47 protein-coding genes, 4 pseudogenes and 1 other annotated feature are annotated in these 45,613 nt (G+C 62.4%); of the genes and pseudogenes, 17 read left to right on the top strand and 34 right to left on the bottom strand.

The features are described 5' to 3' along the window. From FHY04_RS20535 to FHY04_RS20560, 6 genes are all read left to right on the top strand, one after another. A partial coding sequence (locus FHY04_RS20535) for a hypothetical protein (protein WP_221211918.1) occupies positions 1-356 on the top strand: 356 nt, incomplete at its 5' end. A gap of 659 nt (positions 357-1,015) precedes the next feature. Then, entirely contained in the window at positions 1,016-1,465 is a 450-nt protein-coding gene (locus FHY04_RS20540) for a DUF411 domain-containing protein (RefSeq protein WP_056059997.1), read from the top strand. Between the two features lie 64 nt (positions 1,466-1,529). Further along, entirely contained in the window at positions 1,530-2,489 is a 960-nt protein-coding gene (locus tag FHY04_RS20545) for an IS481 family transposase (protein ID WP_056059999.1), read from the top strand. Between the two features lie 305 nt (positions 2,490-2,794). Then, on the top strand, positions 2,795-3,763 hold the full coding sequence (locus tag FHY04_RS20550) for a magnesium and cobalt transport protein CorA (RefSeq protein WP_062346062.1): 969 nt from the start codon (positions 2,795-2,797) through the stop codon (positions 3,761-3,763). A 196-nt stretch (positions 3,764-3,959) separates the two neighbouring features. Next, positions 3,960-4,274 carry a hypothetical protein gene (locus FHY04_RS20555; RefSeq protein WP_156348781.1) on the top strand — a complete coding sequence of 105 codons (315 nt, stop codon included), beginning with the start codon at positions 3,960-3,962 and terminating at the stop codon, positions 4,272-4,274. Positions 4,275-4,382: 108 nt separating this feature from the next. After that, positions 4,383-4,709 carry a zf-TFIIB domain-containing protein gene (locus FHY04_RS20560; protein ID WP_082441332.1) on the top strand — a complete coding sequence of 109 codons (327 nt, stop codon included), beginning with the start codon at positions 4,383-4,385 and terminating at the stop codon, positions 4,707-4,709. 454 nt (positions 4,710-5,163) lie between these two features. On the opposite strand, the gene fliE (FHY04_RS20565) is transcribed toward FHY04_RS20560, so the two are convergent. The 9 genes and pseudogenes from fliE (FHY04_RS20565) to FHY04_RS20610 form a co-directional block, all read right to left on the bottom strand. Further along, complete coding sequence (gene fliE / locus FHY04_RS20565) at positions 5,164-5,514, bottom strand: flagellar hook-basal body complex protein FliE (RefSeq protein WP_056060013.1); 351 nt, start codon at positions 5,512-5,514, stop codon at positions 5,164-5,166. Between the two features lie 118 nt (positions 5,515-5,632). Then, a pseudogene (locus FHY04_RS20570) lies at positions 5,633-7,089 on the bottom strand (phospholipase D-like domain-containing protein). Positions 7,090-7,102: 13 nt separating this feature from the next. Next, positions 7,103-7,708, bottom strand: a complete 606-nt coding sequence (locus FHY04_RS20575) for a DedA family protein (RefSeq protein ID WP_082446657.1) — start codon at positions 7,706-7,708, stop codon at positions 7,103-7,105. An 83-nt stretch (positions 7,709-7,791) separates the two neighbouring features. Continuing rightward, on the bottom strand, positions 7,792-8,295 hold the full coding sequence (locus FHY04_RS20580) for an MgtC/SapB family protein (protein ID WP_082446662.1): 504 nt from the start codon (positions 8,293-8,295) through the stop codon (positions 7,792-7,794). A 49-nt stretch (positions 8,296-8,344) separates the two neighbouring features. Beyond that, positions 8,345-8,521, bottom strand: coding sequence for a hypothetical protein (locus FHY04_RS20585; RefSeq protein ID WP_162235360.1), 177 nt, complete (start codon positions 8,519-8,521; stop codon positions 8,345-8,347). Between the two features lie 404 nt (positions 8,522-8,925). Continuing rightward, positions 8,926-9,603, bottom strand: a complete 678-nt coding sequence (locus FHY04_RS20590) for a carbonic anhydrase (protein WP_056405860.1) — start codon at positions 9,601-9,603, stop codon at positions 8,926-8,928. Beyond that, positions 9,600-11,135, bottom strand: coding sequence for a SulP family inorganic anion transporter (locus FHY04_RS20595; RefSeq protein ID WP_311725820.1), 1,536 nt, complete (start codon positions 11,133-11,135; stop codon positions 9,600-9,602). Before FHY04_RS20595 ends, FHY04_RS20590 begins: the two co-directional genes overlap by 4 nt. Positions 11,136-11,356: 221 nt before the next feature. Further along, positions 11,357-11,701: a hypothetical protein gene (locus FHY04_RS20600; protein ID WP_156360280.1), complete on the bottom strand. Its 345-nt coding sequence runs from the start codon at positions 11,699-11,701 to the stop codon at positions 11,357-11,359. A gap of 928 nt (positions 11,702-12,629) precedes the next feature. Then, positions 12,630-13,403 carry a hypothetical protein gene (locus tag FHY04_RS20610; protein WP_260171692.1) on the bottom strand — a complete coding sequence of 258 codons (774 nt, stop codon included), beginning with the start codon at positions 13,401-13,403 and terminating at the stop codon, positions 12,630-12,632. Positions 13,404-13,647: 244 nt separating this feature from the next. Here FHY04_RS20610 and FHY04_RS20615 point away from each other — a divergent pair, with 244 nt between their 5' ends. After that, the gene (locus FHY04_RS20615) at positions 13,648-13,914 is read left to right on the top strand and encodes a hypothetical protein (protein WP_056060022.1); all 267 of its coding nucleotides are present in this window, start codon (positions 13,648-13,650) and stop codon (positions 13,912-13,914) included. 117 nt (positions 13,915-14,031) lie between these two features. Here FHY04_RS20615 and lpdA read toward each other — a convergent pair whose 3' ends face one another. After that, positions 14,032-15,426, bottom strand: coding sequence for a dihydrolipoyl dehydrogenase (gene lpdA / locus FHY04_RS20620; RefSeq protein WP_159513449.1), 1,395 nt, complete (start codon positions 15,424-15,426; stop codon positions 14,032-14,034). 128 nt (positions 15,427-15,554) lie between these two features. Between lpdA and FHY04_RS20625 the strand changes: the two genes are divergently transcribed. From FHY04_RS20625 to FHY04_RS20635, 4 genes and pseudogenes are all read left to right on the top strand, one after another. Further along, positions 15,555-16,786 (top strand): IS3 family transposase gene (locus FHY04_RS20625; RefSeq protein WP_409349186.1). Its coding sequence is split into 2 segments (ribosomal slippage): positions 15,555-15,852 and positions 15,852-16,786, totalling 1,233 coding nucleotides; the frame shifts between segments, so codons are not numbered across the junction. After that, positions 15,839-15,955 (top strand) — a sequence feature (AL1L pseudoknot). (Overlaps the previous gene by 117 nt.) A gap of 453 nt (positions 16,787-17,239) precedes the next feature. Next, entirely contained in the window at positions 17,240-18,682 is a 1,443-nt protein-coding gene (locus FHY04_RS20630) for a TolC family outer membrane protein (RefSeq protein WP_082441329.1), read from the top strand. 152 nt (positions 18,683-18,834) lie between these two features. Further along, positions 18,835-19,058 (top strand): annotated as a pseudogene (locus FHY04_RS22770) (ATP-binding protein); the annotation flags it as partial. A 214-nt stretch (positions 19,059-19,272) separates the two neighbouring features. Then, on the top strand, positions 19,273-19,848 hold the full coding sequence (locus FHY04_RS20635) for a recombinase family protein (RefSeq protein ID WP_056060027.1): 576 nt from the start codon (positions 19,273-19,275) through the stop codon (positions 19,846-19,848). A gap of 76 nt (positions 19,849-19,924) precedes the next feature. Here FHY04_RS20635 and FHY04_RS20640 read toward each other — a convergent pair whose 3' ends face one another. The 3 genes from FHY04_RS20640 to FHY04_RS20650 all read right to left on the bottom strand — a co-directional run bounded on the left by FHY04_RS20640 (position 19,925) and on the right by FHY04_RS20650 (position 21,090). Next, positions 19,925-20,377 (bottom strand): hypothetical protein, encoded by a 453-nt coding sequence (locus FHY04_RS20640; RefSeq protein ID WP_056060030.1) that lies wholly within the window; start codon positions 20,375-20,377, stop codon positions 19,925-19,927. A 63-nt stretch (positions 20,378-20,440) separates the two neighbouring features. Continuing rightward, positions 20,441-20,755: a DNA-binding protein gene (locus tag FHY04_RS20645; RefSeq protein ID WP_056060032.1), complete on the bottom strand. Its 315-nt coding sequence runs from the start codon at positions 20,753-20,755 to the stop codon at positions 20,441-20,443. Further along, complete coding sequence (locus FHY04_RS20650) at positions 20,755-21,090, bottom strand: type II toxin-antitoxin system RelE/ParE family toxin (RefSeq protein ID WP_311725824.1); 336 nt, start codon at positions 21,088-21,090, stop codon at positions 20,755-20,757. The genes FHY04_RS20645 and FHY04_RS20650 overlap by 1 nt, the downstream gene beginning before the upstream one ends. Positions 21,091-21,362: 272 nt before the next feature. Between FHY04_RS20650 and FHY04_RS20655 the strand changes: the two genes are divergently transcribed. Genes FHY04_RS20655 through FHY04_RS20665 form a run of 3 tightly spaced genes read left to right on the top strand, consistent with a single transcriptional unit; the run spans position 21,363 to position 23,302 of the window. Beyond that, positions 21,363-22,010 carry a ParA family protein gene (locus FHY04_RS20655; RefSeq protein ID WP_056060036.1) on the top strand — a complete coding sequence of 216 codons (648 nt, stop codon included), beginning with the start codon at positions 21,363-21,365 and terminating at the stop codon, positions 22,008-22,010. A 4-nt stretch (positions 22,011-22,014) separates the two neighbouring features. Beyond that, positions 22,015-22,305 (top strand): ribbon-helix-helix domain-containing protein, encoded by a 291-nt coding sequence (locus FHY04_RS22995; protein ID WP_311725827.1) that lies wholly within the window; start codon positions 22,015-22,017, stop codon positions 22,303-22,305. A 43-nt stretch (positions 22,306-22,348) separates the two neighbouring features. Continuing rightward, entirely contained in the window at positions 22,349-23,302 is a 954-nt protein-coding gene (locus FHY04_RS20665) for a replication initiator protein A (protein WP_056060039.1), read from the top strand. Positions 23,303-23,885: 583 nt separating this feature from the next. Here FHY04_RS20665 and FHY04_RS20670 read toward each other — a convergent pair. The 6 genes and pseudogenes from FHY04_RS20670 to FHY04_RS20695 all read right to left on the bottom strand — a co-directional run. Further along, positions 23,886-24,638, bottom strand: a pseudogene (locus FHY04_RS20670) (type IV secretory system conjugative DNA transfer family protein); the annotation flags it as partial. Positions 24,639-24,724: 86 nt separating this feature from the next. Beyond that, positions 24,725-25,255 carry an AAA family ATPase gene (locus FHY04_RS20675; RefSeq protein WP_056405863.1) on the bottom strand — a complete coding sequence of 177 codons (531 nt, stop codon included), beginning with the start codon at positions 25,253-25,255 and terminating at the stop codon, positions 24,725-24,727. 93 nt (positions 25,256-25,348) lie between these two features. Then, positions 25,349-25,591: pseudogene (locus FHY04_RS20680) on the bottom strand (Tn3 family transposase); the annotation flags it as partial. Between the two features lie 6 nt (positions 25,592-25,597). After that, a complete protein-coding gene (locus FHY04_RS20685) occupies positions 25,598-25,834 on the bottom strand; it encodes a conjugal transfer protein TraD (RefSeq protein ID WP_082446661.1) in 237 nt (78 codons plus the stop codon). Positions 25,835-25,847: 13 nt separating this feature from the next. Further along, positions 25,848-26,177 carry a conjugal transfer protein TraD gene (locus FHY04_RS20690; RefSeq protein WP_056405867.1) on the bottom strand — a complete coding sequence of 110 codons (330 nt, stop codon included), beginning with the start codon at positions 26,175-26,177 and terminating at the stop codon, positions 25,848-25,850. Further along, a complete protein-coding gene (locus tag FHY04_RS20695; protein ID WP_156360282.1) occupies positions 26,177-26,449 on the bottom strand; it encodes a hypothetical protein in 273 nt (90 codons plus the stop codon). The genes FHY04_RS20690 and FHY04_RS20695 overlap by 1 nt, the downstream gene beginning before the upstream one ends. Before the next feature lie 155 nt (positions 26,450-26,604). On the opposite strand from FHY04_RS20695, the gene traA reads away from it, so the two are divergent. Then, a complete protein-coding gene (traA, locus tag FHY04_RS20700) occupies positions 26,605-29,526 on the top strand; it encodes a Ti-type conjugative transfer relaxase TraA (protein ID WP_159513454.1) in 2,922 nt (973 codons plus the stop codon). 62 nt (positions 29,527-29,588) lie between these two features. After that, positions 29,589-30,284 carry a DUF6118 family protein gene (locus tag FHY04_RS20705; protein WP_183937714.1) on the top strand — a complete coding sequence of 232 codons (696 nt, stop codon included), beginning with the start codon at positions 29,589-29,591 and terminating at the stop codon, positions 30,282-30,284. Positions 30,285-30,654: 370 nt separating this feature from the next. On the opposite strand, the gene FHY04_RS20710 is transcribed toward FHY04_RS20705, so the two are convergent. The 14 genes from FHY04_RS20710 to FHY04_RS20775 all read right to left on the bottom strand — a co-directional run bounded on the left by FHY04_RS20710 (position 30,655) and on the right by FHY04_RS20775 (position 44,377). Next, positions 30,655-31,572: an NAD(P)/FAD-dependent oxidoreductase gene (locus FHY04_RS20710; protein WP_159513453.1), complete on the bottom strand. Its 918-nt coding sequence runs from the start codon at positions 31,570-31,572 to the stop codon at positions 30,655-30,657. A gap of 76 nt (positions 31,573-31,648) precedes the next feature. Then, complete coding sequence (locus tag FHY04_RS20715) at positions 31,649-32,023, bottom strand: DUF305 domain-containing protein (RefSeq protein WP_056060065.1); 375 nt, start codon at positions 32,021-32,023, stop codon at positions 31,649-31,651. A 59-nt stretch (positions 32,024-32,082) separates the two neighbouring features. Beyond that, positions 32,083-32,769 carry a ZIP family metal transporter gene (locus tag FHY04_RS20720; RefSeq protein ID WP_056405873.1) on the bottom strand — a complete coding sequence of 229 codons (687 nt, stop codon included), beginning with the start codon at positions 32,767-32,769 and terminating at the stop codon, positions 32,083-32,085. Further along, on the bottom strand, positions 32,757-33,161 hold the full coding sequence (locus FHY04_RS20725; protein WP_056060068.1) for a hypothetical protein: 405 nt from the start codon (positions 33,159-33,161) through the stop codon (positions 32,757-32,759). Before FHY04_RS20725 ends, FHY04_RS20720 begins: the two co-directional genes overlap by 13 nt. Beyond that, entirely contained in the window at positions 33,158-33,514 is a 357-nt protein-coding gene (gene fliE, locus FHY04_RS20730) for a flagellar hook-basal body complex protein FliE (RefSeq protein ID WP_056405875.1), read from the bottom strand. Before fliE (FHY04_RS20730) ends, FHY04_RS20725 begins: the two co-directional genes overlap by 4 nt. Positions 33,515-33,573: 59 nt before the next feature. After that, complete coding sequence (locus tag FHY04_RS20735; protein ID WP_056405877.1) at positions 33,574-36,057, bottom strand: heavy metal translocating P-type ATPase; 2,484 nt, start codon at positions 36,055-36,057, stop codon at positions 33,574-33,576. Next, on the bottom strand, positions 36,050-36,667 hold the full coding sequence (locus FHY04_RS20740) for a cation transporter (RefSeq protein ID WP_183937716.1): 618 nt from the start codon (positions 36,665-36,667) through the stop codon (positions 36,050-36,052). The genes FHY04_RS20735 and FHY04_RS20740 overlap by 8 nt, the downstream gene beginning before the upstream one ends. Further along, positions 36,664-37,035, bottom strand: a complete 372-nt coding sequence (locus tag FHY04_RS20745) for a hypothetical protein (protein ID WP_183937718.1) — start codon at positions 37,033-37,035, stop codon at positions 36,664-36,666. The genes FHY04_RS20740 and FHY04_RS20745 overlap by 4 nt, the downstream gene beginning before the upstream one ends. After that, the gene (locus FHY04_RS20750; RefSeq protein WP_052148875.1) at positions 37,032-37,529 is read right to left on the bottom strand and encodes an SRPBCC domain-containing protein; all 498 of its coding nucleotides are present in this window, start codon (positions 37,527-37,529) and stop codon (positions 37,032-37,034) included. The genes FHY04_RS20745 and FHY04_RS20750 overlap by 4 nt, the downstream gene beginning before the upstream one ends. Before the next feature lie 60 nt (positions 37,530-37,589). Further along, positions 37,590-40,817: an efflux RND transporter permease subunit gene (locus tag FHY04_RS20755; protein ID WP_151989672.1), complete on the bottom strand. Its 3,228-nt coding sequence runs from the start codon at positions 40,815-40,817 to the stop codon at positions 37,590-37,592. Positions 40,818-40,821: 4 nt separating this feature from the next. Then, positions 40,822-41,994 carry an efflux RND transporter periplasmic adaptor subunit gene (locus tag FHY04_RS20760; protein WP_183937719.1) on the bottom strand — a complete coding sequence of 391 codons (1,173 nt, stop codon included), beginning with the start codon at positions 41,992-41,994 and terminating at the stop codon, positions 40,822-40,824. Further along, positions 41,991-43,304 (bottom strand): TolC family protein, encoded by a 1,314-nt coding sequence (locus FHY04_RS20765; RefSeq protein WP_183937720.1) that lies wholly within the window; start codon positions 43,302-43,304, stop codon positions 41,991-41,993. Before FHY04_RS20765 ends, FHY04_RS20760 begins: the two co-directional genes overlap by 4 nt. A 57-nt stretch (positions 43,305-43,361) precedes the next feature. Beyond that, entirely contained in the window at positions 43,362-43,694 is a 333-nt protein-coding gene (locus FHY04_RS20770; protein WP_183937721.1) for a hypothetical protein, read from the bottom strand. Between the two features lie 32 nt (positions 43,695-43,726). Next, positions 43,727-44,377, bottom strand: coding sequence for a cation transporter (locus FHY04_RS20775; protein ID WP_183937722.1), 651 nt, complete (start codon positions 44,375-44,377; stop codon positions 43,727-43,729). A 70-nt stretch (positions 44,378-44,447) separates the two neighbouring features. On the opposite strand from FHY04_RS20775, the gene FHY04_RS20780 reads away from it, so the two are divergent. Continuing rightward, the gene (locus FHY04_RS20780) at positions 44,448-44,861 is read left to right on the top strand and encodes a helix-turn-helix domain-containing protein (RefSeq protein WP_183937723.1); all 414 of its coding nucleotides are present in this window, start codon (positions 44,448-44,450) and stop codon (positions 44,859-44,861) included. Between the two features lie 84 nt (positions 44,862-44,945). On the opposite strand, the gene FHY04_RS20785 is transcribed toward FHY04_RS20780, so the two are convergent. Further along, on the bottom strand, positions 44,946-45,613 hold a 668-nt coding region (locus FHY04_RS20785; RefSeq protein WP_183937724.1), incomplete at its 5' end, for a transposase.

The following is a 45,613-nucleotide window of genomic DNA, read 5'->3' on the forward strand; positions in this document are numbered from 1 at the left end:
ACGTTGTCGTCCATGGCGGCGTGATCGACCCGGCTATGCCCGGAGATCAAGGCGGCTACGCCGCTGAAGCTACACCACGCGGTGGGACACGATCCCAACATCAGAAAAGCGATATTTCGATGATTGACAGGACACGTTTGACCGTCACCTTTGCCGTCACGCTTGCCTTATGTGGTTGTAGTCTGATCACGCCGCCCGACGAGGGATATTTCCGCACTCATGCTAAAGAAGCCAGATTGATCGTGACACGCTGCGAGCGCGGTCAGGAAAGCGGCAATGACTGTAAGGCGGCAGCGCGGGCCGTCGCTGCGCTGGATAAGGCTACCAAGGACGCTTCCGCCAAGGGGGTTCGCTAGCAAGAGTTCACTGACTGAATAAGCACCGAGAAATTGCCCGGCCAATTCCTGAACGCAATCAGGGTTGGCAGACGTCGCCATGCCAAAATCTCCGTCGAGCAAGCGGCAGAACCGCATGTCAAATGCGCTCTTAGCCAGGCCGATGTTCAATCACGCAAGTGATGGTACGAGATTTATTCGGATCGGCCTTCACCGGAGTAGATTCCGACTCCGCCGCATTTGACGGGATCGGTTCCTCACGGCGCGCGCCGGGGGTGTTGCAAGAAACATGATCGTAGACAGACATGGCTGAGTGGCGGGGGCGGGCAAGGGGACCAGTGCATGCGGTGAGCGCGCACACTGAAAAAGCCAATGTGGATATGGCAGGGAGACGCATCTTAACCCTTTCTGTCTCTTATATTTGCCTTACCGTAGTGGTTGTAGGCTAGAATAATAGCCATTCCGTTGAATACTACCTTTTGCCTTCGCGGCTTTCCGAATGTGTGATGGAAAAACAATGTGAGGATAGGGTCGCGGGTAAGATTGAAGCGAGGTACTGCGATGTTGTTGCCGTTTCTTGTGCAGCAGAAAGTATGTATCTGGCGTTTGTTAATTAGCGATTTTGGCCGTGGCAGCAGCCTATTGCCTCAAGAAGGAGAAGCCAGGTGGCAGCATCTGACATGAAATATCGAATGGCTGGTCTCGCCGTCCTCCTGTTGACGGTCCTTCCTGGCGTAGCATCGGATGCAGCCGATATTGCCATGCACCGTGACCCAGGTTGTGGCTGCTGTGAGAAATGGGCAGATCAGGTCCACCAGCAGTTCGGGCGCAAGGTACAGATCTTGGACGACGCAAACCGGGCCGCCTTTCAGCGCCGTGTGGGTGTACCGGCGCAGTTCGGATCCTGCCACACCGCCATCATTGATGGCATGGCATTTGAGGGGCATGTGCCGATCGCCGACATGAAGCGCGTGCTTGCGCAGCATCCAAAGGGCGTCCACGGCCTAGCCGTAGCAGGAATGCCACTTGGTTCGCCGGGGATGGAGGTGCCAGGCGCGAAGCCGCAACCCTTCGACGTCATCGCGTTCGGCCCGGCTGGCCAGCGCGTTTATACCCGTTACGGAGGCTAGGTGTTAGATGTTTGATCCCACGGTTTGATGGTGCGATCCTTTCGTTAGAATGGAAGGAAGCCGTATGGGACAGGTACGTCACGGGAGCGCCACGACCACGCACGCCGTCAGAGCAGCAATACAGCGATCGCAAGCTTCGCTCTCGGCGCTGAGCCGAGAGCTTGGGATCAACCCTAAGACGGTAGCGAAGTGGCGTAAGCGGGCGACGGTCGAGGATCAAAAGACCGGGCCGAAGGCCCCTCATTCAACGACCCTGACCCAAGCTGAGGAGGCGGCCGTCGTCGCGTTCCGGCGTCACACATTACTGCCGCTCGACGATTGCCTCTACGCGTTGCAGCCCTCGATCCCGCAGCTGACGCGCTCAGCGCTGCACCGCTGCCTCCAGCGTCATGGCATATCCCGTCTGCCGGACATCGAGGGGGACAAGCCGAAGCGACAGCGCTTCAAGCGCTACCCGATCGGCTTCTTCCACGTGGATATTGCAGAGGTGCAGACCGCCGAAGGCAAGCTCTACCTGTTCGTTGGCATCGACCGCACCAGCAAGTTCGCCGTCACCCAGTTGGTCGACAAGGCTGATCGGCGAACGGCGTGGGAGTTCCTGGAACACCTGCTAAAAGCTGTACCTTACCGTATCCACACGATCCTGACCGACAATGGCATCCAGTTCGCCGACCAGCCGCGCAACCGTAACACCGCCTGGTCGCGTCAGATGCGCTTCGATATGATCTGCGAAGCGAACGACATCGAGCACCGGTTGACCAAGCCGAACCACCCTTGGACCAATGGTCAGGTCGAGCGGATGAACCGCACCATCAAGGAGGCGACCGTCAAACGCTTCCACTACGAGAGCCATGACCAGCTACGGACGCACCTCGCTGACTTCATGGCTGCCTATAACTTTGCCCGCCGGCTCAAGACGCTCAGCGGACTCACACCCTACGAATACATCGCCAAAATCTGGACGTCAGAGCCGGATAGGTTCATCGTCAATCCGATCCACCAGATGCCGGGACTAAACACCTAGGCCGGCTGCTAGCTCACTTAACGTAAGCCCCGCTGATAGATCGAGGACGCGATTAGGCGTCGGCGGATTGCTTATGACCTTAGCACTGATGCTTTTTGCCGTTGCAATCAGTTGATATTCTGATGCGGTTGGTTGCCCGAGATACCCGATCAGCCACTACCGTGATTCCATGTCCTGATAATGTACAGGGGCCGTGAGGAAGCCCCAGGCATGTCTGAGGCTTCAGCAGTGGGGATAGGCGTTCGCAGCGACGTAAGGATCGTCTCCTGTTAGGGCGATTGTCTATCAATGTTTAGAGGGGCCTGATGAGCGTTGTTGCTGCTTCCCTTTATCGCCACGGCCAGCGGGTCCGGTCGCTTTCGATCGACGAGCCGACATTCTGTTCGGACGACAAGGCGGAGTTCGTCTGGATCGGCCTGCTGGAGCCGTCCGAGGAGGAGCTTCGGAAGCTCCAGGAGCACTACGGCCTTCACCCGCTTGCGGTTGAGGATGCTCTGAAAGCCCACCAGCATCCGAAGGTCGATGTCTACGGCGATCAGCTGTTCGTGGTCGCGCTGACTGCCCGGCTTGAGGATCAGGTTATCGCCTACGGTGAAACCGCGATATTCGTGGGTCCCAGTCATGTCATCACCGTGCGGCATGGATCGGCACGCTCGCACAGCACGCTGCGCGGCCAGCTTGAGGCGGCGCCGTCACTACTCGCGCATGGTGTCGACTATGTTCTGCACGCCATTATCGACTTCATCGTCGATGGCTATCTGCCGATCGGGGAGGCCATCGAGGAGGAAGTCGTCATAATGGAGCAACGGGCGCTTGACGCTTTCCTGGCCCGGGAGGAAATCAGTCGCATCTTCAATCTACGACGTGAGCTAATGCGGTTCCAACGGGTCCTTGGCCCCATGGGCGAGGTAGCGAACAAACTCACCCACCCCGACATGCCTTGCATCGACCGGGAGGTAATCCCGTATTTCCGAGATGTGCTAGACCATATTCATAGAGTTGAAACCACGGTGGGTGGCCTTCGCGAAGTGCTCACATCGGTCTTTGAGGTCAGCAATCTGCTCGAACAGCAGCGCACTGGTGCGAGTACCCGGCAGCTTGCGGCCTGGGCGGCCATTCTGGCCGTGCCGACTGCCCTCGCAGGCATCTACGGTATGAACTTCGAAAACATGCCAGAGTTGAAAACCAAGTATGGATATTTCGTCGTACTCGCGGTGGTCGCTACGGTGTGCAGCATGCTCTATATCAGGTTCAAGCGCGCAAAATGGATCTAGTCGAGGGTACAAGTGCCTTGAGACACTTAAAGGTTCGATGAGATAATTTTATGCCATGACTCTTACCTGACTACGCAATTAATATAATATCATCTCTTGTTAGTGAATGTAAGCTGTCGATCGCATTCCGCCTGCATTCAATATCGCGGTCCTATCTACTAGACGTGACATTCGGTCACGCTTGATGGAGGTAGTCATGAGAGGATCCTTGATCTTGGCCGCGGCGGCGCTGGCGTTTGCTGCGCCGGCCGCGATGGCCCAGTCCCATGGCGGTTACGGCGGACATAATGGCGGCCCGTCCTACGGCAATCAGGTCCGAGGACACGGCGGATATGGCGACGCCTACCGCGATCGAGGCGGTGGCCATCAGCAGTCCTGGCGCGGTAATGGTGGCGGCTATTACCAGGGCGGTTATGGCTACAACAATCGCCATGATCGCCGCGAGGAACGTCGTGAACGGCGGCATGAGCGCCAGGAGCGCAATCAGCGCTACGGGGGTTATGGCTATTAAGATGAAAGCAGCGCTTCCCGGGCAGACCGCCCCAGCGGTGCCGACCAAAGAGAGGAATGCACCATGACGGATGCCGCAACAGTACCCGCGACCACCCGGTTGCAGGGCATGCTCTGCCCCGTGTGCCGGGTCGACCTCGTGCTCGCCGACCGGCAGGGGGTCGAGATCGACTATTGCCCGCAATGCCGGGGCATCTGGCTGGACCGCGGCGAACTCGACAAGATCATCGAGAAGAACGCTTCGTACGAGGCGACGTCGAGGCCGGCACCCGATTACCCGCCACAACCGACTGCACCTGGATATGCTCAGCCTGCTCCCTGGAGCGGGTACAATGAAGGATCTCATGGCGGTGGACGTCATGGTGGCGGGCATGACCGTGGTGGCCACGGCGGCTATCGTCCCGGCGGCTTTCTTGGCGGTCTGTTTCGGCATTGATCCGCACTCGGCTGGCGTTCTGAACAGGCAGCCGTTTCATGGTTGTCGGTGCATGGAGGGAGAAATAGCGTGACCAGAAGATGCGGGCTGACACTTGGAATCATGATCCTTGCCGGCTTGGCGGCAGCGCCGGCTGGCGCGCAGGTCATGTCCCATGGTGCCGGCGTCAACTGGAGCGGCACGCATGGCGGGGTCAACTGGGATGGCGGGCATGCCTATGAGGGCGGAAGCTACGGCGGTTACCCTGCCTCGTCCGCACCCCGTCCCGCGTACCAGATGCCGCAGCCTACGCCTTATCCCATGCATGAACCTCGCACGCCATACGCCCAAAATGACAGCAGCGATCACGCCGTCCGGCATGAAGATCGTCGTTCATCACCACCGGCGGTTCGGAGTCTTGACAGCAGGTGAGCCATCCCGCGGCCATCGGGCACTCGATGGACGCAGGCTGTGATCAGACGGCCATGCTCATGATGTCCTTGTAGGCCGAAAGAACCTTGTTCCGGACCTGCAAGGTGGCCTCGAACGAAACCGAGGCGCGTTGCTGTATCAGCGCCACGGTCGCGATATCGGTCGTCTCGCCTCGTTCGTAGGCTTCGGTCGCGACATCCTCCTGTTCCTGGAGCGCATTCACCTTTTGAAGCGCGGTCTGCATCGTCGCGGCAAAGCTCGTCGATGGGGCAGTGCCATCCGGTCCCCGCAGCGCATTCGGCGACGAAGCCGAGCCGACATCCCTCAGTGCGGCGTTTCGTTGAAGCACCGCGTTGCGCATCGCCATGACATCGGCCACGCCGTTCACATTCATGCCTGTCGACCTCTCACGCGAACGATAGAGCGCGCATCTTCGCGCAAGAATGATTAGAAATCGTTAAGGATGTTTGTTCGGGACTGGCCCCCGGTCCTTCTGGTCGTGGCAGTACGGGTCACGGATGATGGCGGTGTCGGTGCCGCAGGTGAAAGAGCAGACCTCGGCGTCGCGAAAACGGCTCGAACATCTCGTCGGGTCCCTCGGGGTCGAGCAGCTTGCTGTCGGCCAGCCATTTTTCCATCGAAGACAGTTCGGGCAGCTCGTACTCGCGTAGCGAGCGACCCGGTGCCTGCAACGCCGCGATCGTTGCGATCAACGAGCCGGTTTCGGCGAACTTCGCGATGACCGCGTCCTTGTTGGCGCCAAGGTGCTCGGCGAGCAGACCGGCGCGGATGTCGGCTATCTTTCGATGCCCATCGGCGTCGGATGCCCCGGTCGTGTCGATCGTCACGTCGCATTCGCTGTCGAGGCGCAGCGACCGGTTGTTGAAGTTGGAGGATCCCACCCGCAGCACGACGTCGTCGATGATCGTGACCTTGGCATGGACATAAATCGGTGCCCCCGCGGCGGTGAACGGGTGATAAAGCCGGAAGCGGCCGTGCACGTCGCGCTTCCGGAGTTCGGCAACCAGCCGGGCACGGGCCGTATCCATCGCGATCGGTTCGAGCCAGCCGTTCGCGGTCGTCGGGTTGATGACGACGATTTCCGGACCATCGGTCTCGTCGAGTCGTCTGGCGATTGCCTCCGCGACCCGCCGGGAGGCGAAATACTGGCTTTCGGCATAGATCAGCCGCCGCGCCCGCGCGATGAGCGCGACATACAGCGCCTCGATCTCGTGGACCGGTTCCTGGTCGGCGAGCTTTGGCAGCGTGCGCGAGATCCCGACGGGCACGTCCCTGAAGTCTGCCTCGAGCCCATCAGGCCAGCAATCCGCGCCATCGGTCACGGGCTCGATCGAATACCCGCCGGCGGCATGCCACCGCTCCCGACAGGCGTCACCGAGGGCGCGTGCCACCGGGCCCTCCAGCGCCATGGCCGCGTCATGCCACGGCCCGTGCGGCGTGCCGTCCGGTCGGACGCGGCGCGGTTCCTCGTCCTGGTGGTCTCGCGTGTCCCATCGTTCGCGGGTCATGTCGATGCCGCCGCAAAAGGCCATGCAGTCGTCGATCACCACGATCTTCTGGTGATGCGATCCGGCGACCGGATGATGCCCGTCGAGTTTGAGGTGGATTGGCGGTCGCGCATCCAGCGCAGGATCGTGAACAGGGTTCGGCCATGGAACAGCGTCTTGAGCGCACCGGTATCCCAGCGCAGTATGTGAATATCGAGCAGGGGACTGCGCTTGACCAGCCAGCTGATGAACGCTCCGACCGTCGGCGGACCCTCGTCCTGCCCCTCCCCGGCGAACTGGATCCGGGCGTCGAAGTCCCAGCCGATCAGCACGATGCGCCGCTTGGCCTTGAGCATCGCGGAGCGGGCGGCCCTGAAATAGTCATCGGCGTCGACGATGACGGCCGCACGGCTTGCCGTGGCGGTCCGCCAGAACGCGCGCCGAATGGTGGCGTCGCTCATGGGCTTTGGCACCTCAACGCCCATGACGACGCCCCCACGTGGCTACCCGCCAAGCGTACCAGAGCACGAGCGCGATGATGATCGCTGTCGAGACCGGACCCACATAGCGCTCGACCGCCCCATAGCGCTGCCCCAGCAGATAGCCGGCGGCGGCCAGCATCGCGGTCCAGGCTGCCGTGCCGATCGTCGACCACAGGAGGAAGGGTCCGAGTGGCATCCGCACGAGCCCGGCCGGGATCGATACGACCGATCGCACCGTGGGGACGATCCGCCCAATGCAGACGAACGGGCCACCGTGGCCGTGGAACCAGGTCTTCGCGCGCTCGACCTCCTGCCATTCGAGCGTCAGCCATCGGCCGTGCCGATCGACCAGGCCATGCAGCCGCTCGATGCCAAGCATCCTTGCGACGGCGTACCAGCAGAGATTGCCCGCCATGGCGCCCGCCGCTCCGGCGGCGACCACGCCCGGCAGCGACAGTGCACCGCGCGAAGCGCGCAGGCCGGCAAGCGGCATGATGACTTCCGAGGGCAGCGGCGGGAACACGGTTTCGGCGAACATCAGCACCGCGACGCCAAGATAGCCGAGCTGGTCGACGAGCTGCTGGATCCACTGGCCCAAACTGCTTCTCCTTATCTTATGTGGGTCGAAACCATTTGTCGTCGCGTAGCGCCCGACCTTAATCCGATCCGCGCAGCAATCGACTATCCTGAATCCGGTTCCGGTCGGGCGTTGGCCCCGCCTGGCAATGCCGGTGCGCTATCCACGTTGTCGCCCTGTTCGCCCGCGGTTTTCTTGAGTGGACGTGAAAGTCGAAGAGTCAGGAAGGTGACAGCGCTGATGATGATGGCGATATCGTACAGCGAATATCCGACCGCGGCACCAACGGCCCCTGTCGCCCACAGGCTCGCCGCCGTGGCCGTCCCTGATGTTCGACTCCCTTGCTTCAGGATCGCTCCGCCGCCGATGAACCCGACGCCGGTGATCAGGCCTTCAAGGATGCGAGCCTGACCAAGCGACTCCCGACCAAGAACGGCTATCGCTATGAGCACAAAGCCACAGCTGGCGACGGCAACGAGTGGAAAGGTGCGAATGCCGGCGCTTCGCTCCTCTTTTTCTCGATCCCAGCCAATCGGAAGAGCCAGAACATAGGCGATCAGAAGACTGAGAAGGTGCCATAAGGCTTCTGAGAAACTACTGGTAACCAAGGTCAATAGTGATCACCCTTTGTTTGATTGTGACGGAGATACGGAGGAACTAGAGAGGCGCGCGGTCCTGTTTAGCTCTCGACAATCTCAGCTCGACCAGCCTTTCAAAATAGGCGTTAGCCATTTTGCGATGGGCGTCGATCACTTCTGGTTTGGTAGAGTTCTCGGCAAGCTCGACCTCAACCTGCGCTCTGTGTTCGAAATATAGAATCTCATCATCCGACATAGAAAGTTCCTTGAGCGGGTCGTCAGATATCATCGCGATCGGTATTTCGGCCCTCGTTCGACTACGCAAGTCGGCGTTTTGGGCCTTGCCGAGCCTGACTGGGCGTCAGGTCGATCAGATCCTCGAGAAGCCGCGCCGAATTCGACCGGCTCTTCGAGCCGGGCCCCTGGGGTGCGGCACGGCACGTGATCATAGACGGGAGTGCTGATGACAGGCTTTTGCGAGAACGGGAGCGTGCAGGCCGCGAGCCCGCCGGGTAACACGGTGAGCATCAAACAGTTCACAATACGCATGGCTCGTTGCCTCCTACTTGATGAAACACTCGATCACACGTGCGTCCTGAAAAGACGGTGGCGCGCCGATGCTCGTGTTACTAATGACACTTTCTATAAGCGTCCTTTGTCCTAATCCAAAGAGATGCTGTTTTTGGTATGATCGGGATGCGAGAAAAGGACGCTATCTGGGCGGCCGACCTCTTCCAAGGAAGCGTCTGCATCCAGTTCCATCAGCGGTTTGATATGACCGTCGCGAATGTCGTAAATCCAGCCATGCAACCAAAGCGGTTGGCCGTCTTTCCACGCGCTTTCAACTATATCGGTTCTTGCCAAGTTGATCAGCTGATCCCTGACATTCATTTCAACGAGTCTGTTGAGCTTGGCTTCCTCACCATCCAACGCTGCAAGTTCATCGGCATGATCGCGCACAACGCTACTCGCATGATCGAGCCACTGCCTGAGTTGACCGGTAGCTCCTCCTGCGAATGCCCCCCTGATGCCACCACACCCATAATGACCGCACACAATGATGTGCGGAACCTTGAGCACCTGGACTGCATATTGCAGCGCCGCCATCAGGTTGAGATCGCTCGGATTAACAAGGTTGGCGACGTTGCGGTGAATGAACATACCTCCCGGAGGAGTCATGGTCATCTGTTCAGGGCTGACCCGGCTGTCCGAGCAACCGATCCACAAGAACGCTGGCTTCTGGCCATCGGCTTGTCGCGTGAAGAAGTCCGCGCGCTCGTCGATAAGTTCCTGCGACCAAGCCCGGTTGGCGAGAAGAAGCTGTCGATATTCTCTCATGCGAATCTTACTCCAACTACGGGGGCGTTGATCAAAGGAGATGTCCGTTCGGCAAGATCGCCACGAACGACCACATCTACCGACTTGAATCGAGCGGCTTTGATAAAGGAGTTAATAATCTCGACATTATCGAGATCAACATAGCTCGTCGCGGAAAGATCAATCAGAAGCCGGCTATTTTCGGGAACGCGGTTTAGTTGCTTCTGAAGTTCATATTTGTGGATAAAATACAGGTTACGCCGTGCACGGATGAGGCAATCATTGCCCTCGCATGCAAACGTTACGGCAGATCGAAAATTACGCGCTATGACGAACACGAACCCAATCACAAGGCCGATCAGGACGCCTTCGAGCAAGTTGGTGAACATGATCGCGATCACGGTTACTACGAACGGGATGAACTGGGTCCAGCCTTGTCGGTAGCGGTCCAGGAAAAGCTGGGGCGTGCAAAGCTTGTAGCCGGTTGCGATCAGCACCGCCGCGAGTGCCGCTAGCGGGATGAGGTTGAGCACCATGGGGATCAACGCGACCGACAACAGCAGCCATAGCCCATGCAGCATCGTCGACGCCTTGCTCTGCGCGCCCGCACCGACGTTGGCCGAGGAACGCACGATCACCGAGGTGACTGGCAGCCCTCCCAGCAGTCCCGACACGATGTTGCCGCCACCCTGGGCCATCAGTTCCCAGTTCTTGTCAGTGGTGCGTCGTTGCGGGTCGAGCTCGTCGATGGCCTTGATGCTGAGCATCGACTCCAGGCTAGCGACGATGGCAATCGTGGCTGCTGCGATCCAGACGGCACTGCTCCCGATACCCGAAAAATCGGGAAGGGAGAAAAGCTGAGCAAATTCGGCCGGGCTTTTGGAGACTGGCACCTGAACAAGATGCTCCGTGCCAATCTTCCAGGAAGGTAGAAACGCCCCGAGCAGCGCATTGCCGATGACGCCGATCAGGACGGCCACCAAGGGGCCTGGCAAGAAACGGAGCGGACCCTGCTTGGGTTTCGCGCTGTTCCACCAGAACAGGAAAGCAAGGCCCGCAAGGCTGATGATCAGCGCGCCCGGCTCAAACTTGCGCCTCAGGAACACGAAAAGGTTGGTGAACGTGTTCCCGTTGCCAGAGGAGAACTGAAAGCTACCCTCAGCCTCGACTTCATAGCCGATCGCGAACGGAATCTGCTTGATAACAAGAATGAGTCCGATCGATGCCAACATCCCCGTGATCACTGAGGACGGGATAAATTCGCTCAGGATCCCCGCGCGAGCCGTAGAAAATGTCAGCTGCAACGCGCCCGCCAAAACCACTACCGACAAAAAGATCGGATAGCTCGGTAGAGAATTGATGGTGTCGAGTACGATAACCGTAAGGCCCGCGGCAGGACCGCTGACGGACAACGGAGACCGGGACAGGCCGCCGACTACGAGGCCGCCCACGATACCTGCTATCAGGCCAGAAAACAGGGGTGCTCCCGAAGCGAGGGCGACGCCCAGACAGAGCGGGAGCGCGACGAGCGCGACGACGATGGATGCGGGCACATCTGTCCGCAAGGACGCAAGAGGATGTCTCGAAGAGGACACAAGGGTACTCCGTAACTGCATGCAGGATTTGGCGAGCGGCGAGCAAAGCAGGGTTGCCGCTTATCTTGAGTCGGAAGCGGATCGCCCCGACGTCCAAAATCGGGTGAAATCGCGTCGCGAAGTCACCCTTAACAGCGACCATGCCGGCACTCAGCGACACAGTCGGCCGTTGCCGAGGCTTACAGTTTTGGCGGTCTCAACGTTGGCGCGGCGGTCATGCCTTCGCTGATCCGCTGCTCGATCGCCGAATAAGCGTCCTCGGGCTTCATCTGCGAGATGATCGCCTTGGCAGGCACGATCAGGTGATCGCCGTGGCATTCACTATGAGCATGTGGCAGCCATGGGCTAACACCAACAGGCCTTTGATCCCTTGTTGGCTCGCTCACGCTCGCCATCGAAAGGACGAGGCCAGGCGTGGCGACGCGACGGGTACTCGATCCTTCGTCACTTACGTGGAAAACTGAACCCAGTCCCAGGAGCGAGGCCAGCATCAAGCCGATCAGGAAAGGAAGCAGGCGGCTCATCGAACGGTCGCGTAGCGATCTTGCACGTTCAAGGCCACTGCCTTTTCCTATCCTTCCCCAAAATGATCACTTCATCGCGGCGCGCAGGTTGTCGATCGACGCGGTCGCGACGATGGCACAGCCGTTCCCTTACCTCGCGCAAGCGCCTCGCTCGCCATACTATCAAAGCAGTATCAGCGCCCCTTTTTGCCGAGCACAACGATCATCGCTCATCCGACTGGGTTAGCCCGGGTTCTCAGCGTCGATGAGCGACCCTCACACTGAAGAAGTTCCGTTCAGCAAGCGTCACGTCAATGACGTCGGCCATGCCCTCCGCCGCGGTGCCCCCCTCCGAGATGACCTCCGCTAAAATGGCCGCCTCGGTAGTGGCCGCCACCAAGACCAATCCCGATCCCGAGCGATCCGTAGAAGGGCGAGCCGTAGTAGCCGTAGGGGCTTTGATAACGATAGGGATAGCCGCCGCCATAGTAGCCAGCGCCGCGCCAACCGCGCCCGCGGTCAGCGACCGCGATCAGGCAGTCGCTTGCGCCCGCTTGAGCCACGCTGCCCGGCGCTGCGGGAACGGCCGCTTGCGGCGGAACGGGCGCCGGGAGTGCAGCGGATGTTCCCCCGGGCGGACCATCCGGCGGAGAGATCGGTACTGCCCGGATCGCACCGGGAGTGTCGCACGGCACGGCGAAGTAGGAATAGGCGGAGGGCCGCGGCGCATAGGTGGCGCAGCCGCCCAGCAGAACCGCCCCGGCCAGCGGGACGATGATGATAGGCTTGCGGATGTTCGGCATGGTGCGTTCCATTCGTTCTTGGTCGGCAGTTGGGCTGCCGGACCGAATATATATGGTTCGGCTCTCGAACATTGCACGTCGCCGCCTGGGGCCGGGACGCAGCCGGTATCGGCCTCGGTCATTCACCCGGATAGGCGCTCAATCGTTCATGACTGCTCGCCTGCGGCGGGAGCGGCGCGGGGCGGATGGGCTTCAGGGTGGCTGGCGAAGAGACCGACCGCAAACAGATGTCCAAGCGACTTTGCGTTCGTGGCCACGACGATCGCGGAAAGCGCCAGATACCCCCAGGAAAGCCACGTCAGGCTGGCGATCGTTCGCGCATCGTCTCCGAGAAAATTCAGCGTCAAGCCGACCTGAAGGGCGAACAGGCCGGCAAGCGCCAGCGCACCCCACACACCGAGCCTCAACCGCAACAGCAGGGCAATGCCGAACAGCGATTGCGCGGCAGTGAGAAAGAACTCCTCATGCTGCCGCGCATCGAGCGGCAGAGCGGTGAGTCCGCCTGCCCCGAGGCTCATTGCTAACGGCAGCATGCCGACCAGCAGGGTCCATTGGTTGATCTTGTCCGAGATCATCGTTGCAAGGCCGTTAGCCGCCCGCCCCGAGAGCACGAACAGTACCGCGATGGTCACCGCAGACGCCTCGCTGGCGAGTGGCGCGAGCCACTGGATCAGCAGGAACTCATCGATGCCGACCGAGCGCCCTGAGTCCACCATTGCCTCGGCAAACGGTTCAGCCGAGACCAGGATAACGGTCGCCGCAACGACCGTTAGCGCCGCCATCGCGGCCCACTGACGCGCCGACGACAGCTGGCTAAGCGCGGCTGCGGGGCCAGGTTCGTCGTCCTCGTCTTCTTCCGCCTCGGGGAGATAGCTGACGCGCCAGACATAGGCGGCGAAGATCGCGACCAGCAACCGCATACTCCGGCAGCACGGTGACGAGCGCGATTGCCGCCACGATCAGCCCTTGGCTGACGCGCTTCTCTGCGGCCTCCGCACCCCAGGACAGCATGAAGCCCGCTGCGAGGATCGCAATGCCGAAGAGCGCGGCGACCATAAACTCAGACTGCGTGCTTCGTGCCCCACGCTTAGGGTGTCATTCCGCCCTCAACCGGAACCGACCCCACCGCTGCTAAAACCGCACACAAAACATGAGGAAAGAGTGATGCACGAACGCGATCCCAACATCGTCACCTCGAGCCTGTCTGGTTTCGTCACCGAACAGGGCGTCACCGTGAGAGTGAACATCATCCGGTTGGAAAATGAGCCGGGCTGGTCGCTTGAAGTCGAAAACGAGCATGGAACTTCTACGGTCTGGGACGACCTGTTCGCGACTGATGATGCCGCGCATGCTGTTTTTCGTCAGACCGTCGATGAAGAAGGTATGCGCGCCTTCCTCGACCATGCCGTCGTCATACCCTTCCGACGTTAGCACCGTCAGCGTTCGCCGTTCGTTCGGTCCTAGCGTACGTAAACTTCACTTTCGTGCAGTGACCCCTTGGACAAGACGCCCTGCGGAGAGGAGGCTGGGGCAGCCAAAGATTTTGCCTCACATGTGAATTGGCTTGCCCGTTACCGCCATCGCCGCTTCCTTGAGCGCCTCCGAGTGCGTGGGATGGGCATGGCAGGTGTAGGCGATATCCTCGCTAGTTGCGCCAAATTCCATCGCCTGGGCAGCCTGAGCGATCATCGTGCCGGCGAGTGTGGAGATGATGTGAACCCCAAGCACGCGGTCGGTCTTGGCATCGGCAACGACCTTGACGAAGCCGTCGGTATCTCGGTTGGTCTTGGCGCGGCTGTTGGCTACGAAGGGGAATTTGCCGATCGTGATTTCCCCGCGTGTTTTCGCCTCCTCCTCGGTCAGGCCGACGCCCGCGATCTCAGGATGGGTGTAGACAACGGATGGTATCACCGCGTGATTCACGATACCGATTTGCCCCGCAATATTCTCGGCGACCGCAATTCCCTCGTCCATCGCTTTGTGCGCAAGCATAAGGCCAGGAACGACGTCGCCGATCGCCCAGATGCCGGGAACAGCGGTTGCAAAGCGGTGGTCGACTTCGATCTGCCCCTTCTTGTTCAAGCCAAGCCCGGCTTTGTCGAGTCCCAGGCCTCCGGTGTTAGGGCGCCGTCCGATCGCGACCAGTACCACGTCGGCCTCGATCGTTTCAGCCTCGCCACCGGAAGAGGGCTCAACCGTAATGGTTGCGGTTGAGCCGTTGCGTGCGACCGCGGTAACCTTGGTGCCGAGCTTGAACGCGAGCCCCTGTTTGCCGAAGATGTTGCGCGCTTCCCTGCGCACTTCGCCGTCGAGGCCAGGAAGAATTTCGTCGAGATATTCGATCACCGTCACTTTGGCGCCAAGCCGCTTCCAAACTGAGCCGAGTTCAAGGCCGATCACGCCGGCACCGATGACGACGAGATGTTCGGGGACCTTGGGGAACGCCAGCGCGCCTGTGGAGTCCACAACCACTTCGCCGTCCACCTCGACACCCGGAAGGGGTGTCACCGACGAACCGGTAGCGAGCACGATATTCTTTGCGCGCACGGTCTTGCCTGCGACTTCGACGCTGTCCCTGCCGGTGAAGGTGGCCAGCCCTTTGAGCCACTCGACTTTGTTCTTCTTAAATAGGAAGGCGATGCCGCCGGTCAGCTCTCCGACGGCCTTGCTCTTCTCGGAATGCATCTGCGTCAAATTCAGGCGAGCGCCTTCGATTTCTACTCCAAACTTCGCAAGAGCGCCCGACTTGGCTTCCTCGTACAGCTCGGAGGCGTGGAGCAGTGCCTTCGATGGGATGCAGCCGACGTTGAGGCACGTTCCGCCAAGGGTCTCGCGCGCCTCTACGCAGGCTGTCTTCAGCCCGAGCTGCGCCGCGCGAATGGCAGCGACATAGCCGCCGGGACCGGCACCTATGACAAGAATGTCGTAGTCGTAGTCACCCATTTAAAACTCCGTTCGGCCTGATGGCGGGACACCGCCGTTTGCTCAGGAGCACGAACACTGACAACTGACAATGGGTTATGAACCGCCCCGGGTTTGTCGGAGGCTCCAACTCCTGAGAAGGTGGAGCCATGACGAGCAAGACGACGAACAAGTTTGCGCCCGAAGTCCGCGAGCGGGCGGTACGGATGGTTTTCGATCACGAGCGGGATCACCCGTCCAGATGGGCTACCGTGGTATCGATTGCCGAGAAGATCGGCTGCGTTCCGCAGACGCTACATGAGTGGGTGAAGAAGACCGAGGTCGACAGCGGCAAGCGCGGCGGTGTCCCGACCGAGGTGGCGGACAAGGTGAAGGCGCTGGAGCGCGAGGTCCGCGAACTGCGGCAAGCCAACGAGATCCTGCGCAAGGCATCGGCATATTTTGCGCAGGCGGAGCTCGACCGCCCGTTCCGGAGATGATCGCGTTCATTGACAATCACCGCGATGCCTATGGGGTCGAGCCGATCTGCCGTGTCCTGCCGATCGCCCCATCCACCTACTACGAGCACGTCGCGCAGCGACAGGATCCATCGCGTCTGTCGGCACGGGCGCGTGAGGATCTGATCCTCAAGCCCGAGATCGCTCGCGTGTTCGCGGAGAACTTCGCGGTCTACGGCGTGCGGAAGGTATGGCGGCAGATGATGCGGGAGGGCTTTGTGATCGCCCGTTGCACCGTCGAACGGCTGATGCATGAGATGGGCTTGGCAGGCGTGATCCGGGGCAAGCCGGTGCGTACGACCATCAGCGACAAGGCGGCACCGTGCCCGCGCGATCACGTCAACCGCCAGTTCTTCGCGCCAGCGCCGAACAGGCTTTGGGTGTCGGACTTCACCTATGTCGCGACCTGGGCAGGGTTCGTCTACGTCGCCTTCGTCATCGATACCTACGCCAGACGGATCGTAGGCTGGCGCGCCAGCAGGACGGCACACGCCAGCTTCGTCCTGGATGCGCTCGAACAGGCGCTCCACGATCGCCGTCCGACCCATCGGGGCGGCCTGGTCCACCACAGCGACCGCGGATCGCAATACGTGTCTATCAAGTACACCGAGCGCCTCGCCGAGGCCGGCATCGAGCCGTCAGTCGGCAGTGTCGGCGACAGCTACGACAACGCTTTGGCCGAGACGATCAACGGCCTGTACAAAGCCGAGGTGATCCACCGGCGCGGCCCCTGGCGCAGCTTCGAGGCCGTCGAGTACGCCACGCTGGAATGGGTCGATTGGTTCAACCATCGTCGGCTGCTGGAGCCCATCGGCAACATCCCGCCCGCCGAAGCCGAAGATCAATTTTATGCTGCCGCGGACAACATCGATATGGCAGCATGACTCACAACCCAAGGCCTCCGGCAAACTCGGGGCGGTTCATTATGCAGGAAGGCGGAAACGCGACTTGCCAAAGCAGGAAATCTAGAGTTAATTCCATCAACCGGAGAGGAGTGACTTGACTCAGGTCCCATTAAACGACTGCGCATGGGACCGGTGTTGGAGGACCGACCAGATGGTGCAACTTGTAACGTATGTTTCAACAAGCCATGGTAAGCTCAGAGACTATGATCGGTATTTTGAATAGGGTCGTTCCCCCAATCGCACGGTTTCTACTATCGGAATCATCAAATTTCCGTGATTGAGCGCAAAGGCTCGCTATTGCCCTTTCTATTCTTTGCCGGTCTGATCGGCCCCCCGTACAAGGCTGGGGTAACGTTTACCTGAATAGTACATCAACCAAGCCCGTGAGTCCCATTCAGGCATTTATGGGGAGAACAACGCACGGGAGTGCAAATGAAGTACGCCGCCCTTTATCCATGCGCGATCGCAATTCTTTTAAGTACGACTGTTCCGGTTCGAGGAGACACGCTCGGCGAGGCACTCATAAATGCCTATCGCACGAACCCAAGCCTGACAGGTGCGCGAGCGGGTTTGCGCGTGACTGATGAAGGCGTTTCGATTGCAAAGGCCGCCGCGCGGCCGACCCTGTCGGCAACGGCAGATTATCAAGAGTTTATCGTTCGTACCGCTAATAGCTTCTCTGCACCACTGCGAGCCGCTAATGCGGCGGCGAATGTGTCGCTGCCGCTTTATCAAGGCGGCCGTGTCAAAAACGGCATTCGCGCGGCGGACGCTCGGGTGGATTCCGGCCGGGCAAACCTTAGAGCAACTGAAGCGGACGTTTTCACCGCTATTGTATCAGTCTACATGGATGTCATTCGTGACCGCGCCATTGTCGGTTTAAACACCCGTAATGTCGAAGTTCTTGAAACCAATCTTAGCGCATCCCGTGATCGCTTTCAGGTCGGTGACCTTACCCGGACCGACGTTGCTCAGTCGGAGGCACGGCTCGAGTTCGCTCGTGGGCAGCTCGAACTTGTAAAAGCACAATTGGTTACCAGCCTCGAGAACTACATTCGGTTTGTTGGTGTTCCAGCACAAAATTTGGAGAAACCGCCGAAGTTTCTGGGACTGCCGGCGAACGTAGAGGCGGCGCTTGTGACGGCATTCCGCAACAACCCACTGTTGATCGCTGCGAAGTTCGACGCTGCGGCGGCACGCTACGACATCCGTGTAGCTAACGCCGCCCGGCTGCCACGGCTAGCGGCTGTGGGTTCAAGCAACTATAATAACTATCTGGGCACACTAACCAGCACGATTCCCGGTCGGGCGTTCCTCCAATCCCAGCGAACTGCTACAGTCGGGCTTTCTGCTACGATTCCGCTCTACCAGGGTGGTCTGCCCGCTGCTCAGGTTCGACGAGCACAGGCTTTGTCCAGTCAATCACTAGAACAGATCGTGTTTGTTGAGCGCCGGGTAGTTGCGGAAACACGCGCTGCTTTTACCCGGCACCGCGCGACGGAGCGGGTAATCCGGTCATCGCAAGCAGCCGTAGCGGCAAACGAACTGGCGCTTGAGGGTGTTCGCGCCGAAAATAGCGTCGGCACGCGCAACGTACTCGATGTACTAAATGCCGAACAGGAACTGCTCAATAGTAGAGTCCAGTTGGTAACTGCTGAACGGGACGCTTATGTGGCCGGTTTTGCCTTGCTTGCGAGTATGGGACGCGCAGAGGCGCGGGACTTGGGATTGTTTGGCGGTGGGTTGTATCAGCCAAGAATTCGTGATCAGGCGCCGGTGCGAGATCGCCGCTTTGATAGCAATTACGGACCTTCCGACAATATTGAGCAGGGTGAGCAGCCTTTCAACGCCTCATTATCGTCCACCGAACCTTAGGGTAAAAGCCTATTTATTTTGTCGGCCCGTGATCTAGGGGAGCGGATGATAATTCCGAGCGTGAACGCGACCTTAACTTGGCGATCGTCGTAACTATTTGAATTTCACTTCAACAGCCAAATTTATAATCAGTACTATTTTCGGTTGCTATTACCGGAACTAGCAAGACGTGCCTTGCAAGTGCCATTACCGGCAAATGGTGCCCGCGACCGCTACTTCACACGATCGACTGAGTGAACCGGCTTGAGGAGGAAATCCGCCTCGGCGAGGCCGGTACGTTCGCAGCTCGGCCGTCACGCCTTGAGGTCGTGATGCTCGACGAGCTTGGTTATCTGCCGTTCGCCACTCGGGCGGGCAGCTGCTCTTCCATCTGGTCAGGACCGCGATCAACACAAGCGAAAAGAACAACCGGGCAGTGACCATCGCCGGAAGGTAGAGATCAACAAATGCTCTCGCAAACGGTCGTTCGCGCGACAGCCGGGCCGATCGCGGCGGAAGCCACTAAAACGGCCCATCTGACTTCCTAAAACCGTCCCTTGTTTCCTTCTCCGAAATCCGGCTAGGTCGTGTCGAGTTTTCGGAGAAGCCCCTTGCTCGTCGGCTATGCGCGCGTGTCCACCAGGGATCAGTCCCCTGCCCTACAGCTTAATGCGCTCCGCGAAGCCGGGTGCGAGAAGGTGTTCACCGAGAAGGCGTCGGGCGCGCAGCGCGATCGGCCGGAGTTGCGTGCCGCGCTCGACTATCTCCGCGCCGGCGATACGCTGGCGGTGTGGAAATTGGACCGGCTCGCACGCTCCGTCCGGCAGCTCGTGGAGACGGCCGAGGATCTCGCCAAGCGCGAGATCGGCCTAAAGGTGCTAACCCAGGCGATCGACACTACCAGCCCCGGCGGGCGGCTCGTGTTCCACGTCTTCGCGGCCGTCGCCGAGTTCGAGCGGGAGTTGACCTTGGAGCGCACCCATGCCGGGCTTGCCCAGGCGCGGGCCTTGGGGCGGCGTGGTGGGCGCAAGCCGGCGATGGGGCCTGCCGAGATCAAGCGAGCCAAAGCGATGCTCGCCGATCCGACCATCACCGTCGAGGAGGTCGCACATCAGATTGGCGTGCAGCCGTCGACGCTCTATCGCCACATACCGGGCGGGCGCAGCTCGCTTAGCCAACCGGCTTAGGTGGAGGCCTTCGTTCGACGGCCGCGTCTTTGTCCCACCCACCCAACCGTTAGCGCCTGGCCTTGCGGCCCGGCAGTCAGGCGAATAGGTCGCCGATCGCACGTAGCCGGAAGGCGTTGAGCCAACGGCGTCGGCGATGTTCAGTGGCGTCGTGGACCATGTGGCAGCGCTGGCAGAGCGCCGCGAGGTTGCGCGGCCGGTTGTCGCCGGGATCATGGTTCAGATGCGCGCTGGCGAGGGCCACGCGCGTGATCCGAAGATGAGCAGGCGGGTCGATGCCGGCGAGACCCGGTTGCGCCCGCGCCAGCTCGTCTGGCGACGGCAGCCGGCGAAGCTCCCTGCCCTGCCCGTCGCGCCAGGTCGCGGCGTCCGCGTCCCACCAGACGCCATTCCCTAAGTGCAGCACGTCGCGGCCGTGGGGGCGACGGCAATGCTCGCAACGCCCCTTCGCGCGCCGGAACCGGATGAGGTTTGACAGTTCGCGCCAGTCGATCGGATAGAGCCAGCGATGTTCGCGCGCGATCGGCATGACGATTCTATGAGTCAGACAGCAGCAGAACGAAAGAGGAAAGTTACCGCTTTCGGGTTCAAATTACGTGGCGCGAACTTCCAGTGTTACACCCGATGCGCGTTGCAGTGTGCTGATGACCGAAAACAGATTGTCAGCAGCGGGATTGCCCGCCGGGCTGAACATCCGCATCAGGCTCTTGGACGGTCGTCCGGTTTGTTCGGCCAGTTCCTCGAAACCTACCGTCGCCTTGATGTAGTCGCGCAAGACCGCCTTTCCCGTGTCGATATCACCGAGGAGGAAGGCATTGACGGCTTCGGTGAGGAGCGCCGAGCGAAACGCCGAGTCCGCTTGAACACGGGCGCGCACAGTATCCTTGAAGTTGCGAGTGAGAGCCATCACGATCTTCCTTTCCTCCGCGCCTTGTAGTCCGCCCACAGCGACTTGGCGGTGTCGATGTCACGCTGCTGCCGCTTCTTCGTGCCCCCACTCAGGAGAATGACGAGGGTTTGGCCGTCCATGCCGAAATAGACGCGATAGCCAGGCCCGAAATCGATCCTGTATTCCGAGACGCCCTCTCCCACCGGTTTGACGTTGGAAAGCGCGCCACGTTCGACCTTGTTCAGCGCCACCGTCACCTTTGCGGCGGCTACCGCATCCAGCGCGGCAAACCAGAGTCCGAACGGGCTTCGCCCTTCCCCGTCCTTATACTCCTTTAGCACCATCGGTTTCATATATGTTACCATTGAGCCGATCGTCAAGGGTGGACGCGCCCGAGCGGGCCGCGCTCTATCTCCGCTTGGCAGCTCCGATCGAGCCGCCATGCTGGCGTCTCGCCCCTGACGGGCTACGATCGCTCGCGCGAACAGAGAGGCCGCCGAGGCGGCCGTGTTGTTGTCCCGCCCGCCCAGCCCTGAGGCCGGCCTTTTAGACCGGCTACAAGAAAGGTTGTGCGATCCTGCCAATCTGCATATTATCATGTCTTCAATATTGAAGGTGTGCACACGTGCATATAATCACACTTGCAGCGCAAAAAGGTGGCGTCGGCAAAACGACGCTTGCGGTCAATCTGGCGGTTGCGGCGCAGGCGGCAGGCATCAGGACGGCCCTGTTCGACCTTGACCCACAGGAAAGCGCGACGGCGTGGAGCGAGCGCCGCGAGGCCGAGCTACCCCATGTAGAGCCGATCAGCGCGCGCCGCTTGAACCAGGCGATCGACGCGGCCGAGGCAAACGGTTTCGACCTCACCATCATCGACACGCCCCCGGCAGCCGGGGCCGAGGCAGCCGCAGCCGCGCAACGAGCCGATATCGTGCTGATACCGTGCCGCCCTTCCCTTATCGACCTCGACGCGATCAAGCGCACGGCCCAGCTCATCATCAGCACCGGCAGGACCGGCTTTGTCGTGCTCAATGCGGCTCCGCCTACGGCAACGACGCTACTGTATGACGCGAGGACACTGGCGGAGGATACCGGGCTAAAGGTCGCGCGCGCAGTCATCAGGGAGCGCAGCGCCTATCGCGCAGCATGGCCCTACGGGCTTGGCGTGACCGAGCATGAACCGTCCGGCAAAGCCGCCCAGGAGATTGCATCACTTCGCCAATTCCTGTTTCATGAATTGCAGAATTGCACACCTGCAAATGTGAAGGCTTGATATCATGGCACGACGATCATCGCTCCTCGCGCCCGCGGTCGCCACAAAGGCAAAGTCCGAGTCCGCCTCGCCTGAGCGTGTAACGTCCCCACCGGACGCGCGCGCTCCCCGGTCGAGCGGGCAACGACCGGGCAAATATCACTTGGGCGCTTACTTCGATCCGGCCGACCCCACCGCCGAGGCGTTCCGAGTTCTGGCCGCGAGGACACGCCGCAGCCATCAGGAATTGCTGGCCGAAGCGATCGCCGAGCTGGTCGCCAAATACGACGCCGACAAGCAGTTCGGACGTGCTTGAACGTGTGCACATATGCACAACTGCAAACGTGCAGGATTGAACCATGAAGAAGCGGCGCGACCCTAGCCCGGAGTTCGACCTGTTCCTGCCGATCATGGGCGACCTTCCGCTCAAGGATCAGCGTGAGACGATGGAGCGGCCGTTCTTTTCCTTGCAGAAACGCAAGCGGGTCAAGCCGATCGAATATACCAGCCCGGACGGCGCGACCTGGGTGAAGATCGAGGCGATACCGGCCTACGGCATGGCGACGATCTGGGACGCCGATATCATCATATGGGCCACGTCGGCGCTCAATCGGATGCGGGAGCAGGGGGGCAACGACCTGCCCAGGACGCTTACCACCACGTCCTACGACCTTTTGCGGGCGATCAAGCGCAACACCAGCGGTCGCGCCTATCAAGATCTCCAGGCCGCCCTACAGCGGTTGCAGACGACCTCCATTTCCACGTCGATCCGCGCGCCCAAACGTCGCAGCAAGGCGGGCTTCAACTGGCTCGACAAATGGACGTTGGAGGTCGACCCCGAAACGGACCAGCCTCGCGGCATGACCATCACCCTGTCGGATTGGGTCTATGAGGGAATCATGGCGGAGCGGTCGCTTCTGACCATGCACCCCGACTACTTCCTGCTAACCGGCGGGCTTGAGCGGGCGCTTTATCGTATCGCGCGCAAGCACGCTGGCAATCAGCGTGGAGGGTGGACGTGCCGGGTGGAGGTGCTGCGCGACAAAACCGGCAGCGACAGCAAGCCAAAAGAGTTCAACCGGATGCTCCGCAAAATCGTGGAGACCAACCAACTTCCCGATTATGCGGTGGAAATGGTGGCAACGAACGACGGTAGCCCGGCCATTCTATTTCGGTTGAGAGGGGAGGCAGAAGCCTTGGCACTCTCCGAGCAGCTCCAGGCCGAGCAAGACCGGCGCGACCGCATGGAAGCCGATCGACGGCGCACCGTAGAGGTCGATGACCTGATGGACCGGCTTTCAGGACGCTCCTAACTATCGTGTTATCACACACCGCCGCCCTCGGAAGCGATGCAGCCCCGTTGAGATCAGGAGCCGACAAGGCCAACAGGACACCCGCGATCGGCATTTTCGAGCCGTTTCTATCGTGTTTTCACACACCTTTGATACGTGTTTTCACACACCGCGCTATCGTGTTTTCACACACCGAATCACGTGTTTTCACCCACCGCCGACTTATGCAACCCATTGATCCTAAAGGAGGAAATGGCCACTTTTTGCGGCTTAACCTACTTAACGATTCATATTTAACAGATTCTTTTAACGTCAGCAGTACGCCCAGAACCCTACGAGAGAAGGTCAAATGGAATCGGCCTATGGCCGATCCGCCTTCGTTTCGTGCCGCCTTCGGCATCACAAGGGCGGCGCAAGCGCCGCTGGCTAAGCGGGAAAGAAGTGGGCGAGGTAGCGGCCAGAAGGTTGCACAGCGACCGTCAGGAGCGCGGTGGAGGGCAGGGAAAGGGCCTTCGACTATCCCAGGTGCTGATCGCAGTGAACGTCACCAGCGGGGCTTAAATCAACCCGTTGGTTTGCGGCCGAACAAGCAGGCCGCGACCGGTCACGCCGGATCGAACCGCCCGGCGAACTCGCGATCGTCGTAGTAGCGCAGCTTGGCGGCGATGATCGGGCGCTGCCCGGCGAGGAACAGGAGCTGGCGATCGGGGCGCAGCGTCCGGACTTCATCGGGGGTGAGGAGGGCGCGGCCGACATGCTGCTGCCCGTAGGATAGGCCGCTTTCTTCCGCGTCGATTGCGCGGCTCATGGTCTCGAACACGACGGTTTCCTGCCCGGCCAGATCGGAGACGAGTTTGGCGCTGTCCTGATCGTTGACCCCGAACACTTGTAGCACCCCTGCGTTAGACAGGAAGGTGCCGGCCCGCTGCCCGTATAGCGCGCGGAGCTGGTGAACGTCCTGGAGGATCGGCCAGAGCTGGACGCCATAGCCCGCCATCAGTCCCATCGCGCGTTCGACCGGTTCGAGACGGCCGAGGGCCGCGAACTCGTCGAGCAGGAACAGCACCGGCCAGGGCGGGCGACCCGGCGCGCGCGCCAGCTCGGTCAGGGCTTGCGCGACTATCAGCCGCAGCCAGCGCGCATAGCTGGCGAGCCGATCGGGCGGCAGCACGAGGAACACCGTCGCCGGCGCATCCTTCAACCCGGCGAACGTAAAATCCGAGCCGCCCAACACCGTCGCCATGCGCGGGGAGTCGAGAAAGTGGGTATGGCGTTGCGCGGCGGACAGCACGCCGGCCGCTTCGCGATCGGATTTGCCGAGCTGGCGGTTGGCGGCGCGCGCGACCAGGCCACCTTGGGGTCACTGCACGAAAGTGAATTTTACGTACGCTAGGCGCGAACGAACGGCGAACGGCAGGAGTTGTTGGAAAGCGGTTTGTCCGCTCATGGCGACGGCGCTCGATCCTCGGCTATCATCTCAAGCCGCTGTTCAATCATAGCAACAGCCTCCACGGCGCTGAAAAGGGCCGTGTCCACTATCAGGCGGGGTTCGGTCCACGGGACGTAATCGTGCGATGTGACGGACGACCACGTAGGAAGTCTGAAACCTTCTATGTCGGGTGCACGACCCTCTACCCGGCGCTTATGTTCGTCTACATCGCTACAGATGATTCCGACCTCAAAGACGCCTGCTCCGTCAATGGCTTGCGCCACACCACGCCAGCCTTGCCGACTTTCGGGGACGGGATTGACGCTATCGGCAACAACCCAGTTGCCCAGCTTGAGGTTCGACGCTGCGATGGCGAAAGCAACGACATAGCCTGCGGCACCGATATCGCCGGCAAATCCTGACTGTTGCCTCAGCACGTGCTCGATCTCATCAACACGGACATAGGCTGCCGATCGTTTGGTAACCAACGCCTTCCCAATAGTCGTCTTGCCGGTCCCGGGCAGACCGCTAAGCACGATGAGCATAAGACCTCCGTTGCCAAATCACGTTTGCTTACAGGAATTGCCGGTTAGGTCGAGAACGGCCGCAACTGAGTGATTCTGGTCCCACAGACGGTTTCAGGCGGCCAGTAATGAGGGCGATGTGCGAAGCGGCCTTAGCTGACCCAGCCCCGGCCTGTCGCCCCGCTCCCAGCTATAGTCGCCCGTGAGCGCGATATGCTCCCAGCCCAGCGGTGCGATATGGCGGGCAACGTCTTCCAGCGTTCCCATGTCGGCCAGTGCCTGTTCGAGATAGCGGGTGTTCCACAGGATGATCGCGGCGACCAGCAGGTTGAGGCCGGAGGCACGGTAGGACTGGTTACGGGGTCACCCCTCAGCAAGCGAGCCAGAAGGTGCATCGGCCTCAGAATCGAACGCGCGTTTTCCGCGTCTTTTCCACAGCGCCAGCATATCGCCAGAATCGTCGCCGCGACCACGCCCGGCGAGATCAAGCAACGCGCCGTAAAGGGTGGCGCGATCATCGTCTGTCAGCTCGACCAAGCCAGCTTTCTGGACCAGTCCGCCCAGCTCAATCAGGTGGCGTGTTCGTTCGCGACGTTGCACGACCCAGCTCCTGCTATCCGTTCGCCGTTCCGCCGCTTCCGCTCGCAGCGTCGCCGCCCGGTTCAATCGTAGCGCCCGATCCGTCGATTGCAGCAACGCCGCCACCTTTGCGCCCACGCCGCTGAAAGAACGCCGCGCCCTTCGATCGCCACGCCTCCTTTGCCGCAGCGTCTTTCGATCCAATCGCATCGAGCAGGACGCCGGTAAGGGTTTGCGCATCCAGCGCATCGGCACCTGTAGCGGCAACGAGCTGGCCGAGCTGTTCGACCCGCTTCGCCTTGAGCGACCGAGCCTTGTCGTTCAGCGCCCTCAGCTCGGCATCGTAATCGCGAACCTTACGCATCACGAGTTATCCTCATCCAGTTCCTCCAACGCAGCTGGAATATCCGACCACAGCGAACCCGCTGTGCCATCCACATCGATGCCGGGCGGTGCTTTCCCCTCCCAAACAATGCGCCAGCCATAGATTACCCCATCTTCACGCCATGCCGTTGTGACTGGTGTTTTCGTCACGCTGAAGGGGTGCTTCCTGAGCGTACCCACATCGATCCCCAGCGCATTGGCAATATGCTCATTGCGATGATGCTTCATCGCACCCTTATGGGGATGGCTCATCAAATTCTCTCCCTGCTGTAGGCAGTTTGCCAGAGTGTATGGAGAGATCAAGCAGGAAGCAGCACGAAGTCAATCATGAGGAGCGTAGCGAGTGATGAGTGCGCGCTTATACGTCGTTGCCGACGTGCGCTAAGTAAGGCAATGTGCGGAGCATCATGGCGATCTACCATTTTTCCGCCAAGGTTGTGAGCCGCGCGAACGGATCGAGCGCCGTTGCGAGCGCCGCCTATCGTTCCGCGTCCGAGCTGCACGATGACCGTCTGAACCGCGATCACGATTTCAGCAACAAGGCCGGTGTGATCCACTCCGAGGTGATGTTGCCGGAGGGCGCACCGGAGCGTTTAAACGACCGCTCGACCTTGTGGAACGAAGTGGAGGCCGGTGAGAAGCGCAAGGACGCGCAGCTTGCCCGCGAAGTGGAGTTCTCGATTCCGCGCGAGATGAACGAGAAGCAGGGTGTCCAGCTCGCACGCGATTTCGTGAAGAAGCAGTTTGTCGATCGCGGGATGGTCGCAGACCTGAACGTGCATTGGGACAAGGCGAAGGACGGCACGCCGAAGCCGCACGCGCATGTGATGATGACGATGCGCGACGTGGGACCGGACGGCTTCGGGAAGAAGAACCGGGACTGGAACAGCACCGAGCTGTTGAAGGACTGGCGCGAGGCGTGGAGCGCGCACGTCAACGAGCGCATGGCCGAGCTGGGGCTTGAGGGTCGGATCGATCATCGCTCCTATGAGGCGCAGGGGATTGGCCTGGAGCCGCAGCACAAGATCGGACCCGCAGCATCGCGCCGGCCGGAGCAGGGACTTGAGGCGGAGCGGATCGAGGATCACACGCGCATCGCCCGTGAGAACGGCGCGAAGATCATCGCCAATCCTAATGTCGCGCTGGACGCGATCACGCGCAGCCAAGCGACGTTCACCACCCGCGACCTTGCGACGTTCGCGTTCCGCCACAGCGACGGCAAGGATCAGTTCGACCAGGTAATGGGGGCGGTACGGGCGTCGCCCGAGCTGGTCGCATTGGGGAAGGACGGGCGGGACCAGGAGCGGTTCACGTCGCGCGACATGATTGCAGTAGAGAACCGGCTTGAGCGGGCCGGCGACGAGCTGGCGGGCCGGGGCGAACACAGTGTCGGCGATCGGCAGCGTGACGCCGCGATCGGCGCGGCCGAGGCGCGGGGGCTTGTCCTGTCCCGCGAGCAGCGCGACGCGTTCGATCACGTCACCGGCGACGCAGGGCTGGCGTCCGTCGTCGGCTACGCCGGCAGCGGCAAATCTGCGATGCTGGGCGTCGCGCGCGAGGCATGGGAGGGGCAGGGCTACACGGTTCGTGGCGCGGCATTGTCGGGCATCGCGGCCGAGAACCTTGAGGGCGGGTCCGGCATCCGGTCCCGCACCATCGCCAGTCTTGAACACGCATGGGGGCAGGGGCGCGAGCAGCTAGGCCCTAGGGACGTGCTGGTGGTGGACGAGGCCGGCATGATCGGCTCGCGCCAGATGGAGCGGGTGCTGTCGCAGGCGCGCGATGCCGGGGCCAAGGTTGTCATGGTCGGCGACCCCGAGCAGTTGCAGGCGATCGAGGCGGGCGCGGCGTTCCGCAGCGTCACCGAGCGCCACGGCGCGGCCGAGATCACCGAGATCAGGCGGCAGCGCGAGGACTGGCAGCGCGACGCCACCCGCGCGCTGGCGACCGGGCGCACCGGCGAAGCGATCCACGCCTATGACGGCAAGGGCATGGTCCACGCGGCCGACACCCGCGAGCAGGCGCGGGGCGAACTGGTCGACGGGTGGGATCGCGCGCGCCAGGCCGAAGCCGGAAGCACCCGGATCATCCTCACCCACACCAACGCCGAAGTGCAGAGCCTCAATGGCGAGGCGCGCGACCGGTTGCGCGCGAGCGGCGACCTTGGCGACAACGTGACGGTGAAGGCCGAGCGTGGCGAGCGGCAGTTCGCGACCGGCGACCGCATCATGTTCCTGCGTAACGAACGGGGTATGGGGGTGAAGAATGGCACGCTCGCCACGATCGAGCGGGTATCGCCCGAGGGCATGGCGGTGCGCCTCGATGACGGGCGCGGGGTCGCGTTCGACACCAAGGATTACGCCCATGTCGATCACGGCTATGCGGCGACGTTTCACAAATCGCAGGGCGTGACGGTCGATCGGGCGCATGTCCTCGCCACCCCCGGCATGGACCGCCACAGCGCCTATGTCGGCATGTCGCGGCATCGTGACGACGTGCAGCTCCATTATGGCCGCGACGACTTCGCCGATCAGCGCCAGCTTGTCCGCACGCTCAGCCGCGAGCGGGGCAAGGACATGGCCGGCGATTACGCCAAGCCCGAGCAGGACCAGGCCCGCGCGTTCGCCGATCGGCGCGAGATCCGGTTCCCGGAACGCGCGCGCCAGATGGTCGAGAAGGTCCGCGACAAGGCCAGGGGCATGTTCGCCGGCTTCCGGCCGAAACCGCCGCTGGAGAAAGCGGCGTCGCCAGTGCTTGATCGCGGCGGGCTTTCGACCGCTGGCAAGCCCGACCAGGCCAAGGCGATCGAACGCTATGCGCGTGCCGTGGGCGATATAGGCCGGATGCGCGACAAGGGGCTGCCGGTGCTGCCGCATCAGGAAAGCGCCTTGCAGAAAGCCGGTGAGACGCTGGACGCGAGCCGTCCCCATACCGCGCGTGATCTTGCATCGGCGTTGGCGCGCGACCCGAAGCTGATCGAGCAGGTGGCGGGCGGCAATACGACCGGTGCCGCGCGCGCGATGGCCGAAGAGCAGCGCGTGCGGCTCGATCCGGAGGCGCGCGCGGACCGGTTCGTGGAGGGTTGGCAGAAGATGCAGCAGGCGCGGGCGGGCATGGAGCGGGCCGGCGACAGCGCCGGTGCCGAGCGGTTGCGCGAGCGGATGGAGAAGGCCGCGGGTGGCCTGCACCGCGACCCACAGCTCGAATCCGCGTTGCGCGCCCGCGCGCCCGAGCTGGTACTGAAAACCGAGCGCGAGCGGGCGATCGGCGATGCCCTGTCGTCGTCGCTTGATCGCGGGCGCGATCGGGACCGGGGGATGAGCCGGTGAGAGTTCGTGCCTTCGGGTATGATCCGGTTTGTGCTTTCGTGCGGTAAAAGGAGAAGCAATGCATGGGTGACGATCACGAACTAGATGCCGCAGCGGAGGCGTTCGAGGGCGTGCGTGGCGAGCTTGCATTGATGCGCCGCGCCGTCGAGCGACTGGCAGCTGAACGTGCCGAAGTGCCGGAATTCCCCGATTACAGCGAGACGCTGGGGAAGATGGCGAAAGCGCTTAACGCGACCATGCAGAATGTCGGCGTGCTGGCGAAGGCGGCCGAGGACAATGTCGCGCCGCGCTATGTCGCCGACAGGATCGTCGCGGCCGGCGCCCATGCCCGTGATGAGGACCGGCGCTTGATCGCGACCGCCGGCGAGAAGATGGACAAGGCGACCACCGCCTTGCACGGCATCGGTGGTTATGCCCGCCGCGCGGACGAGCAGCGCCGGACCCTGTGGCAGGTCGGCGCCGGGGCGTTCCTGGGCGGGGCGCTGCTATGGATGATCGTGCCGGGGATCGTCGCGCGCGAGTTGCCGGCGAAATGGCAGGTGCCCGAGTGGATGGCGGTGCGCACGCTCGGCCTGCCGAAATGGGAAGCCGGTCAGCGGCTTATGCAAGCCGCAGCACCGGATGCTTTTGCTAACATCGCGGCGGGTGACCGGATTGTCACCGCCAATCGCGTTATTTTGCAGGCGTGCAGAAAACGCGCGAACAAGGGGCGCACGCCGGTGCGATGTACGATTAGTGTTGATCCGTTGAAACAATGAACTGGTACTGGCGATTGGATGTCAATCTGCAGGACCCCGTCGGCGCCGTAGATACATTACAGCGTTTAGCGCCACTTGCTTCCTAAGTGCCGCCAAATCCGGAAACCAATGCGAAAAAATCGACTCGATAATCGAATAAGCAAAAATATAGTATTTGGATGCCGAAATCCTGACCGGCGCAACGTGCGGGCACATGCCAATAGCATCTTCGCGCTGGCAATCCATACGCCGGCTGGGACCGCCAGCTCCCACCAGTGGATGGGATGGCGGATGAACGGAGGCGAGTATTTCATTGTCAAATTAGACAGTTCGCTGATCGACACAACATAGCCTCATTCCATGGCAGTTATCAAGGACTAATAATCTTATTTCAGTGGGTATGGCCATCGAGCTTGCGTAGGTCGTTATGTAAAGCGGTTGCGGCGATAGCTGCATGACCCATGGCGACGCTTATCTGATCTAGCGCCATAACGATGTCACCAGCAGCGTAAACACCCGAGATGCTAGTGCGCTGTTTGGTATCAACTACAATACAGCGATCATCGCTAAGCTCGACCCCGAGCTGCTTCGCAAGAGCATTATTGCTGTCCGAACCCAACGCCGGGTAGATCGTATCGAACTGCATTTCGGTCGCATCGGCTAGACGCAGCGTTACGTGTTCTCCAGAAAAGTCGATTTGTTCGAGTGCACTTGGCGCGAAAGCGATGCCTGCCCCCTCCAGCGCGCCGCGGTCGGAAGCGTCGAGTTCGAAATCCTCGTTCGCCACCAGTGTTATTCGGTCGGAGAACGTGCGAAGGAACAGCGCCTCAGCGACGCCATGCGTGTCCGCACCGATGACACCGATAGCCTGGCCAGTCGCTTCATAACCGTCGCAGATCGGGCAGTAGCGCAGCAGGCCGCGATCCAGTGCGTCGCGATGGGCCGCGGCGTCGATCGAGGGGCGACGGTTCTCGACACCCGTTGCGATCAGGATCGATCGCGTGGACAGGGTTATTCCCACCCCGCGAGCGTCGAAGTCATTGGCGTTTTGCGCTACTGCATCAATGCGGGCAGTCACAATCGTAGCACCGTAGCGCTCGGCCTGTTCGCGCATCCGTTGTAGAAGATCATCACCAGCGATCCCGTCCGGAAAACCGGCGTGATTGTGCGAACGCGGTATCCATTTTGCCCGGCTATTTCCCTCATCGACCACGATGACGCGCCGATGACAGCGTGCAAGGTAGATTGCGGCAGTCAATCCCGCTGGTCCGCCGCCGATGATGAGCGCATCGCATCGAGCTTCTGTCACGCCATCCGTCCCATCGGAGCCCGAGGGGCAGAGGGCGCGAGGGGTAGCGAAGCGTTGTCGAAATGACTGCGAGCCGTCATCGAGAGCCCTTTTCAGAAGCTTGCCGTTCGGCAAGCCAAGTCTGCATCGTCTTGATCTCTGCCTGTTGGGTTCGGATTACTTCCTCCGCCATCGCACGAATTTTTGGATCTGTTCCATTAGCGATTACGGCACGCGCCATCTCCACTGCACCTTCGTGATGGGGAATCATGCCTCGCAGGAAGTCGGTGTCCGGATCGCCCGTGGATGGCACGACCATGCTTGTCTTATCGTGCGGAGGGTTCGCCCCGTGCATCGCATCGGTCAAACCCAACTCTTTTGACGCGAACTGGTAGGGAGGCTTTTCTGCGGAACAGGCGGACAGAGCCATAGCAACACTGAGAATGAGCCAGCGCGCCTTGATGAGCGACATTCTTTTTTCCTTATTAAAATAGTCGGTTCCTGGATCGAACCCGCGTGAACGATGCCTACTCAAAGTGCGATTTCCTCGATGAGAAGAAGCGTCAGGAAGCCGACGAAGAACATCGCACTGATCAGCGGCGTGTCCGGCTTCTCGTGTGCTTCGGCTAGCAACTCTTCGGTGACGAGGAACAGAAGCGCCATCAGGCCGAAGCACAGGAAGCCGGCGACCACCGGGGGTGACAAGCCAGCGACCGGGATCGCCAGCAGCGCGCCGATCGGCAGCAGCAGCGCGAGTCCCACCACGGTAAGGATGATCCTGAGTTTAGAGGTGATGGATTCAGCGAGTTCCGTCGTCAGCGTCACGCCGAGGAACAGCACCTCCAGCGTGAGCGCGACGGTGAGCAGAACGCCCGCCTTGGCGCCGGCGACGAACGCAAGGCCCAGCACCAATCCGTCGACGACGATGTCGATCCCGACCGCGGATATCAATGTGACCGGTCCGGCCGCGCGGGCCTCGTATGCTTTCAGTCCCAGCATGACCGCGACCCCGGCCGATCCGCCGATGAACGTCGCCAGCGGCGACCCGGCGTGCAGGACCTGAGGCAGGATTTCGGTCGCCGCAGCGGCGAACACGACACCTGCCGCGAGGTGCTGCATGGCAGATATGAACGCGTCGCCCGGCCTGCGCCAAGTCGCGAACGCACCGCCGAGGATAACCGCGAGGACCGGAATGATGGTATAGCTCAGCGCCAGCATGATTTTCCCCTGAACGACAGATGTTCGTTGCCACCCTTTTGCCCGATCCGCTCGAGGTGGAGCAGATCCTTGCCGATCGCGACCGTCAATCTTCCATCGACTGCGCGCGCACGTCCGCGTGGCACGGTCAGCGTTTCACGGTCCTCTGGCGCTGAACCGACCAGATCGACAACGAAGCTGTCGGCACTCAAGCCAGTTAGGATCGATGATCCATCCTCACAGGTGAAGACATGCATCTGCATCTTGGAACCGGGCGCCGAGGTGTTGTGCGCCTCGCCATCGGCATCCGCATCTGGGGACGAGCACGCCGCGGCGAGCAAAGCGATTAGCACCACGCCCGCACGCCTGACGAACACGCTTCCAGACAGGATTCCACGGCTGATCTGTGTCATCCGAGTGGAATGCTCATGATGTCCCTGTAGGCCGACAGGAGCTTGTTCCTGACCTGAAGCGTCGCCTCGAATGACACAGAAGCGCGGTTCTGCATCAACGCTACAGTGACGATGTCAGTGGTCTCGCCCCGATCGTAGCGCTCGGTGGCCACATCCTCCGCTTCCTGCGCTTCGTTCACCTTGCCGACGATGTTCTTGAGGGTGTCCCCGAATGTCGCGGGCGCTTCGGTCCGCGGCACGGCCGTAGCTGCACCCGGCGCCGCAGCAGGCGACGCCAGGCGGTTGAGCGTCTGACTGCGTGCGAGGATCTGCGCACGAACGGCTAGGACGCCGGAGACGGTGGTATCGGACATCTCAAACGGTCCTTCCTAACCTGCGGAGACCGCATCGGATGGACGCGGTCTCCAGGACATCAGGCGGTCCGCGACGCGGCGAACCGATCGCGATAGGCGAGCAGCCGCAACGCGTTCACGACGACAAGCAACGTCGACCCTTCGTGCATGGCGACGGCTGCCCCGATCCCGAGACCGAAGATCGTCGCGGGCACCAGGATCGCCACCACGCCCAGACTGACGAAGACGTTCTGCCGGATGATCGACCGGGTCTGCCGCGACAGGCCGACCGCAAACGGGAGATGGGCGAGGTCGTCCGCCATCAGCGCCACGTCGGCAGTCTCCAACGCGACGTCGGAGCCCGCCGCGCCCATCGCGATCCCGACGGTCGCATTCGCCATCGCGGGCGCGTCGTTCACGCCGTCGCCGACCATCGCCACCTTGCCGTCGCTGCGCAGCTTCTTGATCGCCTCGACCTTGTCTTCCGGCATCAGGTCGCCCCATGCCTCGTCGATACCAACCTCGCGGGCGATTGCCTCAGCGACCGTCTGGTTGTCGCCCGAGATCATGATCATGCGCTTGATGCCGAGCGTGCGCAGCATCGCGAGCGTCGCCTTGGCTGCCGCACGGGGCGTATCCATCAGCCCGATCACGCCCAGATCGACGTCACCGCGTCGCACGACCATTGTCGTCCGCCCGCCCGCGCGGAGCCGTTCGACCGCGGCCATCGTTTCTTCGGCCAATGCAGCGAGACCGTCCTTGCCGAACATCTCGGCCTTGCCGATCGTGACAGGATCGCCCTCCAGCGTCGCGCGGACGCCACGGCCGGTCAGGCTTTCCAGATCGCTAGCCTGTGGCAACGCGGCGTCGTTTAGGCGTGTCTTGCCGTCCTTGACGATCGCCGCAGCAAGAGGGTGATCGCTCAGGGCTTCCACGGCGACGGCCGTGATAAGAAGCCGGTCATCGGCTACCCCCGCCATAGCGACAACATCGGTGATCCGAGGCTGGCCTTCCGTGAGCGTGCCGGTCTTGTCGAAAGCGATGGCGGTCAGCGAACCGAGGTTCTCCAGCGGCCCGCCGCCCTTCACCAGCACACCGCCGCGCGCGGCGCGAGCGACACCCGACAACACGGCGCTCGGCGTTGCGATCGCCAGCGCGCAGGGGCTGGCGGCGACGAGGACTGCCATCGAGCGGTAGAAGCTGTCGCGGAAGGGTTCATCGATGACGACCCACGCGAACAGCAGCAGGACGGCCAGACCCAACACCACCGGCACGAACACGCGCTCGAACCGGTCGGTCATGCGTTGCGTCGGTGACTTCTGCGTCTCAGCCTCGCTGACCATCTTCACGACTTTGGCGAGCGCGCTTTCGGTCGACAAGCGCGTGACCTCTATCTCGATCGCCCCGCTACCGTTGATCGTGCCGGCGAACACACGGCTGGCGGCATCGACGCGGTCGGGATCGGCCCGGGCCTGATCCGCATCGTCGACGGCGGTCTTGTCGACCGGGATACTCTCGCCCGTCACAGGCGCCTGGTTGATACTGCTTGAGCCCAGTGTCAGGAAGCCGTCGGCGGGCAGCCGCGCATTGGGTTTGACAACGACGATGTCGCCCATCACCAGCGTATCGACTGAGACCTCGCTGATCCGGCCTTCCCGGCGAACCAGGGCTGTTTTCGGCGCCAGCTCGGCCAGTGCCTCGATCGCTCGCTTGGCGCGGCCCATCGCATAATGTTCGAGGGCATGGCCAAAGCTGAACAGGAACAGGAGCAGCGCGCCTTCCGCCCAGGCGCCGAGCGCGGCCGCCCCCGCCGCGGCGACCAGCATCAGCGTGTCGATCTCAAACCGGCGCATTCGCAGATTATCGATCGCCTCGCGAACGGTGAAGAAGCCGCCCAGAACATAGGCGATCAGGTAGCAGGCGAGCGGCAGCCAGGACGGTGCCCCGACAACCAGTTTCTCGATCGCGAAGCCGACGCCGAGGACGGCACCGCAGCCGAGCGCGAAGAACAGCTCGGTGTTCGGTCCGAGGATACCGCCATGACTGTGGTTGTGTCCCTCCTTGCCGTGATCGTGTTCGCCCGGACCATGATCGTGACCCGCGTGATCGTCGTTCGAGGTTTGGGAAGCGGGCGCGTCACGATCGGCAACGGCGCTGCGGATGGTGGCTTCGTCGGTGCGTTCCCGGTCGAACTCGACCTGCACACGACCACCAGCAGCGACATCGGCTTCCAGTACTCCAGGCATGGCCTTTAATCGATCGGCGAGGGTACGCGCGCGCCGTTGATGCATGGCCGCGATGTCGAACATCGCGTGACCATAGCGCGCACCGATTTGCGCGCCTGCGCCAGACGCTACCTTGCGAATGCGAAAGAGTGAAAGCCGGTCTGGATCGTAATGAATGCACAATTGCGCCGGCGTCTCGCCGCTGGCGGGGACGACATGGGCTTCGCTGACGCCTTCGCGGTCTACCAACCTCTGTACAAGCCGCGTGACGCAGGCGTCCGCGGCATCCGGCACGTCGGGCAGGATGACGGCAAGGTCGAGCCTGGTTTTCTCAGCCATTCTGATTGTCCTTGGTTAGGCGCGCATCCTGTTTCGCGTCGCGCAGGATCTTGATGCCGCCCCACAATTGGATGGCGGCCGTCGCCAGCCCGACCACGAGGTCCGGCCAGTTCACGCCCAGCCACATGACCAAAGCGCCGGCGATGACAATGCCGCCGTTCGAGATGAAGTCGTTAAGGCTGAAGGTCGTCGCCGCGCGCAGGTTGACGTCCTTGTTCTCCAGCTTCTGCAGGAGGCGCAGGCAAAGATAATTGATTATACCCGCGACGATCGACATGCCGATCATGGTCGGACCGATCGGATCGCTGCCCTGCGCGAAACGGCGCGCGACATCGATGAGGACCGCGACCGCGAACAGGAGCAGCATGATGCCGGACACCCCGGCCGCGAGTTGCTTCCAGCGTGCGCTGCGCGTCAACGCGACGATGCTGAGCCCATAGACCGCGGCATCGGAACCGTTGTCGAGACCATTGGCGATCAGCGCGCTGGAATCGCCAATCAGTCCCGTGGCGACGAACGCCAAGGCGAGTCCGGCATTGAGGATCAGGACGATCCAGAGCGTACGTCGCTGGCGATCCGTTGTGCTGGCGCTCAGAGTGGGATCGCTCATAACCGGGTTGCCTTCTGGCAAAGTACCGGGCGTTTGCCAGGTGCCTCGATCTTGATCTGGTTGCCGGAGAAGGTCGCGGTCTCCGCATCGCCGACATATTGGAGGCCTTGCAGCGGTGCGGTCAGAACGGCCGCAGGTGCTTTCGCATCGCGTCGTAACTCGACCGTGAGCCCCTGATCCTTGAAGTCGACCAGGAGCGTCTTGTTATCGTCGCATCGATAGGGGTGACGCCCAGGTGCCCTGCTGGCCACGGCGCTGTCCGCGGCGTGGATCTCCTGTTCGGTCGGGGGGCCCTTCTGCGGCTGCTCGGAACAGCCGGCCAATATCAGTATGGCGCCCAGGCCCAAGCCAACATGATACATCGTCATCGCTGCCTCCGTTGATTTCGCGCGCCGATGCGCGCAGTTCCAGTCCGGCTGTTCGGAACCGGGACCGCCGACAGGCGGCGAAGCTGGCGATCCAGGCACCTGTCCGACTGCACGAGGCTCGTCTGGAGCCTGCGGCGCATCAGGGCCCAGAGCGGACGACCGAAGATGCCTGAGAAGCGCAGACTATGGCGCAGGCGGGTTCCGGCGGGATCGCTTTCCAGCGCATAGGCTTCCTCGAACATCAGGAACCTGGCCACGCCGGCCGTCCACGCGAACGCTAGCGGTTTGTCGGCGCGGATGATGTCCGCCTTGGCCGTCATGGACTTGTCGAGCCCGCCAATGCGGAACGTGTAATCGGCATCGCCACCGCAGACCGCAGCGCCGGAAAGCTGGATAAACGGCTTCCATTGCGTGTGACCGGCAAAGTCGGTGAGGACGGTCCAGACGCGTAGCGGTGAAGCATTGAGCGTCGTCACATTGTCGATCGTCATCATGGGCGAACCTCCTTCCATGGAGTGAAGCCTGAGGGAGGGCGCAGGCGCCCTCCCTCAGGGTCATGCATGCTGCGGCAGCGCCGTGGCGGTTTCCGCCGTGTCCGCGTCGTCGACCTTCACCGCTCGCTGGCCGAACCGTGCGTACAGCGTCGGCAGCACGAACAGCGTCAGTAGCGTCGCCGAGATCAGCCCGCCGATGACGACGGTTGCGAGCGGCTTCTGAACTTCCGCGCCTGCCCCGCTGGCGAACGCCATCGGCACGAAGCCGAGACTTGCGACGAGCGCGGTCATGACGACGGGGCGTAACCGCTGAAGAGCGCCCGTATGCGCCGCTTCGGCCCGGTCCATGCCGGAGCGGATCAGGTCCTGTACCGAGCTGACCATGACGAGGCCGTTGAGGACCGCGATGCCCGACAGTGCAATGAACCCCACCGCGGCCGAGATCGAGAAGTCCATGCCGCGTGCGAACAGCAGCAACACGCCGCCCACCAGCGCGAATGGTACGCCGGTGAAGACGATCGCGGCATCGCGGACCGACCCCAACGCCCCGTAGAGCAGCAACAGGATCAGCACGAAGCAGGCCGGCACCACGAGCTGAAGCCGCTTACTCGCGGATTCCAGATTCTCGAACTGCCCGCCCCATTCCAGGTAGCTGCCCGGCGGCAGGCGCACCCCGCTGGCAACCGCGGCTTGCGCGTCCGCCACCACGCTGCCGACGTCGCGCCCACGGACGTTCGCCTGAACGACGACACGGCGTTTGCCGTTCTCGCGGCTGATCTGGTTCGGCCCGTCGACGACGCCGATGTCGGCGACGCTGGACAGCGGCACATAGCCACCGCCTGCGACCGGCACCTGCACCTGTTCGAGCAGCCCGAGATCTGCACGTTCTGCGTCCGACAGGCGGATGACGACCGGGAAGCGCCGGTCGCCTTCGAAGATCATGCCCGCCGTTCGCCCGCCGAGAGTGGCGGTGATGGTGTCCTGCACGTCCTGCGCGGTGACGCCGACCCGCGCCATCGCGTCGCGGTTCACCCGGATGTCGAGCATCGGAAGCCCCGTCGTCTGTTCCACCTTCACGTCGGCTGCGCCCTGCGTCTTGCGCAGGATGCCGGCGATTTGTTCGGCGGTGCGGTTCATACTGGCGAAGTCGTCGCCAAACACCTTGATCGCGAGATCGCCGCGAACGCCGGCGATCAGCTCGTTGAACCGCATCTGGATCGGCTGCGTAATTTCATATGCGTTGCCTGGAAATTGCGCGAGCCTGGTTTCCAATCGTTCGACGAGTGCGGCCTTCTCCAGCTTGGGATCGGGCCATTCGGCATGCGGCTTCAGGATGACGAACATGTCGGTCGCGTTCGGCGGCATCGGGTCCGAGGCCAGTTCGGCCGTGCCCGTCTTCGAGAAGACGAACCGCACCTCGGGCTGTTTCGAGACCATCCGCTCGATCGGCACCTGCATCGCCTGGCTCTGCTGGACCGACGTCGCCGGGATACGTAGCGACTGGATGAGCAGGTCGCCTTCGTCGAGCTGGGGGAGGAACACCTGCCCCAGCGTCGTGAAGGCGAATGCCGCCAGCACGAGGCTGACTACGCTGGCGCCGATGGTGATCGATGGCCGCTTCATCGCCTTTTCCAGGCCCGGTTCGTAGCGCTGCTTCAGCCACGAAATGATCCGACCGTCCTCCTCATTCACCTTCCGCGACAGCCAGATGGCAATCGCCGCAGGTACGAAGGTCAGCGACAGCACGAAGGCGAAGAGCAGCGCGATGATGACGGTGAGCGCCATCGGCACGAACGTCTTGCCCTCGACCCCGGTGAGCGTCAGCAGCGGTACGTAGACGAGGATGATGATCGCCTGTCCGTACACGGACGGACGGATCATCTCACGCGCCGCGGTCGCAACGGCCTCCAGCCGCTCCTTGACGCTCAGCAGCCGGCCTTCGTGATGCTGTTTCTCGGCAAGGCGCCTGAGCGCATTCTCGACGATGATGACCGCGCCGTCGACGATGAGTCCGAAGTCGAGCGCGCCCAGAGACATGAGGTTGGCCGACACGCCGAGCCGGAGCATTCCGAACCCGGTCAGCATCATCGTGACCGGAATGACCGCCGCAGCGATCAGCGCGGCGCGGAAGTTGCCGAGCAGCAGGAACAGCACGACGATGACGAGCAATGCGCCCTCGGACAGGTTTTTCGCGACCGTCTTGATCGTCGAATTGACCAGCGCGGTACGATCCATCACCGGCTGCACCACCACGTCGGGCGGCAGCGATGCGTTGATGGTTTTCAACCGGTCGGCGACCGCCGTTGCCACGTTGCGACTGTTTTGGCCGATCCGCATAACCGCGGTGCCGACCACGACTTCGGTGCCGTTCTCCGAGGCCGAACCCATCCGGATCGCCTGTCCCGTGCGGACGGTCGCAACCTGATCGAGCGTAATGGGGATACCGTCGCGGGTTGCGACGACGGTGCGCGCTAGTTGGTTCGCGTTGCGAACCAGCGCGTCCGAGCGGACCGCCAGGCCTTCACCATTGCGGTTGACGAAGCCCCCGCCGACGCTGGTGTTGTTCTTCTCGAGCGCGGTGCCGAGATCAGTCAGCGTAATCTTGAGCGACGCCAGCTTCTGGACGTCGGGAACGACCAGAAACTGCTTGGCGTAGCCGCCGATAGAATCGATGCCGGCTACCCCGGTGACGTTCTTCAGCAGCGGTGTGACGATCCAGTCCTGCGCCGTACGTAGATAGGTCGCCTTGTCCTCGGGCGTCGTCAGCCGCTCGCCTTCCGGCGTGATATAGCTGCCGTCGGGTTGCTGCCCCGGCTCGCCGGCACGGTGCTTGTCGTCCTTCCGGTGCTCGAGCCGGACGGTCCACATGAAGACCTCACCGAGCCCCGTCGCGATCGGCCCCATTTCGGGGTTCACGCCGGCCGGCAGGTTCTCCGAGACGCCCTGCAATCGCTCGCCGACCTGTTGGCGGGCAAAGTAGATGTCGGTGGAGTCGTCGAAGACCGCGGTGATCTGGGCGAAGCCATTACGGCTGAGCGAGCGGGTATTGTCGAGGCCGGGAATGCCGGCAAGCGCGGTTTCGATCGGGAACGACACCTGCTTCTCCACCAGCTCGGGCGAGAGGGCGGGCGCGCGGACGTTGATCTGCACCTGGTTATTCGTGATGTCCGGTACTGCGTCGATCGGCAGCCGGGAGAGCGAAAAGGCGCCGATGACGGCGACGATGGCGGTGAGGAGCAGGACGAGCCAGCGCTTCTCGACCGCCCAGTTTACGATGCGGGCGATCATGACATCAATCCTCGTGCGCCGCTTCGCCCTTGCCGAGTTCGGCCTTCAGGGTGAAGCTGCCAATGGTGGCGATTTGCTCCTGGCCGGTCAGGCCGGAGCGAATGATGACGGTATCGCCGGCCGCGTCGCCGAGCGTTACAGGGGTTGCCTGGAACCCCTTGGCCGTCCGGACGAAGACGACCGACTTGCCCTCGACCGTCTGAACGGCCGTCGTCGGCACGCGGACCGCGGTGCTGCCACCGCTGCCGCTGAGCTGGACCGAGGCGGTGACGGGCTCGCCGACGCGCCACTGACCGCCGCCATTGTCGAGAGTCGCGATGACCGGCACCTGCCGCGTCTGTGAATCGAGCGCAGGCGACACGAAGCTGATCCGTGCGATCGCCTGCCGCCCCGGTGCCGTCACGGTGACGATATTGCCCGGCTTTACCCGGCCGGCGTCTTCCGGCTTAAGGTTGAGCGCCAGCGACACCCGGCCGAGATTGGCGATGCGATAGAGTTCGCTGTCTGCTGCGACCGTCTGCCCGAGCACGACTGGTCGGGCGATGACCTGACCGCCGATCGGTGCGACGATGCCGAGCCGGTTGAGCCCGCCCCCGCCGCCGCCTGCTGCCGATACCTGACTTTGTGCCTGCCGGTAGGCGATACCCGCCTCCGTTGCCGCGGTGCGCGCGGCAATCAAATCCTGCTCGGGGGACACGCGCTGCGCGAACAGCCGCTGCTCGCGGCCAAGATTGGAGTTGGCAAGCGCGAGCCGGGCACGCGATGCCTCGACCTCACCCTTGAGCTGTGCTGCCTCGCGGCTTTCGATGACGGCGATCGTTTGTCCGCGCCCGACTGATTGGCCAAGGTTCCGGGTCAGCGAGACGACACGTCCGCCGATCGCCGCCGAGACGACCTGCGTCCCTTGCGGGTCGCCTTCGATCGTCGCCGGCAGGTCGATCGTACCCGCGCCACCCGTCAGCGGACGACCGATCTGGACCCCGGCTGCGGCGATCTGGTCCGCCGAGAGCGTCACGGCACCCTCATCGGCATGGGCGGCGTCGTTACCGCCGGCCCCGGCGCCGGCCGTGGTTTCGTTCCCGGCAGTCTCGTTGCCGCCTTCGGGGGCGCTACCGCAGGCCGCGAGCAACAGGGCAAGGCCGAACGGCAGGACGCCGCCCGTCAGGATGGTCTTCATCGGTCGGTTCCCCCGGTAATGGTTGTCGGTGCAGGCGCGGTCAGTCGCTCCAGTCGCGCACGGCTATTCTGGTAGTTGGCGAGCGCGTCGATCGCGGCGACGCGAGTCTCGGCGAGCGTGCGTTCGGCATCGAGGAGATCGAGTTGGCCGAACTTGCCTTCGCGGTAGCCGATCCGCGCGATCCGGGCGGCTTCGGCTGCTGCCGCCAGCGCTGGCCCGACCGCGGCCCGCGCCGAGGTCGCGGCATTGGCGGCTTCGGCCTGGGCGTCTGTGATCGCCTGCTCGACGTCAAGCGCGGTAACACGCCGGACGGCCTCCGCCCGTGTTCGCTCGGCCGTCGCCTGCGCGATGGCGGCGCGGCCATTGTTAAAGATCGGAATCGGGATCGAGATCGCGAACACCGCGGCGGTGTCGTTGGTCGCTTCCAGTCGCCGGAGCGCCGGTCCGATGTTGATGTCGGGCACGCGGTTCGCGCGCGCGAGCCGGATGCCGGCATCGGCAATGGCGAGATCGGCGTCCGCTGCCGCCAGCGCCAGCGTGCCGGCGGTCTGAGCTGGTGCTGCCGGGCCGAAGGTCGCCGGCGGTAGCCGATCGAGCAATCCGGCATCGAGCGTGCCGTCGATCGGACGACCGAGACGCCGCGCAAGGTTCGTCCGCGCGGCTTCGGCGAGCCGAGTGAGCCGCTCGACATTGGCATCGGCGTTGATGCGCGCGACGTCGGCGCGTTGTTGTTCCAGTGGTGACGCACGCCCCGCCTGGACGCGGACGGAGGCGCCGCGCAGCACTTCGGCCGCGATCCGCGCCTGGTCACGCGCCGTCACCAGCCGCCGTTCTGCCGCGATTGCGTCGACATACAGCTGCGTGACCTGCACGCGGATGTCGGCCGCAACGATCGCGCTTTGGAGCTGCGCGCGCGATAACTGCGCGTCGGCGACGCCGACGCGGGCACGACGCTTACCGCCCAGCTCTATCGGGATCGCGACCCCTAGCGTCGTCTCCGCGCTCCGTACGCCCCTATAGGGACCGGAGCCGACGACGTTCTCGACCTGTCCTTGAAAAACGGGGTTGGGTCGCAGGCCGGCTACAGCGCGGGCCGCCTGTGCGGCCTCGATCGACGCCGTGGCAGCAGCACCCGAAGGCGCTGACCCGCCCGCGGCCGACACGGCCTGATCGAGCGAGAAGCCGGGCAGCGGTTGTGCCGCGGTCGGCGTTTCGGCTGGGGTAGTCGCCTGTGGCGACTGCCCCTGTTGCGCCTGCGCGATCGATGCGCAGGACGCCGCGGCCAGGACGGCCGCGAGCATTGTTTTCATGGAATATCGATCCTGACAGAACACGTCGTGCCGGCAAATGCCGGCGAGCGGGTGTCGTCAGGCGGCCGGTGGCCTCAACGCAGGGTCAACCACATGCGACGCAATGGCACTGGCAGGTGTAGGAAACGGACGCAGGCCGCCTACACGGGCTATCGACGGCAGCGTATCACTTGCCGGCACATCCAGTGTTTGACCGTGGCAGGTGGCATGGTGGTGCGGCACCGCCTTATCGGCATCGCCTTGCGATTGATCGGCGTCGCCGTCGCTATGCACTGTGCCGCTGCACTCGATAGTCACCGGCCCCGGAATTTCGCGCGCATGCACGGTCGCCGTCATCACCAGGGACGACGCGATCATGACGCGCAAAAAGGACCAGAGCCTGCGTAGCATTGCAGGTCGTCTAGTCGAAATACGCCCGAGTGTCATCGCAAGACTTCCGGCGCTACCGGCCGGGCCTCTCGCCATGCCGGGATCGCTTCGGCGAGAACACGCCACGCTGACCGCAGGAAGATCAGCGCGATGACGCCGCCCACCGCAATATCGGGCCATGCCGCCCCGGTCATGGCGATCAGCCCGGCCGCAATCAGTACGCCGACGTTTGACGCCACGTCGTTGCGCGAACACTCGAACGTGCTGGACATATTCACGTTCTCCGACCGGAAGCGCCACAGCATCGCAAGGCAGGTCAGGTTGGCGACGAGCGCGGCACCGCCGAACGCCAGCATCAGTGAGGACGAGGGCGACACGCCGTTGACCACCTTGTCGACGATCTCGAATACGACCGCGATGCCGAATACCAGGATGATGCCGCCCTTGGCGAGTGCCGCCCCCGCTTCCCAGCGTGGGCCGCGGCTCAGCGCATAGAGGCTGAGTGCATAGACGACAGCATCGCCGAGCATGTCGACCGAGTCTGCCATCAGCGCGGACGACCGCGCGAACACACCTCCGCCGAACTCGGCGACGAACATGACGAAGTTGATAACCATGACGGCGATCAGCACGCGCCGCTGATCGGCCTTGCGGCCGAGCTGCGCGATCGTGTTGCCTTTCCTGGAACAGCAATCGTCCGCCATAATGCACTCGATTCGTGTGTCGGACCCCCCATATGCACCCTCATGTCACTAGAGGGTCAAGGGCTAGGCCATGAAGATTGGCGATATTGCGAAGCGCACCGGGCTGAAGGTCGAGACCGTCCGCTTTTACGAGGGCGAGGGTTTGATCGATGCACCGCGCCGGAGCGGGGGCAATTACCGCCTTTATGACGAGTCGCACCTCGATCGCCTGACGTTCATCAAGCGCTCGCGCGACCTCGGCTTTACGCTCGATCAGGTACGTGACTTACTCCGCCTGGCGGACGATCCGCGCGGATCGTGCGATGCGGTCGACGAGATGGCAGTGCTGCACATTGCTGAGATTGATCGAAAGCTCGCCGATCTTCAGGCGTTGCGCGACGAGATTGTCAAATGGGGTCGTTGCGATGCCACAACGATTGCCGAATGTCGGTTGATTGACGCTTTGTCATCAAAGACGCCTGAGCGTGCCTCACCCGTGTCATAACCGGACGAGACCGTTGAAAAAGGCCTGCGCGAAATCGGCGTGGCGGATGGCTGGTGACGCTGGCACGGTAGGATACGCCGCGTATCAGGCCGGCGCAGCCTGCCGGGCGAGGAGCTGAAGGTTGTATGCGGCTGCAGCCATGGTGAACTCCTCGGCGGCTCCTGACAGTCCTCGCAGCTTGAGCGTTCGTAGCCCCAGGTTGCGTTTCAGGTGGCCGAACACGCGCTCGATCCGCTGTCTTCGACGCCGTGCGTGCACATAGGCGTCGGTGCCGGCAAGGGCGCGCACGGTATCGCGGGCTTCCTCGCTGACGAGCCGGGTGACACCTCGCTTCGGACCGATGGTGCATTGCGGCTTCAGCTCACAGGCGGCGCAATCGGCTGGCCGGCTTCGGTAGACACGCACCTGCTTGGTCCGGTTGGTGCCGCAATAGCTGAGCAGCTTGTCCGCCGGACAGCAGTAGGCATCCGCTTCCCGGTCGTAGCGGAAGGCATCCCGGGTGAAGAAGGCGTCCCGCTGACGGGTCCGGTCTATGACCGGGATGTATGGCGTAATGTTCCGGTCGATCAGCCAGCCGAGCAGCCGAGCGCTACCATACGCCTTATCGGCCGAGAGACTGGCGGGTTCGATGCCCAGCCTGGTGCCGGCGCGTGATAGCAGCGTCCGGGTCGCCGCCACCTCGGCTGCGAAGCGGGCGGGCGTCGCCTCCACGTCGAGGATGCAGTCGGTGTCGAGGTCGAGCAGGGGGTTAA

The sequence above is a fragment of the Sphingomonas sp. BK481 genome (assembly GCF_014194875.1).
Lineage (GTDB): Bacteria > Pseudomonadota > Alphaproteobacteria > Sphingomonadales > Sphingomonadaceae > Sphingomonas > Sphingomonas aerolata.

What these genes read in the sequence shown, in the direction of transcription:
- lpdA (WP_159513449.1), bottom strand. Translation starts at nt 15,426, where the DNA reads ATGGGTGACTACGACTACGACATTCTTGTCATAGGTGCCGGTCCCGGC.
- FHY04_RS20650 (WP_311725824.1), bottom strand. Translation starts at nt 21,090, where the DNA reads ATGAAACCGATGGTGCTAAAGGAGTATAAGGACGGGGAAGGGCGAAGC.
- FHY04_RS20780 (WP_183937723.1), top strand. Translation starts at nt 44,448, where the DNA reads ATGAAGATTGGCGATATTGCGAAGCGCACCGGGCTGAAGGTCGAGACC.
- FHY04_RS20735 (WP_056405877.1), bottom strand. Translation starts at nt 36,057, where the DNA reads ATGGCTGAGAAAACCAGGCTCGACCTTGCCGTCATCCTGCCCGACGTG.
- FHY04_RS20560 (WP_082441332.1), top strand. Translation starts at nt 4,383, where the DNA reads ATGCTCTGCCCCGTGTGCCGGGTCGACCTCGTGCTCGCCGACCGGCAG.
- fliE (WP_056060013.1), bottom strand. Translation starts at nt 5,514, where the DNA reads ATGAATGTGAACGGCGTGGCCGATGTCATGGCGATGCGCAACGCGGTG.
- FHY04_RS20590 (WP_056405860.1), bottom strand. Translation starts at nt 9,603, where the DNA reads ATGAGAGAATATCGACAGCTTCTTCTCGCCAACCGGGCTTGGTCGCAG.
- FHY04_RS20675 (WP_056405863.1), bottom strand. Translation starts at nt 25,255, where the DNA reads ATGCTCATCGTGCTTAGCGGTCTGCCCGGGACCGGCAAGACGACTATT.
- FHY04_RS20690 (WP_056405867.1), bottom strand. Translation starts at nt 26,177, where the DNA reads ATGCGTAAGGTTCGCGATTACGATGCCGAGCTGAGGGCGCTGAACGAC.
- FHY04_RS20550 (WP_062346062.1), top strand. Translation starts at nt 2,795, where the DNA reads ATGAGCGTTGTTGCTGCTTCCCTTTATCGCCACGGCCAGCGGGTCCGG.
- FHY04_RS20555 (WP_156348781.1), top strand. Translation starts at nt 3,960, where the DNA reads ATGAGAGGATCCTTGATCTTGGCCGCGGCGGCGCTGGCGTTTGCTGCG.
- FHY04_RS20585 (WP_162235360.1), bottom strand. Translation starts at nt 8,521, where the DNA reads ATGTCGGATGATGAGATTCTATATTTCGAACACAGAGCGCAGGTTGAG.
- FHY04_RS20740 (WP_183937716.1), bottom strand. Translation starts at nt 36,667, where the DNA reads ATGAGCGATCCCACTCTGAGCGCCAGCACAACGGATCGCCAGCGACGT.
- FHY04_RS20750 (WP_052148875.1), bottom strand. Translation starts at nt 37,529, where the DNA reads ATGATGACGATCGACAATGTGACGACGCTCAATGCTTCACCGCTACGC.
- FHY04_RS20645 (WP_056060032.1), bottom strand. Translation starts at nt 20,755, where the DNA reads ATGGCTCTCACTCGCAACTTCAAGGATACTGTGCGCGCCCGTGTTCAA.
- FHY04_RS20775 (WP_183937722.1), bottom strand. Translation starts at nt 44,377, where the DNA reads ATGGCGGACGATTGCTGTTCCAGGAAAGGCAACACGATCGCGCAGCTC.
- FHY04_RS20720 (WP_056405873.1), bottom strand. Translation starts at nt 32,769, where the DNA reads ATGCTGGCGCTGAGCTATACCATCATTCCGGTCCTCGCGGTTATCCTC.
- FHY04_RS20600 (WP_156360280.1), bottom strand. Translation starts at nt 11,701, where the DNA reads ATGAGCCGCCTGCTTCCTTTCCTGATCGGCTTGATGCTGGCCTCGCTC.
- traA (WP_159513454.1), top strand. Translation starts at nt 26,605, where the DNA reads ATGGCGATCTACCATTTTTCCGCCAAGGTTGTGAGCCGCGCGAACGGA.
- FHY04_RS20615 (WP_056060022.1), top strand. Translation starts at nt 13,648, where the DNA reads ATGCACGAACGCGATCCCAACATCGTCACCTCGAGCCTGTCTGGTTTC.
- FHY04_RS20715 (WP_056060065.1), bottom strand. Translation starts at nt 32,023, where the DNA reads ATGTCGCTCATCAAGGCGCGCTGGCTCATTCTCAGTGTTGCTATGGCT.
- FHY04_RS20610 (WP_260171692.1), bottom strand. Translation starts at nt 13,403, where the DNA reads ATGCGGTTGCTGGTCGCGATCTTCGCCGCCTATGTCTGGCGCGTCAGC.
- FHY04_RS20545 (WP_056059999.1), top strand. Translation starts at nt 1,530, where the DNA reads ATGGGACAGGTACGTCACGGGAGCGCCACGACCACGCACGCCGTCAGA.
- FHY04_RS20770 (WP_183937721.1), bottom strand. Translation starts at nt 43,694, where the DNA reads ATGCTACGCAGGCTCTGGTCCTTTTTGCGCGTCATGATCGCGTCGTCC.
- fliE (WP_056405875.1), bottom strand. Translation starts at nt 33,514, where the DNA reads ATGTCCGATACCACCGTCTCCGGCGTCCTAGCCGTTCGTGCGCAGATC.
- FHY04_RS20745 (WP_183937718.1), bottom strand. Translation starts at nt 37,035, where the DNA reads ATGACGATGTATCATGTTGGCTTGGGCCTGGGCGCCATACTGATATTG.
- FHY04_RS20725 (WP_056060068.1), bottom strand. Translation starts at nt 33,161, where the DNA reads ATGACACAGATCAGCCGTGGAATCCTGTCTGGAAGCGTGTTCGTCAGG.
- FHY04_RS22995 (WP_311725827.1), top strand. Translation starts at nt 22,015, where the DNA reads ATGGCACGACGATCATCGCTCCTCGCGCCCGCGGTCGCCACAAAGGCA.
- FHY04_RS20640 (WP_056060030.1), bottom strand. Translation starts at nt 20,377, where the DNA reads ATGCCGATCGCGCGCGAACATCGCTGGCTCTATCCGATCGACTGGCGC.
- FHY04_RS20665 (WP_056060039.1), top strand. Translation starts at nt 22,349, where the DNA reads ATGAAGAAGCGGCGCGACCCTAGCCCGGAGTTCGACCTGTTCCTGCCG.
- FHY04_RS20755 (WP_151989672.1), bottom strand. Translation starts at nt 40,817, where the DNA reads ATGATCGCCCGCATCGTAAACTGGGCGGTCGAGAAGCGCTGGCTCGTC.
- FHY04_RS20695 (WP_156360282.1), bottom strand. Translation starts at nt 26,449, where the DNA reads ATGAGCCATCCCCATAAGGGTGCGATGAAGCATCATCGCAATGAGCAT.
- FHY04_RS20705 (WP_183937714.1), top strand. Translation starts at nt 29,589, where the DNA reads ATGGGTGACGATCACGAACTAGATGCCGCAGCGGAGGCGTTCGAGGGC.
- FHY04_RS20760 (WP_183937719.1), bottom strand. Translation starts at nt 41,994, where the DNA reads ATGAAGACCATCCTGACGGGCGGCGTCCTGCCGTTCGGCCTTGCCCTG.
- FHY04_RS20630 (WP_082441329.1), top strand. Translation starts at nt 17,240, where the DNA reads ATGAAGTACGCCGCCCTTTATCCATGCGCGATCGCAATTCTTTTAAGT.
- FHY04_RS20765 (WP_183937720.1), bottom strand. Translation starts at nt 43,304, where the DNA reads ATGAAAACAATGCTCGCGGCCGTCCTGGCCGCGGCGTCCTGCGCATCG.
- FHY04_RS20540 (WP_056059997.1), top strand. Translation starts at nt 1,016, where the DNA reads ATGAAATATCGAATGGCTGGTCTCGCCGTCCTCCTGTTGACGGTCCTT.